Genomic DNA, 57671 nt, shown 5'->3' on the forward strand with positions numbered 1-57671 from the left:
GGTCTCGCTCTTGATCGCGGCCGCCATCTCCCTGGCGCGCACGTTCAGCGGATGAGTGTCCGGCAGGTTGTTGGCGTATTTGTAGGTGAACTCGGCGCTCTGGGCGCGGGCCACATGGGGCGCACCGAGGCCGCCCAGAACCGCGGTGGCGGCGGAGGCCTTGAGAAGCGTGCGTCGGGAAAAGCTCATGGGTCTGCTTCCTCGGAAGGTTTGTTGTTGTTCTGAGATGCAAACCTATACGGACGTCAGGTCAGAAGGTCATCTGCGATCTCGCGAGGCCTCGCTTATTGCAGCCGGACAAGGTCACGGCAATATCGGCTTTCGGAGAGATGGGCCGACAAAAAATGCGAAAACAACCCCATGCACAGTAGCCGTCAACGAGCTGGGAGAGCCGCCCAGCGCCAGCCCGCAAATGGCCTGGAGCGAAGGTGCAGTGGCAGGAATTCCATCTAAATGTCTGATCTAATTGTACATAAATTTATTCCATAATATACCTTATGCGAATTACGGATATGGACGGCAGGCAGTTCCCCAAGCTGGTGCGAACCCTACTTCCGGGCCTAGCATCGGGAGCCAACTGACCATCCGGCTGTTAGTCGGATGGTCGCGGACAGGAATTGCAGGAGATCAAATCGCCGCAGCCATGGGAGAGTCGTCATGCAGGAGACCGCTGCCCGCGCCACTGCCTCGCGTGTCATTCCGTTCGATGCTGCCAAGCTCGACCGTCTCATGGAGGACGCCGGCCTCGACGTGTTGGTCGCGACCTCCAAGCACAATGTGCAGTACCTGTTAGGCGCTGAGCGGGCGATCTTCTTCGACTACATGGATGCGCTCGGCGTCAGCCGCTATTTGCCGGTCCTGGTCTATCCCAAGGGCGCACCCGAGAAAGCGATCTATGTCGGCCACCGGCTGGAGGCCCATCAGCGCACGGTCGCGCCGCCATGGGTTCCGCAGCTCCGGGCCGAATCCAATGGGTCAGTCGATGCGATCACGCGGGCCGCAGATCTGATCCGGGATGCTGGCGTGTCCTTGCGGCGCGTCGGAGTCGAGATGGCGTTCCTGCCGATGGATGCTGGCCGGGCACTGGCCGACGCCCTGCCCGGTGCCGAGCTCAAGGACGCCGTCGTGGTGCTGGAGCGGCTGCGGGCGGTCAAGTCGGCGGAGGAATTGGCGAAGCTCAAGACCGCGTCCGAGCTCGTCGTCGCATCCATGCTGGCGGTGATCGCCGGCCACGGTCGGGGCACGACCAAGCAGCAATTGGCGGATGCGTTGCGCCTCGCGGAAGCCAACCGCGGACTGACCTTCGAATATTGCCTGCTCGCCTGCGGCAGCAGCCACAACCGGGCGCCATCGTCGCGGCACTGGGAGCAAGGCGAGGTGCTGTCGTTGGACTCCGGCGGCAATTATCACGGCTATATCGGCGATCTCGCGCGCATGGCCGTATTGGGCAAGCCGGATGCCGAGTTGAAGGACTATCTGGCCGAAATCGAGGCGGTCCAGCGCGCCGCCTTCGCCGCGGTCCGGCCGGGCGCCATGGGCGGCGACATCTACGTCGCGGCCGAGCGGCAGCTCGCCCAGATCACCCAGCGCGACTGCACCGATTTCCTGGCCCACGGCATGGGCCTCGTCAGCCACGAGGCCCCTCGCCTGACCGCCAAGGGCCCTGTTCCCTACGACGACACCGACGCCCGCCAACCGCTCGAAGCCGGCATGGTGGTGTCGATCGAGACCACGATGAAGCATCCGACGCGTGGCTTCATCAAGCTCGAGGACACGGTCGCGGTGACGCCGACGGGATACGAGATTTTTGGCGAAGGCGGGCGTGGGTGGAATCTCGGCGGCAACGCGCTTTAGCGTAGCGGCAGCTGATCGAGCTGGCTCTGCATCTTCTTGACGACGGCTGCGAGCCAGCTCTGCCTCGGTGCTTTCTTGGCGAAGCATGCGGGTTAGGACAACTCGCTGAGGGACAGGGCGAGCGGATCGTCGATGCTCACCGCCTCCGCTGGCCTGAATGGCCGACGGCGGTGCCCCACCCTCGACCACTTCTGCGCGCGACCAGGATGCCGTTTCGATTCGAGTCGGGCGACTTTCGGTCTGCGAACCGCGACGGAAAGTTCGGAGATTGTGAGCCAGTTCATAGAAGCAAGGGCGCCCGGAGTCGCAGAGTTGGATCCCTCTATTGCTCGAAGTGACGCTACGAGGACGGTGCGACCGAAGGGCCTGCGTCAAATTCCATGACCGCACCGGAATTAGCCAAATTGCATGTTTGCGAAGGAAAAAGCGTAATAGTTGCATTTTAGCGAGGGCGCAACGTAGGGCCGCTCGCACCAGGGGAGGCAGAGACATGCGTCGGGATTTGACAATCAAGACCGGCAGCATGGCCGGGACGTCGGATTTCAGGGTGATGGCTCCGATCAAGAAGGGGTTTGTGCCGTCCCTGGATGCGACCACGTACAAGACGCGTGTCAAGTACGTGTTGCGGTCGCTGAATGGCGGACGTGCCAGCGCGTATGAATACGAGCTCGCCCGCGTCCTGTCCGACTCCGTGGACCGCGTCGGACGCATCCACTCGGTGGGCATCGCCGTGCTCGAACCCGAGGACGACTCCGTGGATGCCGTGGACTATGTGCTGCTGACAGCGACGTTCGACGGCTCCTGGGAAGCCTATGTCCGCGTCATCTGGCAGAAGGCCGCGCGGCTGCTCGACCTCATCTTCTGCAATACCGAGGGCTATTGGCTCGGTCACGAGAACACTTACGAAAACTGGGGCATCTGGCTCAAGAGCATGCAGACCGAAGCCTATTTCCTCTATGCCACCCCCGACCTGACCGTGGATGACACACGTTTCCTGCGGATGGAGGAGCGGGTCTATCGGCGCGCCTCGGGCGACGGCGCCGATCGGATTGTCACGCGGGCCAGGATTCCGTCGCCGGAAGACATTGCGCGACGCTCGATATTCGAGGTCGACGGCCAGATCGGTGTCGATCCGACCAATGCCGGCTTCAGCAAACCGCTCACCATCGAAGCCGCCGGCCGGCCTCCGTTTCACCACGGCATACGCGCGCTGGCGGGGCTCTACCATCTGGCCGACTTCTATCCGCCGGGGACGCATGACGGGGTGGTTCTGCATCGGGCCGCCCACGAGCTGCTGCCGGAATTCGTCACCATGATCAACGACCCTGCCTACGCGGAAGGCGTCAAGCGCGCCCGCCGGCGCTATGAAGAGGCCCTGCGCTGGTTGATGACGCCGCCCGACGTCGCGCCGGTACGGCGCAACCTGCCGCTCGCCCTGCCGAACAAACCGCTGTTGCAGGATCCCGGCAACGTGCAAGGCGGGATTCTGACCGCCTACAATTCAGATCACGGCTGCCTGCTGCTGTTGCAGTTCGCCAATCCGGCCGCACTGGCGGCATTTCTCAGCGTCCTGCAGGCGACGGTGACATCCGAAGCCGACGTTCTGACGCCAGGGCAGATCGTCACCAACATCGCATTCACGATCGAGGGGCTGCGTCACGCCGGCCTGTCCGACGAAGAGGTGCGCTCACTGCCGGAAGAATTCGTGCAGGGCATGGAAAGACGCGCCGGCCTGCTCGGCGACGTGCGCTGGAATCATCCCCAGCGATGGCGACTTCCGGCAAGCAACTGGGCGCTCGGGATCAACGCGCCGGACCTGCGCGAAGACGATCCGGCGCCGCGCATCAGCATGAGCTCGGTCCATGCCGTCCTTCAGCTCCGCTTGTTGCTGTCCAAGGATACGCAGACGACGGCGGATGCGAGAAATGCGTTGATGGCCGAAATGAACCGCCTGGTCGACGTGGATGCGGGTGTCAGGCCGCTCTCGATTCAGTGGATGCAGCGGCAGCGCGATGGGTCCTCCGGCATCATGCAGGACCATTTTGGTTTCGCCGACGGTAGTTCGAACCCGGTGCTGCGCGAGGACCAGGCCGGCAGGCGCTATTCCAATCAGGTGCATCTCGGCGAGATTCTGTGCGGCTACCCGAACCTCGCCGACGAGACGGCGCCGCTCGGCGACGCGACCAATCGTGCTCACGCGATGCTCCGCGACGGCAGCTTCATGGCGCTGCGTAAACTGCGACAAGATGTCGAGCAGCTCGAGGATGTCCTGTCCCGCGCTACGCGACAGGCAACCGAGACGGCCGGACCGGACGCACCTGCCCTGACGCGCGAGACGCTGATGGCCAAGATGATGGGACGCTGGCCGACCGGCCATCCCCAGGCCGGCCAACCGCTGACCCCTACTCCGCCCCCCGACGAGCAGTGCAACGACTTCAACTACGACGCCGATCCGCAGGCCCAACTGTGCCCGTATCACGCGCACATACGGCGCGCCAATCCGCGCGCCTCGATCACCAAGGCGGATGCCGGCGCCCGGCCCCCACGGATCGTCAGGCGCGGCATGTCCTACGGTCCGCCCGTCAAGCGTGACGACCCGCAACCCGCCAAATCCGCCCTGCAACAGGAGCGCGGCCTGGTTTTCATGGCCTACAATGCCAGCCTCGGCGAGCAGTTCGAGGTGGTGCAGAGCTGGCTCGCTCGCGGCAACAGCTCGGGTTCGTCCTCGGGGGTAAGCGATCCTTTCCTCGGCCTCGCCGAGCCTGGTCGGCTCCGACATTTTCGTTTCGAGCATGGAGGCCAGACGGTCCGCGTGGCGCTGGACGGCTCGGACCGGCTCCACGACGAACCCCGTCCGTTCGTACGTCTGGAATGGGGAGCGTATTTCTTTGCGCCATCGAAGAAGGCGCTTGCCGATCTGCAGCAATGGGCGGCCAGCCAGGGGCGCAAACCGGCAGTGGTGTGGAGCGTGGAGCAGGGGGAAAAGGAGATCGCGCGTCTGCGCCTGATCGAGAGCCGGCAGGGCGAAGCCGCGGGGATGGCCGCGTGGAAGACGGCACTCGAAGATCCGGATTCCGCCTCGCATTTCGTCAACGCGTCAATTTGGGCTGCGATCCGCGAGCGCCACAGCGGCGCGCTCCGCACGCCATTCGGGGTCTTGGTGGCCGACCGCGACATGGTCTCCCAGGTCTTTGCCGATTCCGACACCAAGCTGACCATCACCGGCTACCTTCCTCGCATGCTGCGGTCGTTCGGCATCCTCTATCTTGGCCGCGACGCCGGGCAGCCAGACGAAGTCTACGAGCATGAATCCGCAGCCTGCAACGCTGCGATCATGGCCCTCGACCAACCCGCCGCATTCGAGCTGGCGCGCGCGGTCACACAGAAGGTGCTGGGCTTCATGGTCAAGCAGACGATTGGTTATGCCGCCGAGGACGGCGAAGCGAGCTGGGAACTGACCGTCGACGTGCACGAATTGGTGGATCCGCTGCTCGCCACCTTCTGCGAAGCATGGTTCGGATTGAGCGAAGAGGGGGGCCATTTTCGCCGCGTCGGCTATCGCTGGGATTGGAAGCCGGGCGAGCCGCCCGGTTATCCCGGCCATTTCCTCTCCCCTTCGCGCTACATCTTCCAGCCGCATCCGAACAAGACAGTGGAGGCGGTCGGTGCGGCACATGGCGAGGCTGCGCGCCGTGCCATGGAAAGTTTCCTGAAGCAGTTCGGGCCGACAAACGGACCAGTCACGAAGGCGGTTTATAACTCGCCGCGCGGAACGGGCGACATACCCTTCGTGGCGCGCACGATCGCCGGCGCCATGATGGGTTTCATTCCGACTGTCGACGGAAACCTGCGCAGGATATTGAACGAATGGCTGCGCGAAGGGACGCTGTGGGCGTTGCGCGCTCGCTATGCCGGCACCGTGGCGGAGAACTACACCGACGCCCTCAACCGGCTGAGAGACGACTTCATCCCAACCATGCAACTGCGTGCGGTGCCCGAACTGATCTGGCGGACAGCCATCGTTTCGCACACCATCGGAGATGTCGAGATCAGGCCGGGAGACGTCATCGTCGCCGGCGCGGTTTCCGCCACCCAGCAAAATCTCGCCGAAGGTCGTCAGGACATCTATCACGCCTTCGGCGGCAACCGCAGGGTCGTGGGGCATCCCACGCATTCATGTCCCGGAGCAGACCCGGCGCTGGCAGTGATGCTGGGTTTCTTCAGCGCACTGGTGGAGACGCCGCTACCCCTGCGCGCCGGCCCCATTCCCATGAGCCTGACGATGGACGGAAGGGTTCCCGCGCCGCCGAGCCCACCTCAACCCTAGAGGCGTATAAGGCGGAATGGGTTTGCGCATGCCCAGACAATCATACAAAACGCGATGACGATTCATCCTGATCGCACTGCGCTTTGGCTAGACAGCATAATGCTGACCGCTTCCGAGCTGATCGCTGGCGTAGATGACGGGCGTGCCGATGACGAACCGGATCGCCTGCTCCGCATGCCAGTGCATGCCGAGCGCCTGCAGTTTCTCGGCGGCTTCCGTAATGGTCTGGCGGGCCGCCCCGTCCTGCCCCTGCCCCGCGAGAAGCTCGCCGCGCAGGGCGAGGTTCAGGGCCGCATCGCGCAGTGACCCGCGCCTGCCTGCGGAGATCTCCGCGCGCCGCAACCAGCGCTGGCTTAGTGCAAAATCTTGGCGTTGGGCTGCGAGTTTCGCGAGCGAGCGGCATGCTGCCGCCTCGCCCAGCCGCTCGCCTTCACGCGCGCGGCGCAGGACATGGGCGGCGTACCGCCGTGCCGTATCGACATCACCTTCGGCTGCTGCTGCCTCGACCAGCCAGCTATATTGAACCGACGTGTAGAAGTGGAAGTTTCGCCTTTCCATCCATTGCGCGGCGTTCCGCAACTGCTGCAAACCGTCGGCATCGCCGGTCGCCGACCAGCGGGCAAATCCGGACGCGGCGCGGCAGGCCGCCAGCAGCAGCAGGCTGCGCATATTCTCGGCGACACGGGCTCCCTCGACGGCGAGCCGCTCCGCCTCCTGCCAGCGACCTTGCCAGACCAGTACGACCGAAACCCAATTGCGCACCGAATTGACGACCGGATGGGTCGAGCCTTCGACCAGGGCCATCGCCTCTCTGAAGCAGTCGTGAGCGCCGTCGAAATCTCCGCGATCGGCCAGCACACTGCCTTTGCACGACAACGCGTAGGCCGTGCCGATGGCGATCGCGCCATGCCGGCGGCTTCGTTGCTGCTTGGCTGAGATGGCAGCGTCGATCAAGGTGATGGCTTCGTCGTATTGGCAGCTTGCTGCGAGAATCTGGCCCAGTGAAGCTTCGATCTGGGCGATCATGCGGTGGTCGCCGAGCTTGCGCGCCAATTCCAGTGCTGTCCGTGTGTGTGTCACGCCCTCCCGAAAGCGGCCGAACCCGTAGCACATGTAACCGAGCCATTCATAGGCACTGGCCATCGCGCCGGTGTCGCCGAGCGAGGTCGCAATCGTGACCGCTTGCTCAAAGACGGTGGTGTCGTCGGTCAACGACATCGGGTCGAAAATGTTGACCAAACCCAATTTATTGGCCAGCAAGCACCAGCGCAGCGACTGCTCGCGCGAGCGATCCGGCACGCGATCCAGCGCTTGCATGGCCACCTGATACTGGACACGGGCACGGTCCAGCGCGAACGCAGCCATGGCCTTGTCGCCGGCGCGCTCGGCATAATGGGCCGCGCTCTCCCAATGACCTGCGCCGCGGGAGTGGTAGGCCAGCCCTTCCAGCGTGTCTTCGCGATCGGCCTGCTCGGATCGTGCCAGCAATTCGCCCTGGATGCGCTTATGCAATGCCTGACGCTCGTGCAGGCCGATCGTGTCGTACACTGCGTCCCGCGTGATGCCATGTTTGAAGCGAAGGACGCCGCCCGCTGGATCGGCATAGAGAAAATCTGCGTCGGCCAATGCCCGCACCTTTGCCGGGTCTGGTTCGCTGCCGCAGGCCGAAACCAGCAACCCGTGCGGCACCGTGTTTCCAATGACCGCTGCGGCGCGTACCACGTTCACCTCATCCGCCGGCAGGCGCGCCAGCCGCGAGGCGACCAGCGTTGCGACCCATCCCTGCTTGCTGCGCATTTCGAACGAAAGGGGATCGTTGGCCGCGACGGAATGGCACAGCTCTTCGATGAAGAGCGGCACCCCGCCGGCATAAGCCTGAACGCGGGCCACCAGGAAGGGATCGGCCTGTGGCACCCAGCGTCGTACAGCCAGATCGGTTTCCGGGCCCTGGAACGGCTCTAGCTGCAGGTGAGGCGCGCTGGAAATCCACTCGGTGCCGTCGTCGCGCGGCCGGCTGGCGAGGATGACGCGCGGTCCATTGGGCAATTGCAGGAGGGCCTCCAGCAGCTGCCGGCTCGCGTCGTCGGACCATTGCCAGTCGTCGATCACCAGCACCAACGGACCCTGCGCCGACAAGACGGTAAAGAATCCGAGCAGGTCACCGACCACGCCGTCGACGGTCATCCGGCCGCCGCGCGCATCGGCGCCGGTCGACGCCAGCGCGAGGATCGATTCAGCACGCGGACCGAGCTGGGCGGCCCATGGCTGCAGGCCTGCGCGGGCAATCTCGTCGGCCTCGACGACAGATGCGTCCGGTCGGATTCCTAGGTAGGCGCGCAGCATTTGCAGGAATGGTTGCAGGACTTCGGCACCGACATAACTTTCGCAGCTGCCCCGCAGCAGCTTGAACTGTTCGGTACCACTATGTCGCAACACTTCTTCCAGCAGGCGCGTCTTCCCGAGCCCGGGACCGCCGACGACGACCACGCAGCGTTGCGTGGCCGGATGGGCTTGGGCGAGAAAGCCGGTCAGAACGTTGAAAATCTCGTTGCGACCAATAAAGGGCGTCAGGCCGCGACGAGAGGTTGCCTCGAAGCGGCGGGTCGCCGTGCTTCGTCTCAGCACCACGCGCGCCTGCGGCATTCGGGGCGCTGCACCCGATGTCTGAAGACGGTCGCCGAGCTCGAAAAAATTTGCATGCGGACCAAGGGCATCGATGCTAGCCAGGATCTGACCCGGGGCAGCGTAGCGCGACAGGTGCGCCGCCGTGTTCACGACATCGCCGATCAGGTCGTACCGGCCGGACTCGATATCTCCCTCCGTCAGGAGCAAGGTGCCGGCGTGGATACCGGAATGCATTTGAAGCGGCATCAGAGCCGGCGACACGCCATCGTGGCGTAATTGCCCGACCCAATGGTGAATATCAAGTGCCGCTTCCGCGGCACGACGACCGTCATCCTCGCCCGATTGGGGGTAGCCGAACACAGCGAGGGCACCGTCTCCCTGCGTTCTGATGATGCGACCGCCGTGCCTGGCCACCGCGCGATGCCAGATTTCCCGCAGTTGGCTCAGGAGTTCGGAAAGGTGCTCGGACTCGATATCTCTGCCTAAGGCGGTGGACCCCACGAGGTCAGAGAAAAGCACCGTCAATCGATGACGTTCGCCTTTCCGGTCACGGGTCTGCGTATTCATCGTCGATCGCAGCCAACTCGTTGCCGAACGGCAAGCACGGTCTCCGGCTGGTGCCAGATCGGATGCCGCAAGGCAGGATACACACCGCTAGTATCCCGCCTACCCTACGCGAGCACAAGGTGAAAGCTCGTGGGGTCGCATTCGCCGAACATGGTTCTCGGCGCGGCCGCCTAGACCAAATCTAACCCATTCAAAAATTTGATTCATTTCCCTTAATGGACAGCGGATGCGGTTCGCGGCGTTTGCGAAAGCCGGGCCAGCCCGCCTATCCGGCAACTCAAATGCCCAGGGGGCCAGTCCCCGGTGCGCCCACAGCGATTTCATCACGCAGGAGGAAATCGAAGGTGCACATGATCGCTGAGCCGACGGCTTTGGCTATGAAGGTCCCGGTGGAAGGACAGCGCAAGATACTCGAGCTGCCGCTCTAGCGTAGCGGCAGCAGATCGAGCCGGCTCTGCGCCTTCTTGACGACTGCTGCGAACCAGCTCTGGCTCGGCGCTTCCTTGGCGAAGCAGGCTGTGAAGGCCGCCATCGCATTGTCTTCGCGGGTCATGTCGCCGCGCGGGTCCTTCTTGTCGACCGCTCTGGCCATCATTTGTTCCCAGATCTTCTCGCAGGCCGTGATCGGGGCCGTCTTTACGGCGTCCGATGTCGCGATGAAGAACACCTTATCGCCCTGGATCGCGACGACGTCGATCTCATGCGGCGGCGCCTTGAGACCGCCATTGCCGCGCACGCCGAGCATGGCGACCGCGGCACTCGCCGCTGCAGGCTTGGTGATCGGCAGCTCCGCATAGATGGCGAAGGCGGCGTCCTGGATCGCGTAGTAATAGAAGCGGTCGGATTTCAACGCTGCGCCGCTCTCCTGCGGCATGCCATCCTCGCGATGCTCGCCCAGCCAATGCCTGAGCAGCGTGGTCGTGGTCACCACCGCTTGCGTCTTGTGACCTTCCGAGGCGAAGCTGAGTCCGTCGAGATGGCCGAAGCCGATGTCGTTCTTGAACAGCGTATCGACGTTCGACTTGCCCTCGGCCGGCAGCCCCTTGATCGTAACTGGTCCCACCAGGCCGCCCAGCACGCCTGCCAGCTCCTTGAGTGCGGCATCGTGCTGCTTATAGATCTCGTCGCTCTCCTTAGTCGCCGAGAACTTTGCGATGTAGCGATCGCGCAGGTCGAGATAATGCTCCTCGGGCGCGGCGGCACAGGCGGGCGTTGCCAAGGCGAGCAGGCAGAGCAAGGCGGGTAATCTCATGGCAATGTCCGCAACTGGGAGCTATCTCCAGTCTTTGTGCCGGTGCCGGGCGAGGAGGTTCATCCGCGATGCCGCGCTGTGCTCTTCGCGCGCGACGCACGGCATGCGATGCGGTCTCCCTCAATAGCTTCGGCCCGGGCCAGACGAGCCGCGCGAACCTCGCGCGCCGCGGAAGTAACGGCACCACCCGTCCGGGCTGATAGGTCCGGCAACGATCTCGCAGCTGCCGGGGGACCGGAAATGCGCACAAACCCCGCAGCGCTGGGCTCCGTTTGGCTGATACTGGTACTGCGCAACCTCTTTCGGGATGGGCTTGCGTGCGCGGGCATAGGCACCCGTGGCAGATCCTGCGGTGCCATGGGCCCATGCCGGAGCCGCAGCCGTGCCCGCCAGCGCTGCGCCGCAGAGCGATTTTGCGATGAAGCCGCGGCGAGAAAGACCCTTGTCGGGCTTGTTGCTGGAGGAAGAGCTTGCACCTACCGGCTTGGATTGATCACTCATCAGTCGCCTCCTGGCGGTACCGCCTTGGGCAAGTGGGATTTCCCTGTAACTCACAAACCGTGCCGGAATATTCCTGGTTCCTAAATGTATCCTCAGATGACCGTAATCGCAGCGCGGCGCGTCACCACGGATATGCGCTACGGATTCGTACCGAGGCTCGGTTTCGCGGCAACGTTCATCCGAAGACCGGACGAGCGCCCTACTCTGCCGGCGAGAGTTGCTGCCGGCCGAGGCGCATCGCCGCGGTCTCGCGCACGCGGACACGGGCACGGCGCTTGCGCCACCAGATCACGACGCCGGTCACCGAGAGAGCCGCTACGACGAGGCCCATGATCGAGATCAGGATGCGGCCGAACAGCCCGACGATGCGGCCCGAATGCAGCGGGAATTGCGCCTGCACGAAGATGTCGGCGGCGGTGCCGACCCAGGGCAGGCGCTCGCCGATGGGACGGCCGTCTTCGCTATCGTAATAGAGCTGCGCCGGGCCGACGCCGCCGGCGCCGTGGTCGTCGCCGGGATGAAAGAAGGCGGCGGCATAGACGCCATGAGCCGGGCCGTAGCTGATCGCGCCGACCGGGGTGATCCACCCTCGCCCCTTGCCGTCGGCCGCCGCGCGCGCCGCGATGTCGGCAAAGCTGACCTTGGGCTCGATGGGATTGTCGAGATCGCGATAGGGCCGCTGCTCATAGGGCGTCGGGGTGTAGTTCGAGACCATCTTCATCAGCGGCGAGAACACCTCGAAATAGAGGTTCAGCGAGAACGCCGTGAAGGCGATGACGAACAGTACGCCCCAGGTCCACAGGCTGAAGGCACGGTGGATGTCGAAATTGATCCGGTAGGCGCTGCCCGAGGTCTTGATGGTCCAGGCCGGCGCCCACCGCGCCCAGAAACCGCGCTGGAGCTGGCGCGTGACCTCAGGCGGCCGCGCCGTCCTGGCGCGCCGGCGTGAGGGCAGCGTCAGATAGAGGCCGACGAAGCAATCGATGGTCCAGATGATGGCGATCACGCCGAGCACGCGCATGCCCCAGCGGTCGCTGCCCCAGAATTCCGGGATGTGCATGGTGTAGTGCAGCTTGTAGAGGAACGAGACGAAGTTTTCTCTCGTCACCGGCCACACCGCGCCCCAATAGCGCCGGCCGAGCTCCGTGCCGGTGTTGGGATCGAGGAAGACTTGATTGTAGTCGAGCGGGTAACGCTTGCCGGTTGCGGCATCGATCCGCGGCATGACGAAGAACCACAACGAGTGGCCCTCCTCCGGCGTCATGAAGAGATAGACGACGCGCGCGCGGGGATCGCGCTGCTCGATCATCTTCGCGAGCTCGATCGACGGAATCGCCGGACCCTTGGTGCTGACGTCGAACAAATGGCTGTTCAGGACGTCGTCGATCTCGTGATCCCAAGAGATGATCGCCCCGGTGATGCCGGAGAAGAACAGGAAGCCGGCGGTCAGCAGTCCCGCCCAGCGATGCAGCCTGCCGAATATCGCTCTCATCGTTCGCCTCTTATGAAGCGGTCTGATCCCTCGCTGCCAAGGGCCATCGCATATGAGGTTGGAGCTTGGGGCGCTAAAGCCCCCGCAGCGTCATGGCCGGGCTTGTCCCGGCCATCCACGCCTTGCCAACGGCACAAAAGAACGTGGATGCCCGGGACAAGCCCGGGCATGACGACCTCTTGTGGTGGCTTAGACGCGATTGCCATCAAACTCACCAGCGGTAGGTCAGCTTGCCGATCGCCTTGCGCCCCTCGGCATACATGCAGCCCGACAGGCCGTAGCAGGCGGCGACGTAGCGTGTGTCGGCGAGGTTGGTGACATTCACCGACAGCCGCCAATTGTCTCTGGTGTAGGCCAAAAGCGCATCCAGCACGGTCGAGGATCCCACCTTGAAGGTGTTGGCGTCATCGCCCCAGGTCGCGCCGACATAACGGATGCCGCCGCCGAACTGCAAGCCTGCGAGCGGTCCGTTCTGGAGCGTGTAGTCGCTCCACAGCGAGGCGCGGTTGAGCGGCACGGTGACCGGCGCTTTGCCGACATTCACCGGATCCTGCGTGACCATGGCATCGACATAGGCATAGGCCGCGCGCAGATTCCAGCCGTCGGCGAGCGACATCGTGCCTTCGAGCTCGATGCCGCGCGACTTCACCTGCCCGATCTGTTCGTAAAAGGTCATTGCAGGTACGTACACAGCGACGTTGTCGCGCGTCAGGTCGAAGGCGGCGAAGGTGAACAGCGCATTCCAGCCGAGCGGCTGGTACTTGACGCCGACCTCGTACTGCACGCCGGTCTCGGGATTGAGCATCTGGCCGCCCGGTCCCGTGGCGAGCACCGGCAGGAACGATTCCGAGTAGCTGAAATAGGGCGCGATGCCGTTGTCGAAATTGTACATCATGGCAGCACGGCCGGTGAAGGCCGAAGCATCCTTCGAGATCGATGTGTTGCTGATGCCGCTGTCGAGCTGCGTCGTCACGAAATCCTGGCGGCCGCCGAGTTGGAATGACAGCCGGCCGAGCTTGATCTGATCCTGCGCGTAGAGGCCGAGCTGAGACTGCTTCACGCCGGTGTTGTCGTTCATCGCGCCGATGGTCCAGTCGTAGCTGTAGACCGGATTGAACACGTTGATCTCCGGCGACGACGTCGTGACGCTAAACGCGGTGTCGCGAAACGCGGTGTTGCGATAGTCGATCCCGACCAGCGTGGTATGGCCAAGGATGCCCGTGCTGAACTTGCCCTGGAGCTGGTTGTCCACTGCGAAGGAGTTGATGTACGAGTTGCTGTAGCTGCCGAAACGCCCCAGCTGCCCCGCCGCCTCGTCGGTATATCCCGTGCCGTAGAAGGTCTTTTCCTCGTTGTGCTGATAGGCGTAACGCAGGTTCTGCCGGAGCGTGATGTTGTCGGTGAAATCGTGCGAGAGCTGGTAGCCGGCGGTCGCGATCTCGGTGTTGAACGCGTTGAAGCTCGGCACGCCCGCGAAGAACGAAACCGGGATGGTGCGACCGTTGTTCGGCCACACCGTGCCCGAGGCCGGCAGGAACTGGAGGCCCCACCCTGCCCGGTCGCGCTGGTAGTTGGCGAGCAAGGTGATGGTGGTGTCCTCGTTCGGCTTGAAGGTGACGGCGGGCGCGATGAAGACGCGGTTGTCCTTGGTGAAGTCGACCTGAGTCTCGCCGTCGCGCACCACGCCGGTGAGGCGCCACAGTACCGTGCCTTCCTTGTTGGCGGGCCCGCCCATGTCGAACTGGCCCTGATAGCGGTTGAAGCTGCCGCCGGAGATCGAGATCTCGCCGAACTGCTGCGCCGTCGGCAGTTTTGTCACGTAGTTGAGGATGCCGCCGGTGCCGCTGCCGCCATACATCGCCGAGGACGGGCCCTTGAGAATCTCGATACGCTCGGCCCCGTAAGGATCGAGGCCGTTGAAGTGCACGTAGTTGCTGGACGGAATCCGCAAGCCGTCGACGTAGAGGCCGGACATGGTCGTGTCGAAGCCGCGGATCTGAAGGGCGCCGAAGCGGGTGTCTGAGCCGCCATTGACGTCGCCGCTGACGCCGGCCGTGTAGCGCAGCGCCTCGCCGATCGAGACCGCGCCCTGGTTCCTGACCTGGTCGGTGGTGACCACGGACACCGACTGCGGCGTTTCGATCAGCGGTGTATCCGTCTTGGTGGCGGTGCCGCTCCTCGTGGCGACGAAACCGCGCACCGGACCATTGGCGCGTTCGAAGGTGGCGCCGTTCGATGCCGACTGGGTTGGCGCAGCCTGCTGCGCCGGAGCGCGACGATTGGCGCGCGCGGCACGTGTCGCCGCCGACCTTCGTGACGATGCAATCGCCGCGGGGCGAGCGCGTTGGACTGGCGCGTCGACGGTGACAGCGGGAATTTGCGTCTGGGCTTGCACGTCACCGAGCGGCACGGAGAGAGCAAATGTGCTGACGGCACCGAAGAAGAGAAGATGAATCTGCCGGCGACGCGTGCCATCACGCGAAGAAAGTTGGAAGTCGGTCACGTCTTGGAAGCCCCACGCACTGCCGGCTTTGCCGGTATCATTTTTGATGCCCCGCCCTAACTCAGGCGGTTTCGGAGTGCGATAGGAACAGCGTTAGAATTTCTCCAGACGTGTGCGCAGCAAGTGCGGCGAAAGCGCCCAGTCACGTTTCGATTTTGGAATGTTTCCAGACGAACGAGAATCTGCCCGTCCGCAACATCTGGAAACGATATCAGCGGTGCCGCAGCCGGCGGTTGACGCGACGCGCCAGATAATCGCCCGCGCTCTGCACGAGCTGCACCAGCGCGATCAGCACGACGACGACGGCCAGCATCATTTCCGGCATGAAGCGCTGATAGCCGTAGCGGATGCCAAGATCGCCGAGGCCTCCGCCGCCGACGGCGCCGACCATGGCGGAATAGCCGAGCAGGCTGACCACCGCGAGCGTCAGTGCCAGCACCAGGCCCGGCAGCGCCTCGGGGATCAGCACCTTGAGCACGATCTGGATCGGCGAGGCCCCGAACGAGGATGCCGTTTCAATGAGGCCGCCATCGACCTCGCGGATCGCGGCTTCGACGAGGCGTGCGATGAACGGCGTCGAAGCGATGGTCAACGGCACGATCGCCGCGGTCGATCCGATCGAGGTGCCGGCGACGAGGCGCGTGAACGGGATGATGGCGACGACGAGGATGATGAAGGGCGTAGACCGCGTCGCGTTGACGATGACGCCGAGCACGCCGTTGACGGCAGGTGCCGCGAACAGCTCCCCCTTCCGGCTGGTCGCAAGAAAGACGCCGAGCGGCAGACCGAAGACGGTGCCGAGCAGCGCCGCGATGCCGACCATGAACAGGGTTTCGCCCGTGGCCTGGGCGATCAGGTTGATGAGTTCAGGCGACATGGCCGATGCGCTCCGCCGGGAATTGATATTGAGACAACCAGGCGAGCGTCCGCGTCGCCGCGTCCTCTCCGCCAGAGATGTCAAAAGGAATGCCGAGAACGAGCGAGCCGACTTGCTGGCCGCTGATCTCGTCGATGCGCGCCGAGAGCAGCGCGACGTCGAAGCCGAGCTCACGGGCAAGCCGCGCCACCAGCGTATCGCCGGCGCCGGCGCCGCGGACCTGGACGCGGATTACGGCCTGTCCACCCGCGACCGGCTCCGAAACAATGCGGCTCGCCAGCGACACCGGCAGGCTGTCGCCGATCACCTCCGCCAGGAAGGACTGCGTGATCGGGTTCCTGGGATGGGTGAAGATGTCGGCGACATGGCCGCTCTCGACCACGCGGCCGGCATCGAGCACCACGACCTCCTTCGCGAGCTGACGCACCACCGACATTTCGTGGGTGATCAGCACGATGGTCACCCCGAGCTCGCAGTTGATGCTCGCAAGCAGATCGAGGATCGCGCGCGTGGTCTGCGGATCGAGCGCGGAGGTCGCCTCGTCCGACAGCAGCACGCTCGGCCGCGTGGCGAGCGCCCGCGCGATGCCGACGCGCTGCTTCTGGCCGCCGGAGAGTTCCGAAGGATAGCGGTCGTGCTTGTCGGCGATGCCGACCAGCGCGAGCAGCTCGGCGACACGGATCTTGATGTCGGCCTTGGCCCAGCCGGCGATCTCGAGCGGCAGCGCGATGTTGTCGGCCGCCGTGCGCGACGACAGCAGGTTGAAGTGTTGGAAGATCATGCCGATCGAGCGCTGCGCCAGCCGCAATTCGCGCCCTGCGAGCGCCGAGATGTCTCTGTTATCGACGATGACGCGGCCCGTGGTTGGCTTCTCCAGCCCGTTGATTAGCCGGACCAGGCTCGACTTGCCGGCGCCGGAGCGACCGATCACGCCGGTGATGGAACCGCGTGGAATCGCGAAGTCGATGTCTTGCAGCGCTTTGACGCCGGGCTTGCCGCGATAGGCCGGATAGGTCTTTGAGATGCCGGCGAAACGGACCATCGCGTCCGGCTCGGTCGCGGCGGGCGAAATCGCTTCAGGCGTCTGGATCGGCTGTCCGATCGCAAGCGATTGGTGGGCGTTCATGGTGATGGCCTTCATGCACAATGGTTCGCTTGCCCGCAAAATCCACGGGGAAGCCTGGTCGCAATCATGCGACGGGATTGGAACCGCGATGAGGGCTCGGAAAGCGCGCTGCACCGCAGCACGCACCATCGCCCTTTCAGGTCCGTCTTGCAATGTCAGATATCTGCGGGAGTTGGATGAAGTTTTCCAAATCCCGCCCCTCGGGGAGAAAATTCATCTGCCAGGCCAAGAGCCTCCGGCGCGGCTCAGTGGACCTGCAACCAGGGCAGCACAATCAGCAGGAGGCCGGCGAAATAGAGCAGCCCAAAGATCAGGCCAAAGCCCCAGAACTGGCCTTTGCCGATGTAACCGCTGCCGAAATACATCGGCGCAGGTCCCGTCGCGTAAGGCGAGATCACGCCCATCAGGCCGAGCGAATACATGCAGAGCATGGCGAGCGTCGTGACTGGCAGATCAGTGATGCCGGATCCGACCGCCAGCACCACCGGCAGCACCGCGGCCGCATGCGAGGTGATGCTCGAGAAGAAATAGTGGATCCAGAAGAACAGCGCGACCAGCAGCAGCATCGCGGTCGATGGCGACAGCCCCGCGAGCGGCTTGGCGTATTCGGCCGCGAACCATTTGATGAAGCCGATTTCGTTGAGGCCCGAGGCCAGGGTCAGCAGCGAGGTGAAATAGAAGAACACTTCCCAGGCGCTCTTCTCGCCGACGATGTCGGCAAACTCGATCACGCCCGTCACCAGCATCAAGGAGATCACGATGAACACGACGGTGGTGGCGTTGACGAAGTTCGAGCCGAGCACGGGGACGTGGATGTCCGGGCTCGAGCCCGCGATCCACAGGAACATCGCGAGCACGATCAGGCCGAGCATGATCCATTCGTTGCGCGACATCGGGCCCATCGCGCTGAGCTCCTTCGCCGCCCATTCCGAGATTTCCGGGCTGCGCTTCACCTCGGGACGGCACACCAGATAGCTCAGCAGCGGAACGAGCACCATCAGCAGGATTCCGAGCGGCGCAAAGCCGACGAACCACTGGCCCCAGCTCACCTCGATCCCGACTGTCTTCTTGGCGATCGCAAGCGCCGCCGCGTTGGGTGCGAGCGCGGTGAAGAACAGCGAGCTCGTGATCGCGGTCGCCGCAAAGGCGGTCCACATCACATAGGTGCCGATCCTGCCGGCGGTCGGTCCCGGCTCGGAGCCATAGATGCGCGGGATGTTGCTGATGATGGGATAGACGATGCCGCCGCTGCGCGCGGTGTTCGAGGGGGTCGCCGGCGCGAGCAGGAAGTCCGACATCGCGACCGCATAGCCGAGACCAAGCGTGTTGCGGCCGAGTCGCTGCACCAGCACCAGCGCAATGCGCCGGCCGAGCTGGCTCTTGCGGTAGCCGATCGAGAACACGAAGGCGCCGACGATCAGCCACACCGTGCTCTCGGCAAATCCCGCCAGCATCCAGCGCAGCGATTTCGTGGGATCGGCATCGATATAGCCGGCGACGCCCGCGACCGTGAGACCGATGAACCCGACTGCACCGACCGGCATCGATTCCAGGATGAGCCCTGTGATGACCGCCGCGAACACGGCAAAATAGTGCCACTGATTGACATTGAGCCCCGACGGCACCGGCCACAGATAGATCGCCAGCCACACCACGAGGGGCGCGATCAGCTTCCAGCGAAACCCGTTCGCCTCAGACGCCTGTGAGCTAGCGGTCATGGGCCTTCCCCCTCGATTGTCGTCGCGCCGTGCGGCCCGTTGACCGGACCCGCTTTTGTCCCAGCGCGGCGTATACGGACTGTCCACGACGATATCAATGGCTGTCCAGGGCCGGATTGAAAGCGGTTTTCGTCATGTCACCGGCGATGCCAGCGCGCAAAGGCGTCACGAACACGTGGCCGGATTGCACTGCAACGAACGCTCGACAGAAACGGACCATTGCGCCTATCCTTTGTCCCATGAGCCACGATCATGACCACCACCACGACGACCATTCCGAGCTGTCGGAGACCGAGCTGCGCGTGCGCGCGCTCGAGACGATCCTGACCGAAAAAGGCTATGTCGAGCCGGCCGCGCTCGATGCCATCATTCAGGCCTATGAGACCAAGATCGGCCCGCATAATGGCGCGCGCGTCGTCGCCAAGGCCTGGACCGATCCGGCGTTCAAGAAGGCGCTGCTGGAGGACGGCAGCAAGGCCATCGGCACGCTCGGCCATGTCAGCCGCGTCGGCGATCATCTCGTCGTGATCGAGAACACACCTGAGCGCCACAACATGGTCGTGTGCACGCTGTGCTCCTGCTACCCCTGGGAAATGCTCGGGCTGCCGCCGGTCTGGTACAAGGCCGCACCCTACCGCTCGCGTGCGGTCAAGGATCCACGCGGCGTGCTCGCCGATTTCGGCGTCACGCTGCCCAAGGACATGGAAATAAGAGTGTGGGATTCCACTGCGGAGACGCGCTTTCTGGTTCTGCCGATCCGCCCCAAAGGCACGGAGGGCTGGAGCGAGGACCAACTCGCTGAACTCGTCACCCGCGACTCCATGATCGGCACCGGCTTTCCCAAGACGCCGGGAGCGCCGTCATGAACGGCGTGCACGACATGGGCGGCATGGATGGGTTCGGCAAGGTCGAGCCCGAGCCGAACGAGCCGATGTTCCACGCTGATTGGGAAGCGCGTGTCCTCGCCATGGTGCGTGCGATGGGGGCGGCCGGCGCCTTCAACATCGACACCTCGCGCTTCTATCGCGAAACGATCCCGCCGCATGTCTATCTCTCGAGTTCCTATTACAAGAAGTGGTTCCTCGGTCTCGAGGAGATGCTGATCGAGAAGGGCTATCTCACACGGGAGGAGGTTGCCGCCGGCCACGCGATGCAGCCCGCAAAGGCGCTCAAGCACGGCAAGTTCGATCTCGCCAATGTCGAGCGCGTGATGGTGCGCGGCAAGTTCGCCCGCCCTGCCCCGGCCCCTGCGAAATTTGCGATCGGTGACCGGGTGCGCGCCAAGAACATTCATCCGGCGACGCATACGCGGCTGCCGCGCTATGTGCGCGGCCATGTCGGCGTCGTCGAGCTCAACCATGGCTGCCACGTGTTTCCGGATTCGGCTGCGATGGAGCAAGGCGAAAATCCGCAATGGCTCTACACGGTCGTGTTCGAGGGGCGCGATCTCTGGGGCGCAGATGGCGATCCGACCTCGAAGGTCTCCATCGACGCGTTCGAGCCCTATCTGGACCCGGCGTGATGAGCAGCCCGCTTGCGGCCGCCGCCACTGCGGCCATCCCGAGCATTCCCCGCGATGACGACGGACCGGTGTTCCGTGCGCCCTGGGAGGCCCATGCGTTTGCGATGGCGTTGAGCCTGCACGAACGCGGCGTGTTCACCTGGCCGGAATGGGCCGCCGCGCTCGCCGAGGAGATCAAGCGTGCACAGGCCGCCGGCGATCCGGATACGGGCGAGACCTACTACCTGCATTGGCTCGCCACGCTGGAAGGCCTCGTCGCACGCAAGGGCGTCGCCTCGACGCAGACGCTGCACCGCTACCGCGACGCCTGGGACCACGCCGCCGACCGCACGCCGCATGGCAAGCCGATCGAGCTCAGGCCTGAGGATTTTCGGTAGGTCTCGCTGAGTTCGTCATTGCGAGCGCAGCGAAGCAATCCAGAATCCCTCCGCCGGGACAGTCTGGATTGCTTCGTCGCAAGGGCTCCTCGCAATGACGGCTGGAGAGAGCGCGGGTTCTCTCCACCTGTCGTCGCCCGGCTTGACGGGGCGACCCAGTACGCCGCGGCCTCTCGGCTCAAGCACGGTCTCTGGGACAATGGATCACCCGCCTTCGCGGGTGATGACCCGAATTTGTAGCCTCAGCGACCCGCTACGAACTCCCGCCACCCCTTCGCCCGCAGGCTGCACGCCGGGCACTCCCCGCAACCGTATCCCCACTCGTGCTGCGCGCCGCGTTCGCCGAGATAGCAGGTGTGCGACTGCTCGCGGATGAGATCGACAAGCCCGCCGCCGCCGAGGTCGTGCGCGAGCTTCCACGTCGCCGCCTTGTCGATCCACATCAGCGGCGTGTGCAGCTCGAAGGATCTCGCCATGCCGAGCGAGAGCGCGGCCTGCATGGCGCGGATGGTCTCGTCGCGGCAATCGGGATAGCCGGAATAGTCGGTCTCGCACATGCCGCCGACGATGTGGGTGATGCCGCGCCGGTAGGCCAGCGCCGCGGCGAAGGTTAGGAACACCAGATTACGACCGGGCACGAAGGTGTTGGGCAGGCCGTCGGCGCCCATCGCGATCGCGACATCGCGCGTCAGCGCCGTCTCGGACACGGCCGCCAGCGTCGGGATCGACAGCGTGTGGCTCTCGCCGAGCTTTGCGGCCCAATCCGCGCGCAGGCCCTTGATGCCCTCGAACAGGCGGTCGCGACAGGCGAGCTCAATGGCATGGCGCTGGCCGTAGTCAAACCCCAGCGTCTCCACGCGGGCGAAACGGCTGAGCGCCCAGGCGAGGCAGGTGGTGGAATCCTGGCCGCCGGAAAACAGCACCAAGGCGGTCTGTGATGAAAATGCGTCACTCATGGCCCGCGCTTTAGCACTGCGCAGACCGCCCGCCAATCGGTGGAAATCGGCCTGTTCCGCCGCGCCCCGCTGGGAACGGCCGCCCGCTTTTGGCATAAGGCTTTGGAGCCAGGAGACCGCCCCGCAATGACCCCTTCCCGCGACATTTCCCGCCTGATCGAGATCATGGCGGCGCTGCGCACGCCGGTGACCGGCTGCCCCTGGGACCTCGAGCAGAATTTTGCGACCATCGCGCCCTACACGATCGAGGAAGCCTATGAGGTGGTCGATGCGATCACACGCGGCGATCTCGACGATCTGCGCGAGGAGCTCGGCGACCTCCTGTTGCAGGTCGTGTTCCACGCCCGGATGGCTGAGGAGCAGAACGCGTTCGCTTTTGGCGACGTCGTCGAGGCCATCACCCGCAAGATGATCCGCCGCCATCCTCATGTCTTTGCCGACAAGGACGGCAATCTCGCCTCCTCTCACGTCAAGGAAGTCTGGGACCGCATCAAGGCCGAGGAGAAAGCCGAGCGCGCCGCGCGCCGGCCGCCGGAGCAAGTGCCGGCGCACAAATCGCTGCTGTCGGGCGTGAAGGCCGGCCAGCCCGCCTTGACCCGCGCCATGGAGCTCCAGCGCAAGGCCTCCACCGTCGGCTTCGACTGGAACGACCCGCGCGCGGTGCTGCAAAAGATCCGCGAGGAAGCCGACGAGATCGAAGCCGCGCTGGATCGAAATGACAAGCAGGAGCTGGCAGAAGAAACCGGGGACCTGATTTTCGCACTCGTCAACCTCGCCCGCCATGTCGACGCTGACCCGGAGGCCGCGCTGCGTGCGACGAATGCAAAATTCGAGCGGCGCTTTGCCTATATCGAACGGACGCTGGAGGCGCAGGGCCGCACCCTGGAGCAGGCCTCGCTGGCGGAGATGGATGCGCTATGGAATGCGGCTAAGGGCGAGGAGAAGCCGGCGTCGGAGGGACGCAAGGAAGCCCGCCGGTAACTCAGTGTCGTCCTGGCGAAAGCCAGGACCCATTACCCCAAATGCAAGTTGTTGAGGCCCGCTGGAGCAAGCAGGGTTGCCAATTGCATTGGCCTGTGGTTAGGGGTCCTGGCTTTCGCCAGGACGACGGCTGCTATGTGGCGGACAGATGCGGCACCGCGTCGAACCGCGACACCACGATATCCCGCTTGGTCTCGTCGACCCGCACGGTCATGTCGAAGCGGCCGTCGTGCAGCTCCTTGGCCAGCACCTCTGCATTCCGGTGCAGCCAGCTGATGCCGGCGCCGTCGGCAGCGTCGATGGAGAGATCGAGCGTGGTGCGTTTTGCTGCGAGCCGCTGCTCGATCGCGGCGAGCAGCGCGTCGACCCCCTCGCCTGACACGGCTGAAACCAGCATCGCCGGATGATCTTCCGGCCGGCGCGCGGCGATGTTCAAAAGCTCTTCGCGCTGCTCGGCGTCGTAACGGTCGATCTTGTTCCAGACCTCAATGATGCGGCCGGGGTCGTCGGGGTTGATGCCGAGCTGGCGCAGCACCGCGTCGACGTCGCTCTGCTGCGCTTCGGCATCGTCATGCGAGATGTCGCGGACGTGCAGGATGACGTCCGCCTCCAGCACTTCCTCCAGCGTGGCGCGGAAGGCTGCGACGAGCTGTGTCGGCAGATTGGAGATGAATCCGACCGTGTCGGACAGCATCGCCTTGCCGCCATGCGGCAGGTTGAGCGCGCGCAAGGTCGGATCGAGCGTCGCGAACAACATGTCGGCGGCCTGCACGTCGGCGCGGGTCAGGCGGTTGAACAGCGTCGACTTGCCGGCATTGGTGTAGCCGACCAGCGCGACGACGCGATACGGCACGCGCTGGCGGCCGGCGCGATGCAATCGTCGCGTCGCCTGCACCTTCTTCAGCTCACCCTCGAGCTTGGAGATGCGCTCCTGGATCAGGCGGCGGTCGGCTTCGATCTGCGTCTCGCCGGGACCGCCCATGAATCCGAAACCGCCGCGCTGGCGCTCCAGATGGGTCCATGAGCGCACCAGGCGCGAGCGCTGGTAATTGAGATGGGCGAGCTCGACCTGAAGCGAGCCTTCCCTGGTCTTGGCGCGGCGGCCGAAGATTTCCAGAATGAGCCCGGTGCGGTCGAGCACCTTGGCGTGCAACTGCTTCTCGAGATTGCGCTGCTGGATCGGCGCCAGCGCGCAATCCATCACCACCAGCTCGACGTCGAGGCTCTTGGCCAGCGCGGCGATCTCCTCGACCTTGCCCTTGCCGATGTAAGTGGCAGGGCGGATCTGGCTGACCGGCGCGATGATGGCATCGGCAATGACGAGATCGATCGCGCGCGCGAGGCCCACGGCTTCATCGAGCCGGGCCTCGGCGTCGCGCTGGACTTGGTTGGACAAGGCATGGCCTTCCGATTGCGCGTCGGCACTGCCCGCACGCACTCGCAAGTAGGGGCCGATGACCAGCACCCGCCCCGTCTGCTTAGCCCCTGCCGACCGCGGACGGTCGGCGTCCCCGTCAAAATTCCGGGGTTCCAATCAGAGCACTCTCAAGCCGGCTGATCCTCGCCGCCTTCGAACAACTGGATCGGAGCGCCCGGCATGATGGTCGAGATCGCATGCTTGTAGACGAGCTGCGAATGACCGTCGCGCCGAAGCAGCAGACAGAAATTGTCGAACCAGGTCACGATGCCCTGGAGCTTCACTCCGTTGACCAGAAAGATCGTTAGTGGCGTCTTGGTTTTGCGAACGTGATTAAGGAAGGTGTCCTGTAGGTTTTGTGCGCGGTCTGCCGCCATTTTTTTTCTCGCTTTGAGTTTCTTTTTATTGCGCCGGTTGCGCCCCTGTTTTGGTTGATGCGGGGCCTTTCCCGGTTGCCGTCCCTCATGAGATCCCCCTCGGAAGGAACAGCTGTGCGATTAGAGGACAGGTGGAGTTATTAGGCAAGCCGCTTCACGCGCCAGCCCTCGCCGTCTTGCCCCGAAAAACTACGGAAATCGATGATTTTCCTCGCTTATCCCTGATGTCTCACCGCAACGTCGCGGCGCGACATCTTGTTTTGACGCGTTTTCTTTACGCGAACCGGTACCCACTTCGCTCGAAAACGCTTTAGCCGACACCGAGCGCCTTCAGCTTCCGATGCAGCGCCGAACGTTCCATGCCAACAAACTCGGCCGTGCGAGAAATATTTCCTGAGAAACGGCTGATCTGTGCAATCAAATAGTCGCGCTCGAATACTTCGCGCGCTTCGCGCAGCGGCAGGCCCATGATGTGCTCGCCATTGTTGCTGGTCGGCATCGCCGGCACCATGGAGCCGACGTCCTGCGGCAACATGTCGGCCGTGATGATGACCTCGGGCCCGCCCGCAGCCAGAATCATGACTCTCTCAACGTTGTTGCGGAGCTGGCGCACATTGCCCGGCCAGACGTGCGATTGCAGCACCGCCATCGCATCCTGCCCGATCTGCCGCTTCGGCAGGCCGCTGCCGGCCGAGATCTGCTCCATGAAGTAGTCGATCAATTCCGGAATGTCCTCGCGCCGCTCCGACAGCGCGGGCACGCGGATCGGCACCACCGAGAGCCGATGATAGAGGTCCTCACGGAAATGGCCGGCCGCGATCTCCTCTTCGAGATTGCGCGCGGTGGAGGAGATGATGCGGACGTCGACCTGCACCTTGGCGGTGCCGCCGACGCGCTGGAACGATTGCTCGACCAGCACGCGCAGAATCTTGTTCTGGGTCTCGCGCGGCATGTCCGCGATCTCGTCGATGAACAGCGTGCCGCCATGGGCTTCCTCGAGCGCACCGGGCTTGCGCGGCTGTTCGCCGTTGGACTGCTCGACGCCGAACAGCTCATGCTCCATCCGCTCGGGCGTGATGGCGGCTGCGTTGATGACGACGAAGGGTCCGTCGGCGCGGCCCGAGGCCGTGTGCAGCGTGCGCGCCGTCAGCTCCTTGCCGGCGCCGGCGGGGCCGACGATCAGGATGCGGCTGTTGGCCTTGGCCGCGCGCTCGATGGTCTGGCGCAGCTGGTTCATGCTCGGCGAGCGGCCGACGAGCTGGCTGGCGCTCGGCGCGAGCTGCTTCAGCTCCTTGACCTCGCGCTTGAGCCGCGAGTTCTCCAGCGCTCGGGTCGCGACCAGGATCAGGCGGTCGGCCTTGAACGGCTTCTCGATGAAGTCGTAGGCGCCGCGCTTGATCGCGGCGACCGCGGTCTCGATGTTGCCGTGGCCGGAGATCATCACGACCGGCAGGTCGGCGTTGTCCTTCTTGACCTGCTCCAGGAGCTGCAAGCCGTCGAGCTTGGAGCCCTGGAGCCAGATGTCGAGGAACACCAGATGCGGCCTGCGATTGGCGATCTCGGCCAGGGCCGTATCGCTGTCGCGTGCCGTCCTTGTGACGAACCCCTCGTCTTCGAGAATGCCCGCAACGAGATCCCGAATATCGGCCTCGTCATCGACAATCAGAATTTCACTAGCCATGGGTCGCGCCTGCCTTGTCAGCTACCTGTTGAGGCTTCGATTTTCGTTGAATCATTGGTCTTTTCAGTCGGCTCTTTGGTTTCGGCGGCCGGCTCTTTTGTTTCCGAGTCCGGCCTGGATTCCTTGACGGAATCCGCAACCGTTTCCTTGTTGTCCGGCTTGGTTGCTTCCGGGGGCGCCGGCTCGGCTCCCTCGGACTTCGCGGGTTGCCCGGAGATCGCAAAGCGCATCCGCATCCAGGCGCCGCGCTGGCCTTCGCGGAAGTCGGAGGCGTCCTTCAGCTCGATGCGTCCGCCATGGTCTTCCAGCACGCGGCCGACGATCGCCAGCCCCAAGCCGGTGCCCTTGGCGCGCGTCGTGACGTAGGGCTCGAGCAGCCGCGAGCGCGCGACCTTGGGCAGGCCGATGCCGTTGTCGACCACGTCGATCAGCACGTCCTCACCTTCGCGCGATACCACGACGTCGATGCGGCCTTTTCCGTTTTCCTGGCTGAGCTCCTCCGGCGGGACCTGCTCGATCGCCTCGGTGGCGTTCTTGACGATGTTGGTGACGGCCTGGGAGATCAGTCGCCGGTCGAACTGGGCGCGCAGCGGATCCTCTTTGAACTCGGCCTCGATGTCGATCTCGGGATGGGCGACTTTCATCAGGAACACCGCCTGCCGCACGGTGTCGGCGACGTCCTCGCCCTCCATCACCGGTTTCGGCATCCGCGCGAAACGGGAGAACTCATCGACCATGCGCCTGATGTCGTCGACCTGGCGCACGATGGTGTCGGTGCATTGGTCGAAGATCTGCTTGTCCTTGTCCTCGGTGATGGTCTTGCCGAACTTGCGGCGGATGCGCTCGGCCGAGAGCTGGATCGGCGTCAGCGGATTCTTGATCTCGTGGGCGATGCGGCGCGCCACGTCGCCCCAGGCCGAGGTGCGCTGCGCCGACACCAGTTCGGTGATGTCGTCGAGCGTGATGATGTAGCTGTCGCGCGGTTGGCTGGTCTTCTCGGCGCTGACGCGGACCGAGAGATTGCGCTCGGTGCCGTCGCGGGTGATCGTGATCTGGCCCTGCACCAGGCGCTGGGTCCCTTCCCGCGCCGCCTTCATCATCTCGTCGAGCTCAGGCAGCACGTCGGAAAGCGGGTGGCCGAGCGTCTCCGCTTCGGAGTGCCCGATCAGCTTCTCGGCGGAGCGGTTGAGGATGCCGACGCTGCCGGACGCGTCGACGCCGATGATGCCGGCGCTCGCCGACGACAGCACGGCCTCGATGAAGCGGCGGCGGCTGTCGATGAGGTCGCTGGCGTTGACGAGCTCGTCGCGCTGGCTGCGCAATTCCTGCGTCATCTTGTTGAAGGTCTCACCAAGCTGGGCAAGGTCGCCTTCCGACTGGTGCACGGCCACCTGAACATGGAGGTCGCCGGTCGAGACCGTGTGGGCCGCATTCATCAGCCGCCGGATCGGCGAGACCAGCGAGTTGGCGAAGTTGAGGCCAATCAGCACCGAAGCCATCAGGATGGTCAGTGCGATCACCGCGAACATCAGCGCAAAGGCGACCTGGATGCCGAGCCGGCGCGACTCGATCTGGGCGTATTCGGCGACGCTGACCTCGGTCTGCTTGAGCTGGTTGACGACGTTCGGATCGAGTGGCCGGGCGACGTAGAGGAAGGTGTCGTTGAAGGCACGCAGGCGGATCACCGCGGCAACGAAGCTCGCATCCGGTAGCACCGCGATTTCGGGTTCGTTCTCGTTGACGTTGCTGAGGAAGTCCGGCGCGGGCGGCGAATAGGCCAGCCGCATGCCGGTGTCGGCGGATTCCAGGATGTTGGTGTTCTTGTCGATGATCATCGCGCCCGGCAGATTGCGGGAGCCGGCGCTGGCGGTCAGCATCTCCCGGAACGAGCGGCGGTCCTGGTCGTAGAGCGGCCGGGCGTGCGCGATGTCGTTGGCCATGCCGAGAATGTCGCCGCGGATCAGCTGCGCATGGTCCTGCATGTAGGCCCGCGCGATCGTCAGCGAATTCTGGATCACCTCCTTGGTCGGGCCCGAGAACAGCCGGTCGAGGCCGCGCTCGATGGTGACGTTGGCGACGACGGCGACCAGCACCGCCGGCAGCACCGCCACGATCGAGAACAGGCTGACGATCTGGACATGGAGGCGCGCGGCCGCTCTGCCCCGCCGCCGGGCCAGGATCAGCTGCCAGAGTTCCCGGATGATGATCCCGACCAGGAGCAGGATCGTCGCGGCATTGATCAGATAGAACGAGCGGACCACCTCCGGCGTCGGCTCGATCTTGGTGAGGCCGGTCAGAACCAGGAACGTGAGGAAGGCAGACAGCAGCGCCAGGGCCACGGCAAAGGGTGCCAGCCAGCGCCGCAGCGACCAGCGCTTGGGCTCTTCGGCTGGGGCCGTGTCAAAGGATGCGGCCGAGGTATCTGCGCTGATCATTCCGGCAATGGGTGCTGAAAACGGGTCCGCGGGCGCGCGGATACTGATGTATTCGTACCACATTGTTGCCAAATTGCGACAATTCCGCGGCGTCTCGGCCGCGACCGCCGCGCCCATCCACAAGACATGGCGGGTGGACGGGAACGGATTCCCGCCATCCCGGCTTGACGGGGATGGATAGATTTTTTCTCGCGACGATGGTCTCGGCCGTTCTTCTGCTGATCGTGGCCGCCGACCTCCTGGTCAACGGCCTGGGCCTCCAGCCGCCGCCGGTCAATGTCGCCAGCGTGACGCCGGCATCCGGCCGGCTTGTCAGATAGATGTGATGCCGCGCGTTGCCGCCGAATGACCAATTTGAAAGTGCGAGCGGAACATTTCGGTCCGATCCGGACTTCTGCCCACCGCGTCAGCCGCAACGGCCAACGCGATCCGGACAGGCTCAGCTCCGCCTTGGGTGGGGGAGCTGAGCCACCGTCCGTTCTGAAAGCCTAGCCCCCGCTCCGATACACCTGGATATCCAGGTCCCGGATCTTCTTGCGCAGCGTGTTGCGGTTGAGGCCGAGCAGGTCCGCGGCGCGGATCTGGTTGCCGCGGGTGGCTGCGAGTGCAGCCGTGAGCAGCGGCACCTCGATCTCCTTGAGGATGCGGTGATACAGGCCCGGCGGCGGCATGCCGTTCGGGAAGCCCTGGAAGTGCGAGGACAGATAAGCCTCCACCGCGCCGCCGAGATTGTCGACGCCCTGCTGGACCGCGGCGCCCGGACTGACCGAGGGCGGCGCGAGCTCGCCGTCGATGACCGAGGACGTGATCACGTCCTGCGGATAGAGCGCGGCGAGGCGCCGGGCGAGATTTTCGAGCTCGCGCACGTTGCCGGGCCAGCGGTGTTGCTTCATCCGTTCCAGCGCCAGCGCGTCCAGCTTCTTCGGCGGCAAGCCATCTTTCTCGGCCAGCGTGAAGAAGTGCCGCACCAGATCAGGCAGGTCCTCGATGCGCTCGCGCAGCGGCGGCAGCCGCAGCGGCACGACGTTGAGGCGGAAGAACAGGTCTTCGCGGAACAGGCCCTGCTGGATCAGGACGCGCAGATCCTTGTTGGAGGCCGCGACGATGCGCACGTCGGTCTTGATCGGGGTGCGGCCGCCGACGGTGGTGTATTCGCCCTGCTGCAGCACGCGTAAGAGACGGGTCTGCGCCTCCATCGGCATGTCGCCGATCTCGTCGAGGAACAGCGTACCGCCCTCGGCCTGCTCGAACCGGCCGGAGGCGCGGGTGTTGGCGCCGGTGAAGGCGCCGCGCTCATGGCCGAACAGCTCGGATTCGATGAGGTCGCGCGGGATCGCGGCCATGTTGACGGCGACGAACGGGCCGTTGCGGCGCTTGCCGTAATCGTGCAGCGCGCGCGCCACCAGCTCCTTGCCGGTGCCGGATTCGCCCGTGATCATCACGGTGAGGTCGGTCTGCATCAGACGCGCCAGCACGCGATAGATTTCCTGCATCGCCGGCGAGCGGCCGACTAGCGGGATCGCCTCCATCTCGGCGTCCTCGTCCGGCGTCGAGACCCGCTCCTTCGGCTCGGCGAGTGCGCGGCCGACGATGGCGATCAGCTCTTTCAGGTCGAAGGGCTTTGGCAGATATTCATAGGCGCCGCGCTCGGAGGCACGGATTGCCGTCATGAACGTGTTCTGCGCGCTCATGACGATGACGGGCAGATTCGGCCGCATCTTCTTGATCCGCGGCAGCAGGTCGAAAGCGTTCTCGTCGGGCATCACCACGTCGGTGATGACGAGATCGCCCTCCCCCTGGCTGACCCAACGCCACAGCGTTGCGGCATTGCCGGTCAGCCGCACTTCGTAGCCGGCGCGGGACAGTGCCTGATTGAGAACGGTGCGGATGGCGGTATCGTCATCAGCTACGAGAATGCTACCTGCGGGCATCGCTAATCCTCATTTTGCCCCCTGTGATGCAGGCGACGGCTTCCCGGCAGAGTCGGCGCGACTGCTTTGATCGGCATGTTTCACCGATGTGGAATACATCGGCATCAGCACGCGGAAGGTGGTCTTGCGCGGCTGAGATTCGCATTCGATGATGCCCCCGTGATCGCCGACGATCTTTGCGACCAGCGCGAGGCCCAGACCCGAGCCGGTCTGCTTGGTGGTCACGAAGGGATCGAACAGGTTGGGCAGAAGGTCATCCGGCACGCCTGGTCCGTTGTCTCTGACGCAGAATTCAAGCGGCAGGGATACCCGGGATTTTTGACCGGGGACTGACAGGCGCACGCCGGGGCGGAACGCGGTGGTGAGCTGGATCTCGGCGTCGGGCACGTCGATCAGGGCTTCGGCGGCGTTCTTCACGAGATTGAGGAACACCTGGATCAGCTGGTCCTGGTTCGCCAGCACCGGCGGCAACGAGGGATCGTAATCCTCGATGAAGCGGATGTTGCGGGCAAAGCCGGACTGCGCCAGCCGCTTCACGTGATCGAGCACCGAGTGGATGTTGACCGGGCCGCGCACCACGGGGCGCTCGTCGCCGAACACCTCCATGCGGTCGACCAGCGTCACGATGCGGTCGGCCTCGTCGCAGATCAGGCGCGTCAGCATGCGGTCCTCGGAGGAAGCCTGCTGCTCGAGAAGCTGCGCCGCGCCACGAATGCCGGACAGCGGGTTCTTGATCTCGTGCGCCAGCATCGCGGCCAGCGCGATCACCGACCGCGCGGCGCTGCGATGGGTGAGCTGGCGATCCATCTTGTCGGCGATGGTGCGCTCCTGGAGCATCACCACGATGTGGCCCGGCCGCTCAGTGAGCGGGGCGACATGCAGATCGACCTGGCGGTCGCCGCCCATGCGCGGCGTGCCGAGATCGACCTTGTATTCGTTGACCGGCGAGTTCGACAAGCGCACCTGGTCGATCAGTGCCAGCAAAGGGCTGCCAAACGGCACCAGTTCCTTCAGCGACTGCCGCTTCAGGAACTGCGTCGAGATTTCGAAGAAGGCTTCGGTCGCGATGTTGGCGGCGACGATCTTGCCGTCCGGCCCGATCATCAGCACGGGATTGGGAAGCGCATCCAGGATCGCGTCGCTGTCGGACGGCCGGCGCTGTTCGGCGGCTGAGTTCATGCAGCAGCGCTCCATGCGAAGTCGTCGAAGGCGTCTCGCAGCGATCGGTGGACCAGGCGCGGATCCTCGGAGGTGAGGATCTTCTGACGCCACCCCTTCAGCTTCTCGACTGAAGCGCCGCTCGCATCTGCCGCGATATCGAGCGCCCAGGCGAGATGCTTGCGCGCGTGCCTGAGGCCAATGCGCAAGCCGTACAGCGCGCAGACACCCTCATAGAGCGTGCGGACATAATGCAGCTGCGTCTCGAGCGCCGGCGTTGCTTCCTCTGCCCCGCCCCTCAGGCGGCGGCCGATCTGGCCGGGCAGCCAGGGCTGGCCCTGCGCGCCGCGGCCGATCATCACGGCATCGGCGCCGGAGGCGTCCAGTGCCGCGAGCGCCTTGTCATACGTGGTGATGTCGCCATTGACGACGAGCGGAATGGAGATGGCCTTGCGCACGGTGCGGATCGCATCCCAATCGGCCTCGCCCTTGTAGAACTGGCAGCGGGTGCGGCCATGCACGGTGACGAGCTTGACGCCTGATGCTTCCGCGCGCCGCGCCAGTTCCGGCGCGTTGTGGCTGCGGTCGTCCCAGCCGAGCCGCATCTTCAGCGTCACCGGCACCTTCACCGCCGCAATCGTCGCATCGATCAGGCTGACGGCGTGATTGAGGTCGCGCATCAGGGCCGAGCCGGACTGGCCGCCGGTGACGTGGCGGGCCGGGCAGCCCATGTTGATGTCGATGATGTCGGCGCCTTCGGCTTCGGCGATCCGGGCCCCTTCGGCCATCCAATGCGCCTCGCAGCCAGCGAGCTGGACCACGTGTGGGCCGATTCCCGTGGCTTCGCAGCGCAACCGCGACATCCGGTGGCCGTTGGCGAGCTCATCGCTGGCGGTCATTTCCGACACGACGAGACCTGCCCCCAGCTCGGCGGCCAGCCGCCGAACGGGCGAGTCAGTCACCCCCGACATCGGCGCCAGGAAGACCGGGGTGGCGACATCAATATCGCCTATTTTCAACGGCTTAGAGCCGGATACTGCCGAGCCGGTCACGGGGGTCTCGTTGACTGGACAGGGCCTCATCGCGCCTGCCATGATCTATCTTGCGCACAATTCTTGTGCAGTCAAGCGTCATGCCTACAGTTTAGACAGTTCTGCAGATCTTTCAAGTGCAGTGCAGCAAAATGCTGTTTCCCACAAAGCGGGGAAACCCCCTTTTTTTGCGGGCCTGCCGTGCTAGAGGCATGCCGTCAAATCACCCCACTCCCCGACTCTTCATCACCAACTGAGTATTTGAGTCCTATGGCGAAATCACAACGCACTGCGGTCGTCCTCGTCGCAGCCGGTCGGGGCTTGCGCGCCGGCGCCGGCGGGCCGAAGCAATATCGCGAGATCGGCGGTGTGCCCGTGATCTATCGCGCCATGGAAGCCTTCAGCCGTCACCCGGAGGTGTCTGCGGTGCAACCGGTGGTGAATCCCGACGACAGCGCTATGTTCACGGCCGCGGTCGCAGGGCTGAAGCACGAGCCGCCGACCAATGGCGGCGCCACCCGTCAGGCCTCGGTCCTCGCAGGTCTAGAAGCGCTCGCAAAGCACAAGCCCGATATCGTCCTGATCCACGATGCCGCCCGCCCCTTCGTCTCGGCAGGCGTGATCTCCCGTGCGATCGAGGCGGCGAGCCGCACTGGCGCTGCGATCCCGGTCGTCCCCGTCACCGACACCATCAAGCTCACCGGCGAGAGCGGTCATATCGAGGACACGCCGGACCGCGCGCGTCTGCGAATCGCGCAGACGCCGCAATCCTTTCGTTTCGACGTCATCCTCGAGGCGCATCGTCGCGCGGCGAAGGACGGACGCTCGGATTTCACCGACGATGCCGCCATTGCCGAATGGGCAGGATTGACGGTTGCAACCTTTGAAGGCGATGTTGCCAATATGAAGCTCACCACTCCCGAGGATTTCGTGCGCGAGGAAGCACGCCTGGCCGCCCAGCTCGGCGACATCAGGACCGGCACGGGCTATGACGTGCACGCCTTCGGCGAAGGCGACCACGTCATGATCTGCGGCGTTCGCGTGCCTCACACCAAGGGCTTCCTCGCCCATTCCGATGGCGATGTCGGCCTGCATGCGCTGGTCGACGCCATCCTCGGCGCGCTCGCCGACGGCGATATCGGCTCGCACTTTCCGCCGAGCGATGCGAAGTGGAAGGGCGCTTCCTCCGACCAGTTCCTGAAATATGCCATCGAGCGCGTCACGGCGCGCGGCGGCCGCGTCGCCAATCTCGAGGTGACGCTGATTTGCGAGCGGCCGAAGATCGGCCCGTTGCGCGACACCATGCGCGCCCGCATCGCCGAGATCTCCGGCGTCGACATTTCGCGCGTCGCGGTGAAGGCGACCACCAGCGAGCGGCTCGGTTTCACCGGCCGTGAGGAAGGCATCGCGGCCACCGCGAGCGCCACCATTCGTCTTCCCTGGAGCGTGTAAGATCATGGGCGGCAGCGACGCACGCGCCCTCTCCCGCTCGCTGCTCGATCTGTGCCGGATGCGCAAGCTGACGATCGCGACGGCCGAGTCCTGCACCGGCGGCCTCGTTGCCGGCGCGCTGACCGATATCCCCGGCTCCTCTGATGTCATCGACCGCGGCTTCGTCACCTATTCCAACGACGCCAAGCGCGCAATGCTCGGGGTCGAGGCGAGCACGCTCACTAATTTCGGCGCGGTCAGCAAGGAGACCGCAACCGCGATGGCTATCGGCGCCCTCGAGCGCGCCGATGTCGATCTCGCGGTCGCCATCACCGGCATTGCCGGCCCCGGCGGCGCCACGCCGGGCAAGCCGGTCGGCCTCGTGCACTTCGCGGCGGCCGCGCGCGACGGTCGCATCATTCATCGCGAGCACCGCTTCGGCGCGATCGGCCGCAGTGCCGTGCGTGCCCGCTCCGTGGTCGAGGCACTGCGCATGTTGATGGACCTCGCCCGCGGCCCACAAGCCCAGGCCAAGCCGCGTCCCGCAGCCGCAAGCCGCCTTCGTCCCCGCGTCACCCGCTCGCCGCGCCGGCATGCGGTGAAGCGCAGGCCGCCGCGCTCGCCGCGGGGCTAAAGGCGCTCTCACGCCGCCGCCAGCAGCGCACTCGCATGATCGAGCACCCGCTGCTTGACGGCATCGGCATCGGACGGCTTCACTTTCGCACTCACCGTCAATTCCACGACGGGCGCTGCGGGGTCGGCAGTAATCACCTTTGATACATTGACCGAAGGCGCGGTCCTGTCGTCGATGCGGGGATCGTCGCGCAGCTCCTTCAGGATCTGGTCGGCCAACGCATTGGCCGCCCCTGCCCTGACCGGAAACGCCACCTTGATCTCGCCCGTACCGGGATAGGCGCTGTGGTTGATGATGGCCGCGCCCCACACCTGCCCGTTCGGCAAGAGGATCTGCGTGTTGTCGGGCGCGACCAGCTCGGTCATGAACAGCGACAACGACTTCACCTTCCCCGCCTTGCCGGCGACCTCGACGTCATCGCCGATATGGAAGGGACGGAACAGCAGCAGCATGACGCCGGCGGCGAGATTGGAAAGCGTGCCTTGAAGCGCAAGGCCGATGGCGAGTGAAGTCGCGCCCAGCACGGCAACGAGGCTCGCGGTCTGGATGCCGAAGAGCTGAAGCACTGCGATGCCGACCACCGCGAGCACGGCATAGCGAGCCACGCTGGCAACGAACAAGGTCACCAGCGGATCGACGCGGTGCGTGACGCTCAATACGCGCGTGACGAAACGCTGCAGTGCGCCGGACAGATACCAGCCGAGCGCGAGCAGAAGCATCGCGTAAATCGCGTTCAAGCCGTACAGGACGAGCGATGCTTTCAGCGTGTCAACATTGATGGTCATGGCGGCTCCAACCCGAACAATCCGTTGAGAACCCGCGACGGCGCGAAATGATCCCGGCGGATTTCGGGGGAACACGGTCGTGTAGCCCGGATGGAGCGAAGCGCAATCCGGGGCCGCTGTGTCGGTCGGTGCGAATCCCGGATTACGCTTCCGCTCCATCCGGGCTACAAGCCTTGGTGTTGCCCGTCGTGCAAAACACCCCACGGCTCGGTCAATCGGCTCACGCCAAAATATTCGCCTTTACAGAATTTCTGATTTGTCGCATTCTCCCGCCACCTCATCCCAGTCAAAGGGGCGTATCGCGATCGTCACGAAACGCGGGATGGGCCGTGGTGGACGCTGGCAGCACCGGCGCGATGAGGCAATCGCAGGGCGGGAGACCGTGAGCGAGGCCTTCGCGCAGACGACAGGTGCGACCAGCGTACGGCAAAACCGTGTCGTCCTGACGCCCGGGGCCTGTGCGTCAAGTCTTGCGGTGATGCGTTTCGTCCGACCGGGCGCGCGCATCAGCCATCCGCAAGGCGACGGGGGCAATAGTGCATCGCTCCCCGGGGAGAGCTCGGCATAAGCCGTCAAACCACTGCGCAGGGAAGGCCGGGTTGTTTCCGGCTCCACCTGTATGCCGCTGTGCAGCTTCTTGTAAGCACACGCTCTCGCACAGTGGACCGCGGGTGCCCAGTCGGCACCCGGTCTTCCCTGCGCCCTCTGACATCGGAGGGCGAGACGACGAAGCAAGACTCGGGCAGGAACTGTCGCGAGAGCGCCGTGGTATGTTTAGTTTTCAAAAAGCACGCAAGTTTTGTCGAATTCGATCGGGATCGCTCATGCAGAGACCGCGACCAAACGTCATCACGCGTGACCGATCTTGCGCGGGACCATATTGGCGCAATAATGCTCCCCTACTTTGTGATCCGGAATCAACCGGTCCTGTTTTTGGAGGGTGACGAGAGTGTTCGCTCGCACCACTGCTCTGGCCATTGCCACCTTGGCCGCCATTGACGGTGCGGCCGCACAAACGGCCAATCAACCGCCCGACACGATGGCGGCGCGGGTCGAAGCGTGCACGCCCTGTCACGGCAACAAGGGCGAAGGCACCAGCGACGTCTATTTCCCGCGTCTTGCCGGCAAGCCGGCCGGCTATCTCTATAACCAGCTGCTCGCCTTCCGTAACGGCCGGCGCAAATACCCGCCGATGAACTATCTGCTGGAATTTCTGCCCGATCCTTATCTGCAGGCGATGGCGGAGTATTTTGCCAGCGAGCATCCGCCGTTGCCGCCGCCCGCACCGAGCGAGGTCAGCAAAGAAGTGCTGACGCACGGCGAACTGCTGGCCACCAGCGGCGATGCAGGTCGCAACATTCCGGCCTGCGTGAGCTGCCATGGTCCGGGGCTCACGGGAATGCAGCCCGGCATCCCCGGCCTGCTTGGCCTGCGCGCCAACTACATCAGCGCTCAGCTCGGCGCCTGGCGCTACGGCACCCGCACGGCGAAGTCGCCCGACTGCATGCAGCTCGTCGCCGGCCATCTGACCGAGGCCGACGTCACTGCCGTTGCCGCCTGGCTTGCCACGCGGGCGGCACCGGCGGATCCGGCCCCCGTGCCGAAAGGCACCTACGCGCTGCCGTTCGGCTGCGGCAGCCAGCCCAACTGACGAGGCGGATGATGGGCTCCAAATTGTCGATTGTGCTCCTTGCTTTCGCCGCGCTGACCACGGCCGCGCAGGCGCAAGACAAGGACAAGACCGGCGACATCATCGCACGCGGCGAATATCTCGCCCGCGCCGGCGACTGCACCGCCTGCCATACCGCGCCGGAGGGCCGCCTGTTCGCCGGCGGCCGGGCCATGCCGACCCCGTTCGGCACGCTCTACACCTCCAACATCACGCCGGATTCCGATACGGGCATTGGCAAGTGGAGCGCGGACGATTTCTACAAGACCATGCACAGCGGCCGCTTTCCGGATGGCGGGCTGATCTATCCGGCGATGCCGTTCGCGTCCTACACCAAGGTCACGCGCGCCGACAGCGATGCGATCTTCGCGTACTTGCGCTCGATCGCGCCGGTGAACCAGAAGAACAAGCCGCACGAGCTGCGCTTTCCTTACGACAACCGTCAGCTCATCCTCGGCTGGCGCACGCTGTTCTTCAGCGAGGGCGAGTTCAAGCCGGATCCGAAAAAATCGGCGGAATGGAATCGCGGCGCCTATCTGGTCGAGGGCCTCGGCCATTGCGGCATGTGCCATTCGCCGATCAACGTGCTCGGCGGCACCTCGCAATCGGATGCCTTCAAGGGCGGCCTGATCCCGATGCAGAACTGGTACGCGCCCTCGCTGACGTCGAACCGCGAAGCCGGGCTCGGCGACTGGAGCATCAAGGACATCACCGACCTGCTCCAGACCGGCGTCTCCATGCGCGGCGTCGTCTACGGCCCGATGGCCGAGGTCGTGCACAACAGCCTGCAATATCTCAGCGACGAGGACACCAAGGCGATGGCGGTGTACCTCAAGGGCATCGCAGAGCCCTCGCCTGCCCCGCCGCCAAGCTCGGCGCTGCCGACCACCGAGAGCAGCCTGCTGATCAGCCTCGGCAAGACCGTCTACGACAAGAGTTGCGCGAGCTGTCATGGCATGCAGGGCGAAGGCAAGCCGCCGCACTGGCCGCCGCTCGCCAATAACCAGTCGATCGAGATGCAATCGGCGGTCAATCCGATCCGCATGGTGCTCAATGGCGGCTATCCGCCGGGCACCAAAGGCAATCCGATGCCCTACGGCATGCCGCCCTTCGCAGGCCTCCTCTCCGACAACGAGGTCGCCGCCGTCGTCTCCTACATCCGTACCGCCTGGGGCAATCGCGGCACGCCGGTCTCGGCGCGCGAGGCCAACGAGCTGCGCTCCGCACCCCTGAACTGAGGCCGCCATGATCAATTCCGATCCGCCGACCAGCCCAGCCGCCGCCGATCAGGCCGTCGAGGAGGTCGTTGCGCAAGGGCCGTCCGGGGCGATCGTGCTCGCTGGCATCGCGACAGCCTGCGTGGTCGCGATGTGGCTTGCCTTCTACCTGTTCGTGTTCCTGCCGCGCGGATCACTGCAATGAGCGCGGAGGAAGCCCATTCAAGCGCCGAGGTCGCGGCTCGCGTCGAGCGGCGGTGGGCCACCGTTGCCGTGATCATCATCGTGGCCATGGCCCTGCTGGCGGCCTTCGCCGGCATCCATCGTGCGACCATGCCGCAGCCGCGCGTCGAGATCACCGATCCGTCGCGGCTGCATTTGTCGGGCGAGTTCGTCGAAAGCAATCTCGGCAGCGTGCTGGAGGCCAATGGCAATGTGACCGTGCGCGCGATCGGCCAGCAATATTCCTTCACGCCCGCCTGCATCGTGGTGCCGGCCGACACGCCGATCACGCTGCGTGCCACCAGTGCCGACGTCGTCCACGGCATCCTGATCCAGGGCACCAACGTCAACACCATGCTGGTGCCCGGCTACATTTCCGAGCAGTTCATGCGCTTCACGAAGACCGGCGACTATCCGATGCCCTGCCAGGAGTTTTGCAGCTTCGGCCACGAGGGCATGTGGGGCAAGGTCAAGGTGATCGACAAGACCGAATTCGCCGATCGTGCGAAGGGCGGCGGGAGGCTGAGCTGTGTTGGTCAATAGGAAGCTCATCCTCGCCCATTTCTGGCTGGCCTTCGCAGTGTTCGGCATAGCCCTCACGCTCGGCGCCTGGCAGATGTTCATCCGCAGCCCGATCGGCACCTGGCTGTCCAATCCCGAGCTCTATTACCGCTCGCTGACCGCGCACGGCACGGTGATGGGCTACGTCTTCCCGACCCTGGTCGCGATGGCGTTCGGCTATGCGATCAGCGAGTCCGCGCTGGAGCAGCGCCTGGTCGGCCTGCGCTGGGCCTGGGCCGGATTCTGGCTGATCGTCGCCGGCAGCATCATGGCGGTGATACCGGTCGCGCTAGGACGCGCCTCGGTGCTCTACACCTTCTATCCGCCGCTGATCGGCAACCTCTTCTACTATCTCGGCGTCGTGCTGGTCGTGGTCGGCTCATGGATCTGGGTCGCGCTGATGTCGATCAATCTGCGCGTCTGGCGAAAGGCCCATCCCGGCGCGCCGGTGCCGCTCGCCATGTTCGCCAATGTCGCAGGCTCCTACTTGTGGGCCTGGACCGCTGTCGGCGCCGCGCTCGAGCTGCTGCTCCAGATCATTCCCGTCGCGGCGGGACTGAAGGCCACGATCGACGCGGGGCTTGCCCGCGTGTTCTTCTCCTGGACGCTGCACGCCATCGTCTATTTCTGGCTGATGCCGACCTACATCGCGTATTACACCATCGTACCGCGCGCGATCGGCGGCCGCGTCTATTCCGACACCATGGCGCGGATCTCCTTCATCCTGTTCCTCGTGGTCGCGATGCCGATCGGCATGCACCACACCTTTGCCGATCCGCAGGTCGGTGCCGGCTTCAAGTTCATCCATTCGGCGTTCACCGCGATGGTGGCACTGCCGACGCTGCTGACCGTGTTCACGATCTGCGCGTCGGTCGAGATCGCCGCACGCCTGCGCGGCGGGCGCGGCATGTTCGGCTGGATCAGGGCTCTGCCCTGGGACAATCCGATGATGCTGGCGCTTGCCTTCTCCTTCGTGATGCTTGGCTTCGGCGGCGCCGGCGGGCTCATCAACATGAGCTATCAGCTCGATACGTCCATCCACAACACGCAGTGGATCACCGGCCATTTCCACCTGATCTTCGGCGGCGCCATCGTGATCATGTATTTTGCGATCGCCTGTGATCTGTGGCCGCATCTGACCGGCCGTGAGCTGACCGATCTCCGCCTGATCCGCACCCAGCTCTGGCTGTGGTTCATCGGCATGATCGTCACCACCTTCCCCTGGCACTGGGTCGGCATCCTGGGCATGCCGCGCCGTATGGCCTATTTCGACTTCGTCGATCCCGCGATCGCGCCGCAGGCGCTTTCGGTCACGTTCTCGGTGATCGGCGGATTCATCCTGCTGGCCTCGGGAATCATGTTCATCGTCATCCTGGCGCGCGGCATGCGTACGCCTCAGGCCGACGCCGGTCCCTACCGGTTTGCGCTGGCCGTGCACCAGCCGGCGACCGTGCCGGTCGCACTCAACACCTATGCACTATGGGTGGCGCTGATGATCGGCCTCACTCTCACCAATTATGGCTATCCAATCCTGACGCTGGCACTGACCGAGGGCACATCGGTGCCGGCCGTCTATGTGGGAGCGCAGTGATGAGCACGCGCGACCTCTTCACCTTCCGTAACAGGCATTTCACGCTTGGAGTCGGCATCACCGCCGCGATCCTGGTCGTGACGGCGCTTGCCGGCTTCATCGTGCTGCCCTTCGCGCAGCCCTGGGTTCAGTTCGCCAATGTCTGGGATGCCATCTGCAGCGCCGCCGGCGTGCCGCAGCGCGCGCTGAGCGTGACGGCGCCCGAGCTCAGCAAGCGCCTGTCGGAGGTCGTGCTGACCTCGTCCACGCTGTCACGCTCGAGCCAGGAAGCGATCGGCCGCGGTGCGACGCTGGCGCAGCGCTGCGCCATCTGCCACGGCCCAACCGGCATCAGCCGCGCGGACTCGCCCAACCTCGCCGGCCAGTATGCGGCCGTGATCTACAAGGAGCTGCACGATTTCCGCTCCGGCGCACGCAGCAATGCCGTGATGTCGCCGTTTGCCGTCAACCTGACCGACCAGGAGATCGCCGATCTCTCGATCTACTACGCTTACCTGCCGCGGCTGCCGGCCTACCACCCGACGCCACAGCTTCCAAAACCCAACATCGTCATCTACGGCGCGCCGATGCGCGGCATCGCGCCCTGCGGCTCCTGCCATGGCAGCCTCGACAACAAGACCGGCAGCCCTTGGCTTGAAGGCCAGTCGGAGGCCTATATGAAGGCGCAGCTCCAGGCCTTCGCCTCCGGCGAACGGCGCAACGACATCAGCCAGCAGATGCGCAACATCGCGCGCGCAATGACGCCGCAGGAGATCGAGCAGGCCGCGGCGTACTACGCCTCGCAGCCGCCGGATGTGGTGAAGGCGGTGGATTGAGGGTTTGGCACGTCTGCCTCTCCACTGTCATTGCGAGCGGAGCGAAGCAATCCAGAATCTTTCCGCGGAGGGATTCCTGGATTGCTTCGTCGCATCAGCGCAAAATTGCTACGCAATTTTGTCGCGAGCTCCTCGCAATGACGGCGGAGAGAGCGGTGCCCGCCGGGAAGACTAGGACGATGCCAGCTTCGGCCGGCCGTAGATCGCGTCGGCCCGCTTTTCGAACGCAGTGGAGAAGCGCGCGAATGCTGCGTCAAACATCGAGCCCATCAGCATCGCCAGCATGCGGCTCTTGAATTCGTAGGCGAGGAAGAACCCGACGTCGCAGACGCGCTCGCCTTTGGGCTCGAACGTCCAACGGTTTTCGAGATTGCTGAACGGACCTTGCAGATATTCGACGAGAATCTTCAAATTGGCGCGGTCGAGCGTCACCCGGCTGGTGAAGGATTCCTTGACCAGCTTGAACGACACCGTCATGTCCGCGACCAGCACCTCGGTGCCGTCAGGCTTCGCCATGCGCTGACGCACCTTCAGCGCGCTGCACAGCGGCACGAATTCCGGGTAGCGCTCGACGTCGGCGACCAGATGAAACATCTCGGATGCGCTGTGATTGACACGGTGCTTGCTCGAAAATTTGGGCATAGCGGTTCAGCGAGCGTTAGCTGCCCGCGCGGCCTTCAGTCTCGCAAAATCCTCGCCGGCGTGATGCGACGAGCGGGTCAGCGGGCTCGCCGATACCATCAGAAAGCCCTTGGTATAGGCGACCTTCTCGTAGGAGGCGAACTCGTCGGGCGGCACGAAGCGTATCACGGCGTGATGCTTGCGGGTGGGTTGGAGATACTGGCCGATGGTGAGGAAATCGACCTCGGCCGAGCGCAGATCGTCCATCACCTGGAGCACCTCGTGGCGCTCCTCGCCGAGACCGACCATGATGCCGGACTTGGTGAAGATGGTGGGATCGAGCTCCCTGACCCGCTGCAGCAGCCGGATCGAGTGGAAATAGCGCGCGCCGGGCCGGACCGTGAGATAGCGCGACGGCACGGTCTCGAGATTGTGGTTGAACACGTCCGGCTTCGCCGCGACGACGACCTCGAGTGCCCCCTCCTTGCGCAGGAAGTCGGGTGTCAGGATCTCGATCGTGGTCGAAGGACACGCGGCCCGGATCGCACGGATGGTCTGGGCAAAATGCTCGGCGCCGCCGTCGGCGAGGTCATCGCGGTCGACCGAAGTAATGACGACGTGTGCCAGCCCCAGCTTGGCGGTTGCTTCCGCGACGTGCTGCGGCTCGGACGCATCGAGCGCGTTGGGCAGGCCGGTCTTGACGTTGCAGAAGGCGCAGGCACGGGTGCAGGTGTCACCCATGATCATGAAGGTCGCGTGCTTCTTGTCCCAGCACTCGCCGATGTTCGGGCAGCCCGCCTCCTCGCACACCGTGTGCAGGCCGTTGGCCCGTACGATGTTGCGGGTGTCGGCATAGCCGCGGGTATTGGGCGCGCGCACGCGGATCCAGTCCGGCTTCGGCGGCGAAGCGGAATCGGGCCGGTTCACCTTTTCGGGGTGGCGCGGGCGCAGCGGGTTCGAGATGGTATCGACAATAACGACCATGGGGTGTCCGGTCTGTTCTGGTCCTACCTAGTCGGTCTGGCCAAGCATCGCAACCTGGCTCGCCCCGCCTCAGAGAACATGGCAGATATGGGCAATATCCTGCTCTGTTCTCAGGCGATTCTCACCTCGAATGGCTCCAAGATCGAATGCCTTTCCATTGCGGCTTGGCAAGCCGCTGAAGCGGACCTTTTTCGGCCGCAGCGTCCACGAGGTCGCGCCCGACCTGATCGGTGCCACCATGCTGGTCGACGGCGTCGGCGGGATCATCGTCGAGGTCGAGGCCTATCATCATACCGACCCGGCCGCGCATTCCTATCGCGGGCCGACGCAGCGGAACCAGGTGATGTTCGGTCCGCCCGGCTATGCCTATGTCTACCGTTCCTACGGCATCCACTGGTGCGTGAACTTCGTCTGCGAGGAGGAAGGCTCGGCCAGCGCCGTGCTGATCCGCGCGCTGGAGCCGACCCATGGCTTGGCTGCGATGCGGCGCCGCCGCCATCTTCAGGACATGCACGCGCTGTGCTCGGGCCCGGGCAAACTGACCGAGGCGCTCGGCATCACCATCGCGCACAACGCCGTGCCCCTCGACCGGCCACCGATCGCACTGCATGCGCGGACGGAGGATGTCGAGGTCGCTGCCGGCATCCGGATCGGTATCACCAAGGCGGTGGAGCTGCCCTGGCGCTACGGCATCAAGGGCTCGAAGTTTCTGAGCAAGCCATTTCCGAAATAGGGCTACGATGCCTGCTTCAGCCGCTCCAGCGCCTCGAGCAGCTTGGCCTTGCGCGCCAGTGCCGCCTCGCGCTTTTCGCGCTCCTCCTCGACGACCTCCTCGGCCGCGTTGGCGACGAACTTCTCGTTCGCCAGCTTGGACTCGGCGCGCTTGATGTCGGCGTCGGCCTTGCCGATCTCCTTGTCGAGGCGCGTGCGCTCGGCGGCGACGTCGATCACACCCTTCAGCGGCAACGCAGCCACCTCGCCGCGCACCAGCAGTTGAACCGCACCGTCAGGTGCGCGGTCGGCGAAGGAGATATCCGACAGCCGCGCCATGCGCTTGATGACATCAGTCCAGCGCGGCGCGCGCTCCCTGGTCTCGGCGGATGCGCCCGCAAGCACCAGCGCCGTCAACGTTGCCGGCGGGATGTTCATCTCGGCGCGGACCGAGCGGATTTGCGTGACGAGGTCGATCACCCAGCCGATCTCGGCCTCGGCCGCGGGATCGGTGAAGTCGGCATGGTCGAACATGGGCAGCACCCAAGCCGGCGAGACGAGCGGATCGGTCGGCCCTGCCGTCGCCGCAAGCATCGCAAGCTGCTCCGGCGTCGGCTGCGCCGGCTTCAGTGGCCACGGCGCCAATGCGAGCAATCCGTCGCGCTTCGCCGTCACCTCCCACAGCTCTTCGGTGATGAAGGGCATGAAGGGGTGCAGCAGCTTGAGGATCTCGTCGCGCGCCCAGGCGACCATGGCGCGGGTCTCGTCCTTGGCGGGACTGTCCGGACCGAGCAGCACGGGCTTTGCGAGCTCGACATACCAGTCGCAATAGACGTTCCAGACGAAGCGGTAGATGCTGCCTGCGGCGTCATTGAAGCGATAGGCTTCGATCGCCTCGGTCACCTCGCGCGTGGTGTGCGCGCTCTCATGCGCGATCCAGCGGTTCAGTGTCTCCTTCGCCTTCGCCGGTTCGAAACCGTCGGGCACGGCGCAATGGTTCATCTCCGCGAAGCGACAGGCGTTCCAGAGCTTTGTCGCGAAATTGCGGTAGCCCTCGACGCGGCTGGTGGCGAGCTTGATGTCGCGCCCCTGCGCCGCCATCGCGGCCAGCGTGAAGCGCAGCGCGTCGGCACCGTATTCGTCGATCAGATTCAGGGGATCGATGACGTTGCCCTTCGACTTCGACATCTTGGCGCCCTTCTCGTCGCGGACGAGGGCGTGGATGTAGATGGTCGAGAACGGCACCTCCTTCATGAAGTGAAGGCCCATCATCATCATGCGAGCGACCCAGAAGAAGATGATGTCGAAGCCGGTCACCAGCGCATTGGTCGGATAGTAACGCTGCACCTCGGGCGCATCTTCGGGCCAGCCGAGCGTCGAGAACGGCCACAGCGCCGAAGAGAACCAGGTGTCGAGCACGTCCTCGTCGCGGGTGATGAAGCCTTCGCGCTTGTTGCGGTCGAGCGCCATCTCGCGCCCCTGCTCCGGCGTGATGACTTCCTGCTCGACGTAATAGCCGAGCGCGTGGCTGATCGCCTCCTCCTCGGACTCGGCGACGAACACCTTACCATCCGGACCGTACCAGGCCGGGATCTGGTGGCCCCACCAGAGCTGACGCGAGATGCACCAGGGCTGGATGTTCTCCATCCACTCGAAATAGGTCTTTTCCCAATTTTTCGGCACGAAGGACGTTTCGCCCGACCGCACCGCCGCGATCGCCGGCTTGGCCATCGTCTTGGCGTCGACGTACCACTGGTCCGTCAGATACGGCTCGATCACGCTGTTCGAGCGATCGCCATGCGGGACCATGTGGGTGTGCGGCTCGATCCGCTCGACGAAGCCGAACGATTCAAGCCGCTCGACGATACGCTTGCGCGCGACGAAGCGATCGACCTTGTGGAACTCCTCGGCGAACTGCGAGGCGCCTTCGGGCAGGTCGCGCAGATAGTCCTCGTTGTTGAGGAGATCGAGACAACCTTCCCTGTCGAGAACGCTGATCCTGCGCAGGCCGTGGCGATTGCCGACCTCGAAATCGTTGAAGTCGTGCGCCGGCGTCACCTTCACCGCGCCCGAGCCCTTGTCCGGATCGGAATACTCGTCGGCGACGATCTGGATCTTGCGGCCGACCAGCGGCAGGATGACATTTTTGCCGATCAGATTCTGATAGCGCTCGTCATCGGGATGCACGGCAACGCCGGTATCGCCGAGCATGGTCTCGGGGCGCGTGGTGGCGACGACGATGAAGCTCGAGGGATCCTCGGGGCTGAAAATCTTGCCCTCGATCGGGTAGCGCAGATACCAGAGGCTGCCCTTGACCTCGGTCTGCTGCACTTCGAGATCGGAGATCGCGGTCAGCAGCTTGGTGTCCCAGTTCACCAGCCGCTTGTCCTTGTAGATCAGCCCGTCGCGGTGCAGCTCGACGAACACCTTGACGACGGCCTTCGACAAGCCCTCGTCCATGGTGAAGCGCTCACGCGACCAGTCGCAGGAGGCGCCGAGGCGCTTGAGCTGGTTGATGATGGTGTCGCCGCTCTCGGCCTTCCACTGCCAAACCCGCTCCAGAAATTTCTCGCGGCCCATCTCGCGGCGGCTGGGCTGCTGGCGCTCCATCAGCTGGCGCTCGACCACCATCTGCGTCGCGATGCCGGCGTGGTCGGTGCCGGGCTGCCACAGCACGTCGCGGCCGCGCATGCGCTCGAAACGGCACAGGATGTCCTGAAGCGTATTGTTGAGGGCGTGGCCCATGTGCAGCGAGCCCGTCACGTTCGGCGGCGGGATCACGATGGTAAACGGCACCGCGTCGCGGCGGTCAGGGCGGCCGGCCTTGAAGGCGAGGCTGTCCTCCCACACCACGGACATGCGGGTTTCGATATCGGCGGGCTGGTAATTTTTCTCGATCATGGGGCTGCTAGAAAGCCGCGCGCGCGGTTCAAGTCAACGGGAAGCTCAACGGCGAGCGTTTTCGGCCCGGACCGCATGCCGAATATGACGCAGGAGCAGGGCTTTATCGGGGCCGCATGGCCCGTCTCAGCGGCCGCCGCGCGAGACCCGCTCGATTTCGGCCTTCACAATGCGTTCAACCAGGCCCGGCAGGTTGTCATCGAGCCAGGACTTCAGCATCGGACGCAGCATCTCCTTGACCAGATCCTCCAGCGTCCGCGCATTGCTGCTCAGAACCGTGTGGGCCAGCGAGTTGAAGGCGGATTCGACCGCGGAGACCGTGGATTGCGCGAGGATTGGCTGCTGCGGCGGCAGCGGCGGTGCATCGAAGTCCACCGGTGCGTAAGACGGCGGCGGCGCGGTGCGCGGCGGCGGCGATTCGGCGAATTCGAGATCGTCGCGCGGCTCGACCTTGTGGAAGCTGGGTGGCGGCGGAGGCGGTGTCGGGTCCATCGCCATCTCGTCGGTCAATTCGAGCACGTCGGGCTCCGGCTCGGGCTCGGGAGCGCGGACCTCCGGCGCAGGCGTGGCCGCGTCGAGCCCGGCCAGCAGCGCGTCGATGTCGTCCTGGCTGTTGGATGCGTCCGCCGCAGGTGCGGGCGGCGGCGGCGCCGGCTTTGCGGCCGGCGGCGGTGCGGGCTTTTCGGCGGCGGGTTTGGGCGGAGCGACCTTGGATGGCGGAATGTCGTTCATCGCCTGCGGCTTTGGCGGCGCGGCGGGCGCCGCAGCCTTCTCGGGTTTGGCGGCCTCTGTCGGCGGCGGCTTGGCCTCATCGTCGGCAATGATGCGCCGGATCGAGGCCAGAATCTCCTCCATCGAGGGTTCTGTGACCTTTGCAGGCTGCGTCATCTCCGACTCCACATCATCAACGCCCTCGCATGCGTTGTTTTACACCAAGCACGACAGGATTGGCCGGTTCCGGAACGACGGCCCGACATTTTCGTCGCGGCAGCCCGACTTGTCCCCAGATCACGGCTCAACGTGCGGCGGTGCGCCCCTGCCCGCGGCACTCAAGCTTTACGTACACGGCATCGATACGGGCGAATCGACCCGCATCTTCTTGGCAAGGCTATGTCAGGGATTTTGATGATTGCAAGCAAAGCGCCGGTCGGCCTCGGCTATTGGCGAGGCCGACCGGACACTTACGGAAATCAGCGTCCGTCGGGCGTGCGCACGCCGGCCCAGCTGTCGCGGACCTGATGGTAGTGGACGCTGGGATCATAGACAGTGGTCGCAAGACCGAGCACCTGCGGCGACAGGCGGCCAACGGCCGCGAGGACGTTATAGGACGCAACCACGCGATCGTGCTGCGCGGTCACCAGCGCAACGCGCGCATTGACCAGGGCCTGTTGCGCGTTGAGGACGTCGAGGGTGGTGCGCTGACCGGCCTTGGCTTCCTCGCGCACGCCGTTCAGCGCGATCTCGGACGCGGCGACCTGCGCCTGTGCGGACTGCACCTGCGCCTTGCCGGCCTGCAACGAACCCCACCACTGCACGACGGTCGCGCGAGTCTGGTCGCGCGTGGTTTCGAGGTTGAGACGCTGCTGCGCCAAGTTTTCCTTGGATTGGCGGATCAGCGAATATTCACCACCGCCCTGATAAATCGGCACCGAGACCTGCGCGATCGCGGATGCGTTGAACGAGCGCAACTGAATCAAGGACTGTTCGTTGGACTGCGTGGCCGATGCCTGGATCGTAATCGTCGGCAGCAACGCACCTTCGGCGACTTTGACCTGCAAGAAATTGACGTCGATGCCGTACATTGCGGCCGTGACGTTGGGATGCTCGACCAGGCTGAGCTCGACGGCCGAAGCGAGCGTTGACGGCAGGAACCGGTCGACCGGCGAGCCCGGAGCGAGGTTCGTCGGCTCGTTGCCGATGATGCGGCGGAAGTTCGCCCGGGTCGTGGTGAGATTCGCTTCGGCGGTGAGCGCCTGCGTCTTGCCGGCAGCCAGTTGCGCTTCCGATTGCGCAACGTCGGTGCGCGTCACTTCGCCGACGTTGAAACGATCACGGGTCTGCTTCAGCGTCTGCTCGAGCACGCGCACGTTGCTGCGCTGGACTTCGAGCGTCGCGGCGTCGCGCAGATAGTCCATGTAGGTCGTTGCACCCTGGAGCAACACGCTCTGATCGAGGCTGCGCAGCGCTTCGCGGGCACCGGACACCTGACTCTCCGCCGCCCGCGTTCTGTTGGCGGTCTGGTTGCCATTGTAGAGCGTCTGCGAAGCGGTTATTCCAGCGCTGCGAGGTACGGTGGTTCCATGGATTGAGTTACTCCCCACGCCACTCTGCAAATCCTGATATTGATAGCCACCGTTCGCCGTCAGCGAGACCTTGGGGCGATAGCCAGACAAGGCTTGAGGCACATTCTCGTCGGTCGAGCGCACCTGGGCGCGCTGTGCGTTGAGTTGCGGATTGTTCTGATAGGCGCGCACCAGCGCGGACTCGATCGTATCCGCTAAGGCAGGCATCGGCCCGGCTAGCGACAGCAGCAGGACCGAAACCGCAGCTCCGGTGAAGAGCTTCACCCCATGCATCCCTGAAATTCCGTTCATTCTAACGCCCGACTCGTGCCCGCGAGCTGGGTTACCGTCTACCGAGTGGAGTCGTTGCCCCGCCGCAACATAGGACGGGGATTGTCGCGACGGAACCACCTCAAGGTAGTTCAAGGTGGAAACTCTTCACGTGCAGCATCCCGGCCACACTTCTGATTCAGAACGGGATTTTTAGGCCTTGGGACCTCAGAAGACGAACGCTGCGGCCCGTTCCAGCCCGGGAAGGACCGGGGCGGCGGCATCAAACAGCGCCCGATAGCCGAATTCACCGTGGCTATGGGTCACGATCACGGCCCGCGGCGGCTTGGATTCGGCCGACACTCCCACCAGGCGCCCGCCTTCCTTCAGCTGCCCGAGCAACGCCTCCGGCGTTGCCTCGGCAGCGCCGTTGAGGACGATCACGTCATAAGGAGCGGTGGAGGGATCACCCTCGCTGCAGGAAGCGACCTTGCAGGTGACATTGGCGAGCCCAAGAGCGGTGAAGGCGTCCTTGGCCTTGGCGGCCAGAGCCGAATCACATTCGGTCGCGGTGACCTGGCGCGCGAGCTTGGCGGCCAGCGCGGCGAGATAGCCCGTGGCGCAGCCAACGACCAGCACATTGTCGCCTTCGCCGATTTCGGCAGCCTGCAGCAGCTTGCCGGTCAGCTGCGGCTTGATCAGGAACCGCTTGGCGCCGCCCTCGCTCACATCGAGATCGAGGTCGAGATAAGCCAAGGCCTGCCGGCTGGCCGGCACGAAGGCCTCACGTGGAACCGTGAGCATGGCATCGAGAATACGACGGTCGGTGACGTCATTGGTGCGCACCTGGCCATCGACCATTTTTTGGCGCGCGGTCGAGAAACCGGACATTTGCGGACCCTGAAATGCGGACGATGCCGCGGAGATGAGTTGGCGGCATCTTTGGAACATGCCCGGCCAAAACGCAACATGGCCGTTGGCTGCGACGAGCCCTGTGGCTTGCGCAGCTCATCGCATCAGGGCTGCGGAACGGCTCATTCGATCGCCACCGCGAGGCGGCCGATCAGAGCGGCGACCTCGTCCAGCCGCGCCGAGTCGGGCGCCTCGACCGCACGCGCAAGGCAAGCGAGGCATTCATCGTCGCTGAGCTCGGGAACGTCGGCCGGCAGAATCGAGGGGGCCATATGAGTACGGTCGACCTGGATGTCTGGCATGGGAATCAGCTCCGTAAGGATCCGGCACTGGCCAGGCTCGATTTGAATTGAGTCGATTTGGCGCCGTCCTCATGGCGCGACGGCGCTGCCGGACACGTCTGCTTGAACCGATTCCGCGGGGTTCGGCACCTGACGGTGCTCGCAGATCGCGCGAACGAGATCGCGCGCCACATCAGGATGCAGCTTCAATGCATTGAAATATAAGTGAAAGTTGGCTCCCCGGGCTGGATTCGAACCAGCGACCATCCGATTAACAGTCGGATGCTCTACCGCTGAGCTACCGAGGAAAAGGCGAACCAGTCGTTCGCGCGCGGCTGCGTATAACAAAGCCGGTTGCGCTTGCAAAGACGAATTCGTCATCTTCCGCAAGGAGCCTGAGGGAGGCCAGGAGCGGCCCCTCCCCCGGCCAAGTCAGGCTTACTCGGCGAGGAACGAGGTGGTCTTGGTGCCGGAGTTGTAGCGCAGCCGCAGCGCGGTGATCCTGCAGAGGTTGACGTTCTTCCACAGCACCGCCTCGTCATAGTTCTGCCAGTCGACGCGAATGTTCCAGACACATCCCTCGTCGTCCTCATCGAACTCGACATAGGTGCTCGCCTGGTTCTGCAAGACCCTATCGAGCTCGTTGTCCCATTCGTCCAGGCCGTCGTCAGGCGCGTTGAAGCCGAGGAATTTGATGGCGTAGCCGGTCTCGTTGACGACGGTGACGTTGCGGGCATCAGCCGCGAGCGACGGCGCGGCGGCGATCGCAAGCGCGATCGCGACCAGTGCAGACAGAAAATACTTCATTGAAAATCTCCCGATCGAAACAGGCTTCGGCGCCTGGCGTCGATCGGCGCAGGCGCCGCGGCAACAAATGACATTGCCTCGAAAGATCCGTCCGGAGCGCAATCGACGGGTTCAAGACACCCATCGACCAGCACTCCGGAAGATGTGCGCGACGCGAGACGCGCACGGCCTGTTCTTATCGTTTCGAATTCTCCGCAGCAATGAACGGGCATTCATAGATCGGCAGAGTTTGTTTTCTCCGGTGCGGGCGCAACCGCCGGCACCGCAGCGCCGTTGCCCTTCCCCGTCACGGCGCCGACCAGCGCCTTCACGGGATCTTCGCCCGGCGCAAAGCCGCTCTGACGCAAGATCTCGTCGATCATCGGACGCAGCGCATGCACCTTGAGCAGTTCGCCGGCGAGCCCTTCGCCGAATCCGACATTGCCGCCGGCGCCGTTACCATTGCTGCCGAAGGCGCCGCCGGTATGCAGGATGCGAACGTCCTTGAGATTGGCGATCGGCTTCACCATCTCGGCGAGCGCTTCCGGCATGGTCTCGATCCGTTTCTTGGCGATCTCGAAATCGATGACGTTGCTGCCGAGCTTGTTCTGCGCCTCGTTCTTCATGGTGATGACGGCGGCCTCGGCCTCACCGATGTTGCGGACGCCGACCGCCTTGATCTTGTTGGACTCGGCTTCGGCGGTGGCCAGCGTCGTGATGGCCTCGGCTCGGTCGAGCGCCGCCTTCTTGTCTGCCTCGGCCGCGACGATCACCTCAGTCGATTTGCGCTCGGCCTCGGTACGCGCGGCAAGCACCTGGGTCAGACGGGCGCGATCGGCAACCTCAACGGCGCGCGCGGTCACGACCTTTTCCTCGGCGGAGACGGCGAGCGCTTCGGCCGTCTTGGCTTCGGCGACGGCCTCCGAGGTCTGCTTGCTCTTGGCGGCGATCTGGATCTCGTTCTCCTGGGTCGCGATCTGGATTTCGCGCTGCGCGTCGGTCCTGCGCTTGTTGATCGCTAGATCCGACTCGATCACCGCGGTTTCCTTGACCTGCTTGGCGCCGGCCTCCTTTTCCGCGACGGCCCTGTCGGTGTCGATGCGGGCGTTCTCCTCAGTCAGGCGCGCGGTCTGTGTCGCAGTCGCGACCTCGGCGCGGGTGCTCGCGGTCTTGTTGGCGATGTCACGCTCCTGCGAGAGTTCGGCCTCCTTCTTGGTGCGTTCGATGGTCAGGGTCTGCTGTCGTGCTTCGAGATCCTTCTGCGCGATCGCCACCTCGTTGTCGCGGACGATGGCATTGCGGTCACGGCGGCGGGTCTCGGTAATGGTCTTGAGTTGGGTCAGGCCTTCGGCGTCGAAGAAGTTTTCCGGATTGAAGAACTTGACGTCGGTCTGGTCCAGCTTCGTCAGCGACACCGATTCCAGCTCGAGGCCGTTCGATTTCACATCGGACTCGACCGTGGACTGCACGTGCTTGACGAAGTCCGAGCGCTTCTCCTGGAGCTCCAGGATGGTCATGGTCGCAGCCACCGAGCGCAGGCCGTCGACGAATTTCGCCTCGACCTGGTTGCGCAGCGCCTCGGCATCGTTGGTCAGCGCGCCCAGCGTCTGGCTTGCAAGCGCGATACTCTCCTCGTCGGGACGGACGCGGACGTAGAACTCGGCGACGATATCGACGCGCAGGCGGTCCTTGGTGATGAGGGATTCCCGCTCCTTGCGCTCGACGGTGAGCCGCAGCGTCTTCAGATTGACGCTAGCATAGGAGTGGAAGATCGGCAGGATCATGGCGCCGCCGTCGAGCACGACCTTCTTGCCGCCGAGGCCGGTGCGCACGAAGGCCTCGTCGCGGGTGGCGCGCTTGTAGAGAATGGTGAAGACGATCCCCAGGACGACGATCAGCGCGACGCCAATCATGGCCGGGACTGCGATGTCGAACATGACTTTCTCCGATAATGACGTGCTAGCTGCTTAGAGTGGGCTTGGAGGGTTTGAGTTCATCGTCGGCCTTGACCGCCACGAAGCGGGTGCCATCGCGGTCGACCAGCAGAACCATGGTTCCCTGCGGCAGAGGCGATGATGAAGGTGCTGCGACGGCCCAGACGAAGTGGCGATTGCCGTGGACGTCGGCGACGCTGACGCGGCCCGGCGGCCCCTGGTCGAGCGGACCGACGACGACCTCACCGACCCGGCCGACGAGATCGCCGAGGCCGACGGCGTAGCTCTCGTCCTTGGGAATGACCCGCGCGATCGCACGGCTTGCGCCGCGGACCAGCGGAACCGATACGGCGACCGCCCCGATCGAGGCGACCGTCGCCGGCAACGGACCGGCCACCATCCGCGCGACGTCCTGGATCAGGAAGCCCATGATGGAGAAGGCGCCGAGCAACAGTAGCAGGAAGATCAGTAACGGCACGCCACCGACATTGATCCATGAGATCGCGTTGATCACGCCATTGTCGCTGGGGTGGCCGAAATCGATGTTGGTGCCGAGCATTTCGCTGAGCGAAGCCCCGACCAGCATCGAGACCACCTCGATCGAGCCGACGATGACGATCATGGCCGCCGCGATCGCGAACGGCCTGACCTCCGGCGACATGACGTGTTCGAGCAGAGCGCTCATGACACGGCACTCAGGAGCGCGACTTCAACCGGGCCAGCCTCGCTGCAATTTCCTTGTCGCGATGCAACGTGCTGAGCTCGTCGATGTCGCTCGAATAAGGGATGCCCGGCGGCACGCCGGTGACCCGTGCCACCGCCCTGCCCGCGCGCAGCGCCTTCGCGGCTGCAGAACCGCCGCCCGGCTTGCGGGGTGATGTCGACGCCTGCTGGCTTGCGACGGCCTCGCTCTTTTCGAGATCGGCGCGGCGCTGCTCGGCATCCTGGAGCGCCGACAGCACGGCGCGCAGGGACGTCACGCATTGCTCGATCTTCTCGTTGTTCTCGTCGATGGCGCGCGAGAGCACCTCGAATTGCGCCTCCAGATCCATCTGCCGCGCGATGCCGGCGCGCGCGAGATCGTCGCGCCCGTCCGTGATCGCCCCTTCGATTTTGGGAGCGAGCTCGGCCATCTCGCGCTCGATCTCGGTGCGGCGCGCGTTGAGGCGGTATTCCTCGGCGCGCGCGGCCGCGAGCGCATCGCGCGCCTCGCTCTCGGCGCGCTCGATCTCGCGGATGGCTTGGCCAACCACTTTGAGCTTGTTCTTGCCTTCCGCCTGCTCGATCGCGTCATAGGCAATCCCCGCGATCAGACGCCCGACCCGGGACAGGAAATTGTCGGGGGCGGCAGCGATGGTATCCATAGCGTTCTCCTCCTCTGGCAGAATGTTCGGCGTGACGCCGTAGTGAACTTCGAGACCGTCGTCGGTGCGGATCAGGTGCGCCGGCACGCTCTGCCCCCAGCCCTCGGCATAGCCGGCATAGTCGAAGGGCACGCTGAAGCGGCCGTGCACGGTTGCAATCGAAATGGTGGCGGGGCCCTTGATCTTGGCGAGCTTGTCGTCGAGCGGCAGCCGGCGGCCCTGCGACGCGCGATAGTCGGCACGGTCGCGCAGGCCCAGCGTCACCAGGCGTGAGGGCAGCGCGGTCTGCTTGCGGATCGGCTCATAGGCATGGGCATGGAGCAGGACCACGTTGGAACCGATGTTATGGCTCCGCGCGACCTCGTCGAGAATCTCCATCATGCGGTCATAAGCCCTAAACGTCGCCTCCAGCGCGGCCTTGGCAGCCGGATCAGGGGCAAGCCTGTAACGCAGCGCAGATGGAGCGTTTCGGGGCGACGGGCTCATGGAAAGCACTAAAGCACCATTTTGGTGCTTTAGGAAGGGGAGTCTCGATCACGGTCCGCTGATCCCTAGGCACTCTATCGAGTTAGTCGCCGTGGTCTGGGCCCGCGTTCAAGCCGGGCGATTACCTCTAGATCACAGCCGATCAAGACTTCCTGCACGCGTGGGTTGCAATTTGAGACGAAATGCGGGGAGCGTTCGGCATCCCGTAACCGACCCCGCCACTCACGTGTCCCGGACAAGCCGCAACGCCAAAGGCGTTGCGGCGCAGAGCCGGGATCCAGCAGGCCATGGTAATCGCTGTCGCAGGGGCCCCGGCTCAGCAGCGCACCGCTCCCGGACGATGCTTCGCATCGCGTTGAGAGCGCTGCGTCCGGGCCGCGAGACGGAGATTGAAGCGCAGTGAGCCTCCCCGTCGTCATTGCGAGGAGCTCTTGCGACGAAGCAATCCAGAGTCATTCCGCGGAGGGATTCTGGATTGCTTCGCTTTCGCTCGCAATGACGGAGTTGGACGCAACACCTCTCTCTACCAACGCAAATCTCTGTCGCAGACACACCTACGCCTCCTCGCGGCTCTTCTCGCCCGAGTCATGCTCCATCTCGACACCCTCTTTTGTCAGAGGGCGCAGGGAAGACCGGGTGCCGGCTGGGCACCCGCGGTCCACTGTGCGAAAGCGTGTGCTGCAAGAATCTGCACAGCGGCATACAGGTGGAGCCGGAAACAACCCGGCCTTCCCTGCGCAGTGGTTTGACGGCTTATGCCGAGTTCTCCCCGGGGAGCGATGCACTATTGCCCCCGTCGCCTTGCGGATGGCTGATGCGTGCGCCCGGTCGGACGAAACGCATCACCGCAAGACTTGACGCACAGGCCCCGGGCGTCAGAACGACACGGTTTTGCCGTACGCTGGTCGCACCTGTCGTTTGCGCGTGACGATCGCTCACGGTTTCCCGCCCTGCGATTGCCTCATCGCGCCGGTGCTGCCAGCGTCCACCACGGCCCATCCCGCGTTTCGTGACGATCGCGATACGCCCCTCTGACTGGGGATGAGGTGGTGCGACAATGCGATAAATCAGAAATTCTGTAAAGGCGAATATTTTCAAGCGCGGTGATTGACCCGTCGGTTGTGTGTTTTGCCCGACGGACAACGCAACGGCTTGTAGCCCGGATTTCGCTGCCGCTCCATCCTGGCTACAGCAACATCTCACGGCCGCCGGCACACCAGGTCGATCTCGATCAGCGCGCCATAAGCAAGGCCAGTGACGCCGACGCAGGTGCGGGCCGGCAGGCGATCCGGTGCAAAGTAGCTGCGATACGTCTCGTTCATCGCCGCGTAGTCCTCCTTGAACCGCGTGAGATACACGCGCGTCATCACGACATGATCGAGGCCGAGACCAAGTCCGGCCAAAACCACCTTCAAATTCTCTATCACCGCGCGGGTCTGCGCGACGATGCCCTCGGGCAGGACGCCGGGCGCTTGCGGTGTATCCGGCATCTGGCCGGTTACGAAGACAAAGCCGTCGGTCTCCACCGCGTGGCTGAAGGGCGCGACCGGCTTCGGTCCGCCGCTGATCATGTGGAATTTCACTTGGGTGTCCTTGTCAAGGTGCGTCCTGAAACAGGCGCTTGCTGAGGATGGCGTGCACGCCCCAATTGCCGTCGACCACCTGCGTGACGCCGAAATCGACGGCGGCCGACATCAGCGCGATCGCCTCGTCCTCGCTGAGACCTTTGGTGTTCATCAGGAAGCGCCGCATCTTGCGGAACGCGTCCTTCATGGCGAGATCGAGCGAGGATTTTGCGTAGACCTCGCTTTGGCCCTGCGTGCCGAACTCGGCGAGGTAATTCGGGTGGCTGAAGCCGGTCAGCACCCAGTCGGTCTCGGTCTCGATGAGGGGATAAGAGAGATCGGCGAAGGGCCGGCCGGCGAGATCGGCCTTCTTGTGCAGGATCACCTCGAAGGTGCCGGTCATCGAGCATTCGATCGCGGTGCCGCTGAGCTCGCCGTCGCCCTGTGTGGCATGGGGATCGCCGACCGACAACAGTGCTCCGGGCACGGAGACGGGAAGATAGACGGTCGCCCCCTTCCCGAGCCGCCAGTTGTCGAGATTGCCTCCGAAATAGGACGGCGGCACGGAATCGACGAAATCGACCTCGCGCGGCGCCACCGCGATCACGCCGAAATGCGGCCGCAGGGGAATGCGGATGCCGTCGAGCACGGCGTGGCGGCGCTTGATCGTACTGGGCGTGACGGGAACGCCGGGATAGTCGTAGGTGGCGTGCACCACGCCGGAGGGATCGGTCTGCGGCTCCCAGCGGTAGGAATAAAGCGCGCGGGCGTGTGGCTGCACGGGATCGTCGAAGATCTCGTAGATGGTAACGACCTCGCGCGGCTGGGGACCGCCGAGAAACTCGCGATAGTGATAGCCCCACCACGCTGCGACCGAAGAGCCGAACACGCGGCCCGCATAGTTCGGGCTGCGGCTTGCGCGCGGGACGATGTCGAGGATG

Annotated in this window: 48 protein-coding genes and 1 tRNA gene (2 of these 49 cut by a window edge); 17 read left to right on the forward strand and 32 right to left on the reverse strand. The window is 64.5% G+C overall.

Going from position 1 to position 57671, the window contains the following annotated elements; all coding sequences use genetic code 11:
* A protein-coding gene (locus ACR9YP_RS25255; protein WP_438108377.1) for a TRAP transporter substrate-binding protein crosses the window boundary here: on the reverse strand, positions 1 to 189 show its start. Its footprint begins 831 nt before the window's first position; the window shows 189 of its 1020 coding nt (coding positions 1–189); the start codon lies at positions 187 to 189; its stop codon lies beyond the left edge, outside the window.
* Between the two features lie 468 nt (positions 190 to 657).
* Here ACR9YP_RS25255 and ACR9YP_RS25260 point away from each other — a divergent pair, with 468 nt between their 5' ends.
* Together ACR9YP_RS25260 and ACR9YP_RS25265 are read left to right on the forward strand one after the other, a co-directional pair.
* Positions 658 to 1854, forward strand: coding sequence for a M24 family metallopeptidase (locus ACR9YP_RS25260; RefSeq protein WP_438108379.1), 1197 nt, complete (start codon positions 658 to 660; stop codon positions 1852 to 1854).
* A 334-nt stretch (positions 1855 to 2188) separates the two neighbouring features.
* A complete protein-coding gene (locus ACR9YP_RS25265; RefSeq protein WP_438110772.1) occupies positions 2189 to 6181 on the forward strand; it encodes a Dyp-type peroxidase in 3993 nt (1330 codons plus the stop codon).
* Positions 6182 to 6268: 87 nt separating this feature from the next.
* Here the strand turns inward: ACR9YP_RS25265 and ACR9YP_RS25270 are convergent, their stop codons facing one another.
* From ACR9YP_RS25270 to ACR9YP_RS25290, 5 genes are all read right to left on the reverse strand, one after another.
* Positions 6269 to 9373, reverse strand: a complete 3105-nt coding sequence (locus tag ACR9YP_RS25270; protein ID WP_474217422.1) for an ATP-binding protein — start codon at positions 9371 to 9373, stop codon at positions 6269 to 6271.
* Between the two features lie 424 nt (positions 9374 to 9797).
* Complete coding sequence (locus ACR9YP_RS25275; RefSeq protein ID WP_474217423.1) at positions 9798 to 10625, reverse strand: hypothetical protein; 828 nt, start codon at positions 10623 to 10625, stop codon at positions 9798 to 9800.
* Between the two features lie 120 nt (positions 10626 to 10745).
* Complete coding sequence (locus ACR9YP_RS25280; protein ID WP_438108384.1) at positions 10746 to 11126, reverse strand: hypothetical protein; 381 nt, start codon at positions 11124 to 11126, stop codon at positions 10746 to 10748.
* Between the two features lie 199 nt (positions 11127 to 11325).
* The gene (fsrB, locus tag ACR9YP_RS25285; protein ID WP_438108386.1) at positions 11326 to 12618 is read right to left on the reverse strand and encodes a siderophore utilization protein FsrB; all 1293 of its coding nucleotides are present in this window, start codon (positions 12616 to 12618) and stop codon (positions 11326 to 11328) included.
* 211 nt (positions 12619 to 12829) lie between these two features.
* Complete coding sequence (locus ACR9YP_RS25290) at positions 12830 to 14818, reverse strand: TonB-dependent siderophore receptor (protein WP_438108388.1); 1989 nt, start codon at positions 14816 to 14818, stop codon at positions 12830 to 12832.
* Positions 14819 to 14962: 144 nt separating this feature from the next.
* Here ACR9YP_RS25290 and ACR9YP_RS25295 point away from each other — a divergent pair, with 144 nt between their 5' ends.
* Positions 14963 to 15181, forward strand: a complete 219-nt coding sequence (locus ACR9YP_RS25295; protein ID WP_438108389.1) for a hypothetical protein — start codon at positions 14963 to 14965, stop codon at positions 15179 to 15181.
* Between the two features lie 151 nt (positions 15182 to 15332).
* Here ACR9YP_RS25295 and ACR9YP_RS25300 read toward each other — a convergent pair whose 3' ends face one another.
* The 3 genes from ACR9YP_RS25300 to ACR9YP_RS25310 form a co-directional block, all read right to left on the reverse strand.
* The gene (locus tag ACR9YP_RS25300; RefSeq protein WP_438108391.1) at positions 15333 to 15998 is read right to left on the reverse strand and encodes a methionine ABC transporter permease; all 666 of its coding nucleotides are present in this window, start codon (positions 15996 to 15998) and stop codon (positions 15333 to 15335) included.
* Positions 15988 to 17139 carry a methionine ABC transporter ATP-binding protein gene (locus tag ACR9YP_RS25305; RefSeq protein WP_474217424.1) on the reverse strand — a complete coding sequence of 384 codons (1152 nt, stop codon included), beginning with the start codon at positions 17137 to 17139 and terminating at the stop codon, positions 15988 to 15990. Before ACR9YP_RS25305 ends, ACR9YP_RS25300 begins: the two co-directional genes overlap by 11 nt.
* Before the next feature lie 230 nt (positions 17140 to 17369).
* On the reverse strand, positions 17370 to 18842 hold the full coding sequence (locus ACR9YP_RS25310) for a DASS family sodium-coupled anion symporter (protein ID WP_474217425.1): 1473 nt from the start codon (positions 18840 to 18842) through the stop codon (positions 17370 to 17372).
* A 239-nt stretch (positions 18843 to 19081) separates the two neighbouring features.
* Here ACR9YP_RS25310 and nthA point away from each other — a divergent pair, with 239 nt between their 5' ends.
* From nthA to ACR9YP_RS25325, 3 genes are read left to right on the forward strand one after another with little or no spacing between them, the layout of a single operon-like run.
* Complete coding sequence (gene nthA, locus ACR9YP_RS25315; RefSeq protein ID WP_438108397.1) at positions 19082 to 19708, forward strand: nitrile hydratase subunit alpha; 627 nt, start codon at positions 19082 to 19084, stop codon at positions 19706 to 19708.
* Entirely contained in the window at positions 19705 to 20364 is a 660-nt protein-coding gene (gene nthB, locus ACR9YP_RS25320) for a nitrile hydratase subunit beta (protein WP_438108398.1), read from the forward strand. Before nthA ends, nthB begins: the two co-directional genes overlap by 4 nt.
* Positions 20364 to 20741: a nitrile hydratase accessory protein gene (locus ACR9YP_RS25325; RefSeq protein WP_370987338.1), complete on the forward strand. Its 378-nt coding sequence runs from the start codon at positions 20364 to 20366 to the stop codon at positions 20739 to 20741. The genes nthB and ACR9YP_RS25325 overlap by 1 nt, the downstream gene beginning before the upstream one ends.
* 242 nt (positions 20742 to 20983) lie before the next feature.
* Here ACR9YP_RS25325 and queC read toward each other — a convergent pair whose 3' ends face one another.
* Positions 20984 to 21697, reverse strand: coding sequence for a 7-cyano-7-deazaguanine synthase QueC (queC, locus tag ACR9YP_RS25330; protein ID WP_438108400.1), 714 nt, complete (start codon positions 21695 to 21697; stop codon positions 20984 to 20986).
* Between the two features lie 126 nt (positions 21698 to 21823).
* Between queC and mazG the strand changes: the two genes are divergently transcribed.
* Positions 21824 to 22678 (forward strand): nucleoside triphosphate pyrophosphohydrolase, encoded by an 855-nt coding sequence (gene mazG, locus ACR9YP_RS25335; RefSeq protein ID WP_370987340.1) that lies wholly within the window; start codon positions 21824 to 21826, stop codon positions 22676 to 22678.
* A gap of 133 nt (positions 22679 to 22811) precedes the next feature.
* Here mazG and hflX read toward each other — a convergent pair whose 3' ends face one another.
* The 4 genes from hflX to ACR9YP_RS25355 all read right to left on the reverse strand — a co-directional run bounded on the left by hflX (position 22812) and on the right by ACR9YP_RS25355 (position 28588).
* Complete coding sequence (gene hflX / locus ACR9YP_RS25340; RefSeq protein WP_370987341.1) at positions 22812 to 24212, reverse strand: GTPase HflX; 1401 nt, start codon at positions 24210 to 24212, stop codon at positions 22812 to 22814.
* An 11-nt stretch (positions 24213 to 24223) separates the two neighbouring features.
* On the reverse strand, positions 24224 to 24472 hold the full coding sequence (gene hfq / locus ACR9YP_RS25345) for an RNA chaperone Hfq (protein WP_007591126.1): 249 nt from the start codon (positions 24470 to 24472) through the stop codon (positions 24224 to 24226).
* 310 nt (positions 24473 to 24782) lie between these two features.
* Positions 24783 to 26153, reverse strand: a complete 1371-nt coding sequence (ntrX, locus tag ACR9YP_RS25350; protein WP_027558046.1) for a nitrogen assimilation response regulator NtrX — start codon at positions 26151 to 26153, stop codon at positions 24783 to 24785.
* Between the two features lie 17 nt (positions 26154 to 26170).
* Positions 26171 to 28588: a sensor histidine kinase gene (locus ACR9YP_RS25355; RefSeq protein WP_474217426.1), complete on the reverse strand. Its 2418-nt coding sequence runs from the start codon at positions 28586 to 28588 to the stop codon at positions 26171 to 26173.
* Positions 28589 to 28761: 173 nt separating this feature from the next.
* Between ACR9YP_RS25355 and ACR9YP_RS25360 the strand changes: the two genes are divergently transcribed.
* Positions 28762 to 28908 carry a hypothetical protein gene (locus ACR9YP_RS25360; RefSeq protein WP_438108408.1) on the forward strand — a complete coding sequence of 49 codons (147 nt, stop codon included), beginning with the start codon at positions 28762 to 28764 and terminating at the stop codon, positions 28906 to 28908.
* Positions 28909 to 29076: 168 nt separating this feature from the next.
* Here the strand turns inward: ACR9YP_RS25360 and ntrC are convergent, their stop codons facing one another.
* Genes ntrC through dusB form a run of 3 tightly spaced genes read right to left on the reverse strand, consistent with a single transcriptional unit; the run spans position 29077 to position 32696 of the window.
* On the reverse strand, positions 29077 to 30519 hold the full coding sequence (gene ntrC / locus ACR9YP_RS25365) for a nitrogen regulation protein NR(I) (protein WP_091895433.1): 1443 nt from the start codon (positions 30517 to 30519) through the stop codon (positions 29077 to 29079).
* Between the two features lie 9 nt (positions 30520 to 30528).
* A complete protein-coding gene (locus ACR9YP_RS25370; protein ID WP_474217427.1) occupies positions 30529 to 31698 on the reverse strand; it encodes a two-component system sensor histidine kinase NtrB in 1170 nt (389 codons plus the stop codon).
* Entirely contained in the window at positions 31695 to 32696 is a 1002-nt protein-coding gene (gene dusB, locus ACR9YP_RS25375; protein WP_438110774.1) for a tRNA dihydrouridine synthase DusB, read from the reverse strand. Before dusB ends, ACR9YP_RS25370 begins: the two co-directional genes overlap by 4 nt.
* Positions 32697 to 32978: 282 nt before the next feature.
* On the opposite strand from dusB, the gene ACR9YP_RS25380 reads away from it, so the two are divergent.
* Both ACR9YP_RS25380 and ACR9YP_RS25385 read left to right on the forward strand, forming a co-directional pair.
* A complete protein-coding gene (locus ACR9YP_RS25380) occupies positions 32979 to 34160 on the forward strand; it encodes a bifunctional 2-C-methyl-D-erythritol 4-phosphate cytidylyltransferase/2-C-methyl-D-erythritol 2,4-cyclodiphosphate synthase (RefSeq protein ID WP_438108410.1) in 1182 nt (393 codons plus the stop codon).
* 4 nt (positions 34161 to 34164) lie between these two features.
* A complete protein-coding gene (locus ACR9YP_RS25385) occupies positions 34165 to 34773 on the forward strand; it encodes a CinA family protein (RefSeq protein WP_128933917.1) in 609 nt (202 codons plus the stop codon).
* 8 nt (positions 34774 to 34781) lie between these two features.
* Here ACR9YP_RS25385 and ACR9YP_RS25390 read toward each other — a convergent pair whose 3' ends face one another.
* Positions 34782 to 35558, reverse strand: coding sequence for a mechanosensitive ion channel family protein (locus ACR9YP_RS25390; RefSeq protein ID WP_438108412.1), 777 nt, complete (start codon positions 35556 to 35558; stop codon positions 34782 to 34784).
* 1039 nt (positions 35559 to 36597) lie between these two features.
* Between ACR9YP_RS25390 and ACR9YP_RS25395 the strand changes: the two genes are divergently transcribed.
* The 6 genes from ACR9YP_RS25395 to ACR9YP_RS25420 are packed head-to-tail and all read left to right on the forward strand — an operon-like array spanning position 36598 to position 41633.
* Positions 36598 to 37209, forward strand: coding sequence for a c-type cytochrome (locus ACR9YP_RS25395; RefSeq protein ID WP_474221114.1), 612 nt, complete (start codon positions 36598 to 36600; stop codon positions 37207 to 37209).
* 11 nt (positions 37210 to 37220) lie between these two features.
* Complete coding sequence (locus ACR9YP_RS25400; protein ID WP_474221115.1) at positions 37221 to 38465, forward strand: cytochrome c; 1245 nt, start codon at positions 37221 to 37223, stop codon at positions 38463 to 38465.
* Positions 38466 to 38472: 7 nt separating this feature from the next.
* Positions 38473 to 38649 carry a hypothetical protein gene (locus ACR9YP_RS25405; RefSeq protein WP_027542758.1) on the forward strand — a complete coding sequence of 59 codons (177 nt, stop codon included), beginning with the start codon at positions 38473 to 38475 and terminating at the stop codon, positions 38647 to 38649.
* Complete coding sequence (locus ACR9YP_RS25410) at positions 38646 to 39209, forward strand: cupredoxin domain-containing protein (RefSeq protein WP_438108414.1); 564 nt, start codon at positions 38646 to 38648, stop codon at positions 39207 to 39209. Before ACR9YP_RS25405 ends, ACR9YP_RS25410 begins: the two co-directional genes overlap by 4 nt.
* Positions 39196 to 40818 (forward strand): b(o/a)3-type cytochrome-c oxidase subunit 1, encoded by a 1623-nt coding sequence (locus ACR9YP_RS25415; protein ID WP_474217428.1) that lies wholly within the window; start codon positions 39196 to 39198, stop codon positions 40816 to 40818. The genes ACR9YP_RS25410 and ACR9YP_RS25415 overlap by 14 nt, the downstream gene beginning before the upstream one ends.
* Entirely contained in the window at positions 40818 to 41633 is an 816-nt protein-coding gene (locus ACR9YP_RS25420) for a c-type cytochrome (protein WP_438108418.1), read from the forward strand. Before ACR9YP_RS25415 ends, ACR9YP_RS25420 begins: the two co-directional genes overlap by 1 nt.
* 171 nt (positions 41634 to 41804) lie before the next feature.
* Here ACR9YP_RS25420 and ACR9YP_RS25425 read toward each other — a convergent pair whose 3' ends face one another.
* Both ACR9YP_RS25425 and lipA read right to left on the reverse strand, forming a co-directional pair.
* Positions 41805 to 42275, reverse strand: a complete 471-nt coding sequence (locus ACR9YP_RS25425; RefSeq protein ID WP_128941665.1) for a type II toxin-antitoxin system RatA family toxin — start codon at positions 42273 to 42275, stop codon at positions 41805 to 41807.
* Between the two features lie 6 nt (positions 42276 to 42281).
* A complete protein-coding gene (lipA, locus tag ACR9YP_RS25430) occupies positions 42282 to 43238 on the reverse strand; it encodes a lipoyl synthase (protein ID WP_438108420.1) in 957 nt (318 codons plus the stop codon).
* Positions 43239 to 43368: 130 nt separating this feature from the next.
* On the opposite strand from lipA, the gene ACR9YP_RS25435 reads away from it, so the two are divergent.
* The gene (locus tag ACR9YP_RS25435) at positions 43369 to 43971 is read left to right on the forward strand and encodes a DNA-3-methyladenine glycosylase (RefSeq protein ID WP_128933922.1); all 603 of its coding nucleotides are present in this window, start codon (positions 43369 to 43371) and stop codon (positions 43969 to 43971) included.
* 2 nt (positions 43972 to 43973) lie between these two features.
* Here the strand turns inward: ACR9YP_RS25435 and ACR9YP_RS25440 are convergent, their stop codons facing one another.
* The 12 genes from ACR9YP_RS25440 to ACR9YP_RS25495 all read right to left on the reverse strand — a co-directional run.
* On the reverse strand, positions 43974 to 46850 hold the full coding sequence (locus ACR9YP_RS25440) for a valine--tRNA ligase (protein ID WP_438108421.1): 2877 nt from the start codon (positions 46848 to 46850) through the stop codon (positions 43974 to 43976).
* Positions 46851 to 46976: 126 nt separating this feature from the next.
* The gene (locus ACR9YP_RS25445) at positions 46977 to 47738 is read right to left on the reverse strand and encodes a PopZ family protein (RefSeq protein WP_438108423.1); all 762 of its coding nucleotides are present in this window, start codon (positions 47736 to 47738) and stop codon (positions 46977 to 46979) included.
* A 302-nt stretch (positions 47739 to 48040) separates the two neighbouring features.
* Positions 48041 to 49426, reverse strand: a complete 1386-nt coding sequence (locus tag ACR9YP_RS25450; protein WP_438108425.1) for a TolC family outer membrane protein — start codon at positions 49424 to 49426, stop codon at positions 48041 to 48043.
* Between the two features lie 204 nt (positions 49427 to 49630).
* Positions 49631 to 50293: a protein-L-isoaspartate O-methyltransferase family protein gene (locus ACR9YP_RS25455; protein ID WP_474217429.1), complete on the reverse strand. Its 663-nt coding sequence runs from the start codon at positions 50291 to 50293 to the stop codon at positions 49631 to 49633.
* A 143-nt stretch (positions 50294 to 50436) separates the two neighbouring features.
* On the reverse strand, positions 50437 to 50616 hold the full coding sequence (locus tag ACR9YP_RS25460; protein ID WP_128933926.1) for a hypothetical protein: 180 nt from the start codon (positions 50614 to 50616) through the stop codon (positions 50437 to 50439).
* Positions 50617 to 50828: 212 nt separating this feature from the next.
* Positions 50829 to 50903: transfer RNA gene (locus tag ACR9YP_RS25465), tRNA-Asn, on the reverse strand.
* Positions 50904 to 51033: 130 nt separating this feature from the next.
* Entirely contained in the window at positions 51034 to 51402 is a 369-nt protein-coding gene (locus ACR9YP_RS25470; protein ID WP_474217430.1) for a hypothetical protein, read from the reverse strand.
* Between the two features lie 212 nt (positions 51403 to 51614).
* Positions 51615 to 53318 (reverse strand): flotillin family protein, encoded by a 1704-nt coding sequence (locus tag ACR9YP_RS25475; protein WP_438108429.1) that lies wholly within the window; start codon positions 53316 to 53318, stop codon positions 51615 to 51617.
* Between the two features lie 22 nt (positions 53319 to 53340).
* Positions 53341 to 54000, reverse strand: a complete 660-nt coding sequence (locus ACR9YP_RS25480) for an OB-fold-containig protein (protein ID WP_438108431.1) — start codon at positions 53998 to 54000, stop codon at positions 53341 to 53343.
* A gap of 10 nt (positions 54001 to 54010) precedes the next feature.
* Positions 54011 to 55174 carry a PspA/IM30 family protein gene (locus tag ACR9YP_RS25485; protein ID WP_438108433.1) on the reverse strand — a complete coding sequence of 388 codons (1164 nt, stop codon included), beginning with the start codon at positions 55172 to 55174 and terminating at the stop codon, positions 54011 to 54013.
* A gap of 1190 nt (positions 55175 to 56364) precedes the next feature.
* The gene (locus tag ACR9YP_RS25490; RefSeq protein ID WP_438108435.1) at positions 56365 to 56748 is read right to left on the reverse strand and encodes a RidA family protein; all 384 of its coding nucleotides are present in this window, start codon (positions 56746 to 56748) and stop codon (positions 56365 to 56367) included.
* A gap of 13 nt (positions 56749 to 56761) precedes the next feature.
* Positions 56762 to 57671, reverse strand: partial view of an acetamidase/formamidase family protein gene (locus ACR9YP_RS25495; protein WP_474221116.1) — the 3' end only. 1421 nt of this gene lie beyond the right edge of the window; only the last 910 of its 2331 coding nucleotides appear in the window; its start codon lies off the right edge, out of view; the stop codon is at positions 56762 to 56764.

The organism is Bradyrhizobium sp. BR14999 (genome assembly GCF_056106085.1).

Excerpts from the sequence above, each read along its gene's own strand:
- ACR9YP_RS25260 (WP_438108379.1), top strand. The coding sequence starts at position 658 with ATGCAGGAGACCGCTGCCCGCGCCACTGCCTCGCGTGTCATTCCGTTC.
- ACR9YP_RS25270 (WP_474217422.1), bottom strand. The coding sequence starts at position 9,373 with ATGAATACGCAGACCCGTGACCGGAAAGGCGAACGTCATCGATTGACG.
- ACR9YP_RS25275 (WP_474217423.1), bottom strand. The coding sequence starts at position 10,625 with ATGAGATTACCCGCCTTGCTCTGCCTGCTCGCCTTGGCAACGCCCGCC.
- ACR9YP_RS25280 (WP_438108384.1), bottom strand. The coding sequence starts at position 11,126 with ATGAGTGATCAATCCAAGCCGGTAGGTGCAAGCTCTTCCTCCAGCAAC.
- fsrB (WP_438108386.1), bottom strand. The coding sequence starts at position 12,618 with ATGAGAGCGATATTCGGCAGGCTGCATCGCTGGGCGGGACTGCTGACC.
- ACR9YP_RS25300 (WP_438108391.1), bottom strand. The coding sequence starts at position 15,998 with ATGTCGCCTGAACTCATCAACCTGATCGCCCAGGCCACGGGCGAAACC.
- ACR9YP_RS25305 (WP_474217424.1), bottom strand. The coding sequence starts at position 17,139 with ATGAAGGCCATCACCATGAACGCCCACCAATCGCTTGCGATCGGACAG.
- ACR9YP_RS25310 (WP_474217425.1), bottom strand. The coding sequence starts at position 18,842 with ATGACCGCTAGCTCACAGGCGTCTGAGGCGAACGGGTTTCGCTGGAAG.
- nthA (WP_438108397.1), top strand. The coding sequence starts at position 19,082 with ATGAGCCACGATCATGACCACCACCACGACGACCATTCCGAGCTGTCG.
- nthB (WP_438108398.1), top strand. The coding sequence starts at position 19,705 with ATGAACGGCGTGCACGACATGGGCGGCATGGATGGGTTCGGCAAGGTC.
- ACR9YP_RS25325 (WP_370987338.1), top strand. The coding sequence starts at position 20,364 with ATGAGCAGCCCGCTTGCGGCCGCCGCCACTGCGGCCATCCCGAGCATT.
- queC (WP_438108400.1), bottom strand. The coding sequence starts at position 21,697 with ATGAGTGACGCATTTTCATCACAGACCGCCTTGGTGCTGTTTTCCGGC.
- mazG (WP_370987340.1), top strand. The coding sequence starts at position 21,824 with ATGACCCCTTCCCGCGACATTTCCCGCCTGATCGAGATCATGGCGGCG.
- hfq (WP_007591126.1), bottom strand. The coding sequence starts at position 24,472 with ATGGCGGCAGACCGCGCACAAAACCTACAGGACACCTTCCTTAATCAC.
- ntrX (WP_027558046.1), bottom strand. The coding sequence starts at position 26,153 with ATGGCTAGTGAAATTCTGATTGTCGATGACGAGGCCGATATTCGGGAT.
- ACR9YP_RS25355 (WP_474217426.1), bottom strand. The coding sequence starts at position 28,588 with ATGATCAGCGCAGATACCTCGGCCGCATCCTTTGACACGGCCCCAGCC.
- ACR9YP_RS25360 (WP_438108408.1), top strand. The coding sequence starts at position 28,762 with ATGGATAGATTTTTTCTCGCGACGATGGTCTCGGCCGTTCTTCTGCTG.
- ntrC (WP_091895433.1), bottom strand. The coding sequence starts at position 30,519 with ATGCCCGCAGGTAGCATTCTCGTAGCTGATGACGATACCGCCATCCGC.
- ACR9YP_RS25370 (WP_474217427.1), bottom strand. The coding sequence starts at position 31,698 with ATGAACTCAGCCGCCGAACAGCGCCGGCCGTCCGACAGCGACGCGATC.
- ACR9YP_RS25380 (WP_438108410.1), top strand. The coding sequence starts at position 32,979 with ATGGCGAAATCACAACGCACTGCGGTCGTCCTCGTCGCAGCCGGTCGG.
- ACR9YP_RS25385 (WP_128933917.1), top strand. The coding sequence starts at position 34,165 with ATGGGCGGCAGCGACGCACGCGCCCTCTCCCGCTCGCTGCTCGATCTG.
- ACR9YP_RS25390 (WP_438108412.1), bottom strand. The coding sequence starts at position 35,558 with ATGACCATCAATGTTGACACGCTGAAAGCATCGCTCGTCCTGTACGGC.
- ACR9YP_RS25395 (WP_474221114.1), top strand. The coding sequence starts at position 36,598 with ATGGCGGCGCGGGTCGAAGCGTGCACGCCCTGTCACGGCAACAAGGGC.
- ACR9YP_RS25400 (WP_474221115.1), top strand. The coding sequence starts at position 37,221 with ATGGGCTCCAAATTGTCGATTGTGCTCCTTGCTTTCGCCGCGCTGACC.
- ACR9YP_RS25405 (WP_027542758.1), top strand. The coding sequence starts at position 38,473 with ATGATCAATTCCGATCCGCCGACCAGCCCAGCCGCCGCCGATCAGGCC.
- ACR9YP_RS25410 (WP_438108414.1), top strand. The coding sequence starts at position 38,646 with ATGAGCGCGGAGGAAGCCCATTCAAGCGCCGAGGTCGCGGCTCGCGTC.
- ACR9YP_RS25420 (WP_438108418.1), top strand. The coding sequence starts at position 40,818 with ATGAGCACGCGCGACCTCTTCACCTTCCGTAACAGGCATTTCACGCTT.
- ACR9YP_RS25425 (WP_128941665.1), bottom strand. The coding sequence starts at position 42,275 with ATGCCCAAATTTTCGAGCAAGCACCGTGTCAATCACAGCGCATCCGAG.
- lipA (WP_438108420.1), bottom strand. The coding sequence starts at position 43,238 with ATGGTCGTTATTGTCGATACCATCTCGAACCCGCTGCGCCCGCGCCAC.
- ACR9YP_RS25435 (WP_128933922.1), top strand. The coding sequence starts at position 43,369 with ATGGCTCCAAGATCGAATGCCTTTCCATTGCGGCTTGGCAAGCCGCTG.
- ACR9YP_RS25440 (WP_438108421.1), bottom strand. The coding sequence starts at position 46,850 with ATGATCGAGAAAAATTACCAGCCCGCCGATATCGAAACCCGCATGTCC.
- ACR9YP_RS25445 (WP_438108423.1), bottom strand. The coding sequence starts at position 47,738 with ATGACGCAGCCTGCAAAGGTCACAGAACCCTCGATGGAGGAGATTCTG.
- ACR9YP_RS25450 (WP_438108425.1), bottom strand. The coding sequence starts at position 49,426 with ATGCATGGGGTGAAGCTCTTCACCGGAGCTGCGGTTTCGGTCCTGCTG.
- ACR9YP_RS25455 (WP_474217429.1), bottom strand. The coding sequence starts at position 50,293 with ATGTCCGGTTTCTCGACCGCGCGCCAAAAAATGGTCGATGGCCAGGTG.
- ACR9YP_RS25460 (WP_128933926.1), bottom strand. The coding sequence starts at position 50,616 with ATGCCAGACATCCAGGTCGACCGTACTCATATGGCCCCCTCGATTCTG.
- ACR9YP_RS25470 (WP_474217430.1), bottom strand. The coding sequence starts at position 51,402 with ATGAAGTATTTTCTGTCTGCACTGGTCGCGATCGCGCTTGCGATCGCC.
- ACR9YP_RS25475 (WP_438108429.1), bottom strand. The coding sequence starts at position 53,318 with ATGTTCGACATCGCAGTCCCGGCCATGATTGGCGTCGCGCTGATCGTC.
- ACR9YP_RS25480 (WP_438108431.1), bottom strand. The coding sequence starts at position 54,000 with ATGAGCGCTCTGCTCGAACACGTCATGTCGCCGGAGGTCAGGCCGTTC.